This window comes from Sulfuricurvum sp. (genome assembly GCF_028688295.1).
Taxonomy (GTDB): Bacteria; Campylobacterota; Campylobacteria; order Campylobacterales; family Sulfurimonadaceae; genus Sulfuricurvum.
In genome coordinates this window covers 1-57,567 of record NZ_JAQTYM010000011.1, presented here as the reverse complement: position 1 = coordinate 57,567, position 57,567 = coordinate 1, and the positions used below count along the sequence as shown (strand labels likewise).

The 57,567-nt window shown below is 41.7% G+C and carries 45 protein-coding genes; 27 read left to right on the top strand and 18 right to left on the bottom strand.

Annotation, left to right across the window (positions count from 1 at the left end; genetic code table 11):
• Positions 1 to 1,983, top strand: a 1,983-nt coding sequence (locus PHR02_RS04420) for an EAL domain-containing protein (protein ID WP_299989506.1), incomplete at its 5' end; no start/stop codon positions are given.
• Positions 1,984 to 2,068: 85 nt separating this feature from the next.
• Complete coding sequence (locus PHR02_RS04415; RefSeq protein ID WP_299989503.1) at positions 2,069 to 3,673, top strand: methyl-accepting chemotaxis protein; 1,605 nt, start codon at positions 2,069 to 2,071, stop codon at positions 3,671 to 3,673.
• A 58-nt stretch (positions 3,674 to 3,731) separates the two neighbouring features.
• Here the strand turns inward: PHR02_RS04415 and PHR02_RS04410 are convergent, their stop codons facing one another.
• The 3 genes from PHR02_RS04410 to PHR02_RS04400 form a co-directional block, all read right to left on the bottom strand.
• Positions 3,732 to 5,369 (bottom strand): methyl-accepting chemotaxis protein, encoded by a 1,638-nt coding sequence (locus PHR02_RS04410; RefSeq protein ID WP_299989500.1) that lies wholly within the window; start codon positions 5,367 to 5,369, stop codon positions 3,732 to 3,734.
• Positions 5,370 to 5,432: 63 nt separating this feature from the next.
• Complete coding sequence (locus PHR02_RS04405; protein WP_299989497.1) at positions 5,433 to 7,712, bottom strand: diguanylate cyclase; 2,280 nt, start codon at positions 7,710 to 7,712, stop codon at positions 5,433 to 5,435.
• A 92-nt stretch (positions 7,713 to 7,804) separates the two neighbouring features.
• Entirely contained in the window at positions 7,805 to 9,103 is a 1,299-nt protein-coding gene (locus tag PHR02_RS04400) for a DEAD/DEAH box helicase (protein ID WP_299989494.1), read from the bottom strand.
• Positions 9,104 to 9,520: 417 nt separating this feature from the next.
• Between PHR02_RS04400 and PHR02_RS04395 the strand changes: the two genes are divergently transcribed.
• The 3 genes from PHR02_RS04395 to PHR02_RS04385 are packed head-to-tail and all read left to right on the top strand — an operon-like array spanning position 9,521 to position 12,621.
• Positions 9,521 to 10,948, top strand: coding sequence for an FAD-dependent oxidoreductase (locus PHR02_RS04395; protein WP_299989492.1), 1,428 nt, complete (start codon positions 9,521 to 9,523; stop codon positions 10,946 to 10,948).
• Entirely contained in the window at positions 10,941 to 11,951 is a 1,011-nt protein-coding gene (locus PHR02_RS04390) for a histidine kinase (protein WP_299989489.1), read from the top strand. Before PHR02_RS04395 ends, PHR02_RS04390 begins: the two co-directional genes overlap by 8 nt.
• Positions 11,932 to 12,621, top strand: a complete 690-nt coding sequence (locus PHR02_RS04385) for a LytTR family DNA-binding domain-containing protein (protein ID WP_299989486.1) — start codon at positions 11,932 to 11,934, stop codon at positions 12,619 to 12,621. The genes PHR02_RS04390 and PHR02_RS04385 overlap by 20 nt, the downstream gene beginning before the upstream one ends.
• 8 nt (positions 12,622 to 12,629) lie before the next feature.
• Here PHR02_RS04385 and PHR02_RS04380 read toward each other — a convergent pair whose 3' ends face one another.
• Positions 12,630 to 14,441, bottom strand: a complete 1,812-nt coding sequence (locus PHR02_RS04380; protein WP_299989483.1) for a diguanylate cyclase — start codon at positions 14,439 to 14,441, stop codon at positions 12,630 to 12,632.
• Positions 14,438 to 17,986 (bottom strand): EAL domain-containing protein, encoded by a 3,549-nt coding sequence (locus PHR02_RS04375; RefSeq protein WP_299989480.1) that lies wholly within the window; start codon positions 17,984 to 17,986, stop codon positions 14,438 to 14,440. The genes PHR02_RS04380 and PHR02_RS04375 overlap by 4 nt, the downstream gene beginning before the upstream one ends.
• Before the next feature lie 188 nt (positions 17,987 to 18,174).
• Between PHR02_RS04375 and PHR02_RS04370 the strand changes: the two genes are divergently transcribed.
• The 3 genes from PHR02_RS04370 to PHR02_RS04360 all read left to right on the top strand — a co-directional run bounded on the left by PHR02_RS04370 (position 18,175) and on the right by PHR02_RS04360 (position 20,809).
• Positions 18,175 to 18,816, top strand: coding sequence for an EF-hand domain-containing protein (locus PHR02_RS04370; RefSeq protein WP_299989477.1), 642 nt, complete (start codon positions 18,175 to 18,177; stop codon positions 18,814 to 18,816).
• 66 nt (positions 18,817 to 18,882) lie between these two features.
• Positions 18,883 to 19,551, top strand: coding sequence for a response regulator transcription factor (locus tag PHR02_RS04365; protein WP_299989474.1), 669 nt, complete (start codon positions 18,883 to 18,885; stop codon positions 19,549 to 19,551).
• On the top strand, positions 19,538 to 20,809 hold the full coding sequence (locus PHR02_RS04360) for an ArsS family sensor histidine kinase (RefSeq protein ID WP_299989471.1): 1,272 nt from the start codon (positions 19,538 to 19,540) through the stop codon (positions 20,807 to 20,809). Before PHR02_RS04365 ends, PHR02_RS04360 begins: the two co-directional genes overlap by 14 nt.
• On the opposite strand, the gene PHR02_RS04355 is transcribed toward PHR02_RS04360, so the two are convergent.
• Positions 20,792 to 22,045: an arsenic transporter gene (locus PHR02_RS04355; RefSeq protein WP_299989468.1), complete on the bottom strand. Its 1,254-nt coding sequence runs from the start codon at positions 22,043 to 22,045 to the stop codon at positions 20,792 to 20,794. The genes PHR02_RS04360 and PHR02_RS04355 overlap by 18 nt on opposite strands.
• A 100-nt stretch (positions 22,046 to 22,145) precedes the next feature.
• Between PHR02_RS04355 and PHR02_RS04350 the strand changes: the two genes are divergently transcribed.
• The 6 genes from PHR02_RS04350 to PHR02_RS04325 are packed head-to-tail and all read left to right on the top strand — an operon-like array spanning position 22,146 to position 25,524.
• On the top strand, positions 22,146 to 22,469 hold the full coding sequence (locus PHR02_RS04350) for a metalloregulator ArsR/SmtB family transcription factor (protein WP_299989466.1): 324 nt from the start codon (positions 22,146 to 22,148) through the stop codon (positions 22,467 to 22,469).
• Positions 22,466 to 22,870, top strand: a complete 405-nt coding sequence (locus PHR02_RS04345; protein WP_299989463.1) for an arsenate reductase ArsC — start codon at positions 22,466 to 22,468, stop codon at positions 22,868 to 22,870. The genes PHR02_RS04350 and PHR02_RS04345 overlap by 4 nt, the downstream gene beginning before the upstream one ends.
• A 2-nt stretch (positions 22,871 to 22,872) precedes the next feature.
• Positions 22,873 to 23,823 carry a permease gene (locus PHR02_RS04340; RefSeq protein ID WP_299989460.1) on the top strand — a complete coding sequence of 317 codons (951 nt, stop codon included), beginning with the start codon at positions 22,873 to 22,875 and terminating at the stop codon, positions 23,821 to 23,823.
• Between the two features lie 8 nt (positions 23,824 to 23,831).
• On the top strand, positions 23,832 to 24,092 hold the full coding sequence (locus PHR02_RS04335) for a hypothetical protein (RefSeq protein WP_299989457.1): 261 nt from the start codon (positions 23,832 to 23,834) through the stop codon (positions 24,090 to 24,092).
• Positions 24,089 to 24,331, top strand: coding sequence for a thioredoxin family protein (locus PHR02_RS04330; RefSeq protein WP_299989454.1), 243 nt, complete (start codon positions 24,089 to 24,091; stop codon positions 24,329 to 24,331). Before PHR02_RS04335 ends, PHR02_RS04330 begins: the two co-directional genes overlap by 4 nt.
• A gap of 23 nt (positions 24,332 to 24,354) precedes the next feature.
• Positions 24,355 to 25,524, top strand: a complete 1,170-nt coding sequence (locus tag PHR02_RS04325) for an MFS transporter (protein WP_299989451.1) — start codon at positions 24,355 to 24,357, stop codon at positions 25,522 to 25,524.
• 12 nt (positions 25,525 to 25,536) lie between these two features.
• Here PHR02_RS04325 and PHR02_RS04320 read toward each other — a convergent pair whose 3' ends face one another.
• Entirely contained in the window at positions 25,537 to 27,027 is a 1,491-nt protein-coding gene (locus PHR02_RS04320) for a SulP family inorganic anion transporter (protein ID WP_366141162.1), read from the bottom strand.
• Positions 27,028 to 27,216: 189 nt separating this feature from the next.
• Here PHR02_RS04320 and PHR02_RS04315 point away from each other — a divergent pair, with 189 nt between their 5' ends.
• Positions 27,217 to 28,893, top strand: coding sequence for a SulP family inorganic anion transporter (locus PHR02_RS04315; RefSeq protein WP_299989445.1), 1,677 nt, complete (start codon positions 27,217 to 27,219; stop codon positions 28,891 to 28,893).
• A gap of 8 nt (positions 28,894 to 28,901) precedes the next feature.
• Here the strand turns inward: PHR02_RS04315 and PHR02_RS04310 are convergent, their stop codons facing one another.
• Positions 28,902 to 31,415 (bottom strand): cation-transporting P-type ATPase, encoded by a 2,514-nt coding sequence (locus tag PHR02_RS04310; protein ID WP_299989442.1) that lies wholly within the window; start codon positions 31,413 to 31,415, stop codon positions 28,902 to 28,904.
• A 299-nt stretch (positions 31,416 to 31,714) separates the two neighbouring features.
• Between PHR02_RS04310 and PHR02_RS04305 the strand changes: the two genes are divergently transcribed.
• The 5 genes from PHR02_RS04305 to PHR02_RS04285 all read left to right on the top strand — a co-directional run bounded on the left by PHR02_RS04305 (position 31,715) and on the right by PHR02_RS04285 (position 39,463).
• Positions 31,715 to 32,434, top strand: coding sequence for a PAS domain-containing protein (locus tag PHR02_RS04305; protein ID WP_299989440.1), 720 nt, complete (start codon positions 31,715 to 31,717; stop codon positions 32,432 to 32,434).
• 3 nt (positions 32,435 to 32,437) lie between these two features.
• Complete coding sequence (locus PHR02_RS04300) at positions 32,438 to 35,638, top strand: CheR family methyltransferase (protein WP_299989438.1); 3,201 nt, start codon at positions 32,438 to 32,440, stop codon at positions 35,636 to 35,638.
• Positions 35,631 to 37,706 carry an EAL domain-containing protein gene (locus PHR02_RS04295; protein ID WP_299989434.1) on the top strand — a complete coding sequence of 692 codons (2,076 nt, stop codon included), beginning with the start codon at positions 35,631 to 35,633 and terminating at the stop codon, positions 37,704 to 37,706. Before PHR02_RS04300 ends, PHR02_RS04295 begins: the two co-directional genes overlap by 8 nt.
• A 91-nt stretch (positions 37,707 to 37,797) precedes the next feature.
• Positions 37,798 to 38,856, top strand: a complete 1,059-nt coding sequence (locus PHR02_RS04290) for an EAL domain-containing protein (protein WP_299989432.1) — start codon at positions 37,798 to 37,800, stop codon at positions 38,854 to 38,856.
• 145 nt (positions 38,857 to 39,001) lie between these two features.
• Entirely contained in the window at positions 39,002 to 39,463 is a 462-nt protein-coding gene (locus tag PHR02_RS04285) for an SRPBCC family protein (RefSeq protein ID WP_299989429.1), read from the top strand.
• 58 nt (positions 39,464 to 39,521) lie between these two features.
• On the opposite strand, the gene PHR02_RS04280 is transcribed toward PHR02_RS04285, so the two are convergent.
• On the bottom strand, positions 39,522 to 41,054 hold the full coding sequence (locus tag PHR02_RS04280) for an AarF/UbiB family protein (protein ID WP_299989426.1): 1,533 nt from the start codon (positions 41,052 to 41,054) through the stop codon (positions 39,522 to 39,524).
• Entirely contained in the window at positions 41,051 to 41,308 is a 258-nt protein-coding gene (locus PHR02_RS04275; RefSeq protein ID WP_366141161.1) for a hypothetical protein, read from the bottom strand. The genes PHR02_RS04280 and PHR02_RS04275 overlap by 4 nt, the downstream gene beginning before the upstream one ends.
• Before the next feature lie 253 nt (positions 41,309 to 41,561).
• Here PHR02_RS04275 and PHR02_RS04270 point away from each other — a divergent pair, with 253 nt between their 5' ends.
• Genes PHR02_RS04270 through PHR02_RS04260 form a run of 3 tightly spaced genes read left to right on the top strand, consistent with a single transcriptional unit; the run spans position 41,562 to position 46,243 of the window.
• Complete coding sequence (locus PHR02_RS04270) at positions 41,562 to 42,812, top strand: carbohydrate porin (RefSeq protein ID WP_299989423.1); 1,251 nt, start codon at positions 41,562 to 41,564, stop codon at positions 42,810 to 42,812.
• A gap of 36 nt (positions 42,813 to 42,848) precedes the next feature.
• Complete coding sequence (locus PHR02_RS04265; RefSeq protein WP_299989420.1) at positions 42,849 to 43,763, top strand: substrate-binding domain-containing protein; 915 nt, start codon at positions 42,849 to 42,851, stop codon at positions 43,761 to 43,763.
• On the top strand, positions 43,763 to 46,243 hold the full coding sequence (locus PHR02_RS04260) for an EAL domain-containing protein (RefSeq protein WP_299989417.1): 2,481 nt from the start codon (positions 43,763 to 43,765) through the stop codon (positions 46,241 to 46,243). Before PHR02_RS04265 ends, PHR02_RS04260 begins: the two co-directional genes overlap by 1 nt.
• Before the next feature lie 12 nt (positions 46,244 to 46,255).
• Here the strand turns inward: PHR02_RS04260 and PHR02_RS04255 are convergent, their stop codons facing one another.
• Positions 46,256 to 47,776 carry a methyl-accepting chemotaxis protein gene (locus PHR02_RS04255; protein ID WP_299989414.1) on the bottom strand — a complete coding sequence of 507 codons (1,521 nt, stop codon included), beginning with the start codon at positions 47,774 to 47,776 and terminating at the stop codon, positions 46,256 to 46,258.
• Entirely contained in the window at positions 47,773 to 48,339 is a 567-nt protein-coding gene (locus PHR02_RS04250; protein ID WP_299989411.1) for an SCO family protein, read from the bottom strand. Before PHR02_RS04250 ends, PHR02_RS04255 begins: the two co-directional genes overlap by 4 nt.
• Before the next feature lie 88 nt (positions 48,340 to 48,427).
• On the opposite strand from PHR02_RS04250, the gene PHR02_RS04245 reads away from it, so the two are divergent.
• On the top strand, positions 48,428 to 49,069 hold the full coding sequence (locus tag PHR02_RS04245; RefSeq protein WP_299989410.1) for a phosphatase PAP2 family protein: 642 nt from the start codon (positions 48,428 to 48,430) through the stop codon (positions 49,067 to 49,069).
• On the top strand, positions 49,066 to 49,455 hold the full coding sequence (locus PHR02_RS04240) for a diacylglycerol kinase (protein ID WP_299989407.1): 390 nt from the start codon (positions 49,066 to 49,068) through the stop codon (positions 49,453 to 49,455). The genes PHR02_RS04245 and PHR02_RS04240 overlap by 4 nt, the downstream gene beginning before the upstream one ends.
• Positions 49,456 to 49,468: 13 nt before the next feature.
• On the opposite strand, the gene PHR02_RS04235 is transcribed toward PHR02_RS04240, so the two are convergent.
• From PHR02_RS04235 to cowN, 6 genes are all read right to left on the bottom strand, one after another.
• Positions 49,469 to 50,302: a CheR family methyltransferase gene (locus PHR02_RS04235; RefSeq protein WP_299989404.1), complete on the bottom strand. Its 834-nt coding sequence runs from the start codon at positions 50,300 to 50,302 to the stop codon at positions 49,469 to 49,471.
• Complete coding sequence (locus tag PHR02_RS04230; RefSeq protein ID WP_299989401.1) at positions 50,303 to 50,872, bottom strand: CheB methylesterase domain-containing protein; 570 nt, start codon at positions 50,870 to 50,872, stop codon at positions 50,303 to 50,305.
• Entirely contained in the window at positions 50,869 to 52,056 is a 1,188-nt protein-coding gene (locus PHR02_RS04225; RefSeq protein WP_299989399.1) for a PAS domain-containing sensor histidine kinase, read from the bottom strand. The genes PHR02_RS04230 and PHR02_RS04225 overlap by 4 nt, the downstream gene beginning before the upstream one ends.
• Positions 52,057 to 52,063: 7 nt before the next feature.
• Positions 52,064 to 52,828 carry an MBL fold metallo-hydrolase gene (locus PHR02_RS04220; protein WP_299989396.1) on the bottom strand — a complete coding sequence of 255 codons (765 nt, stop codon included), beginning with the start codon at positions 52,826 to 52,828 and terminating at the stop codon, positions 52,064 to 52,066.
• On the bottom strand, positions 52,818 to 54,335 hold the full coding sequence (locus PHR02_RS04215) for a response regulator (RefSeq protein WP_299989393.1): 1,518 nt from the start codon (positions 54,333 to 54,335) through the stop codon (positions 52,818 to 52,820). The genes PHR02_RS04220 and PHR02_RS04215 overlap by 11 nt, the downstream gene beginning before the upstream one ends.
• Before the next feature lie 109 nt (positions 54,336 to 54,444).
• Positions 54,445 to 54,747 (bottom strand): N(2)-fixation sustaining protein CowN, encoded by a 303-nt coding sequence (gene cowN, locus PHR02_RS04210; RefSeq protein WP_299989390.1) that lies wholly within the window; start codon positions 54,745 to 54,747, stop codon positions 54,445 to 54,447.
• A 268-nt stretch (positions 54,748 to 55,015) separates the two neighbouring features.
• On the opposite strand from cowN, the gene PHR02_RS04205 reads away from it, so the two are divergent.
• Both PHR02_RS04205 and PHR02_RS04200 read left to right on the top strand, forming a co-directional pair.
• Complete coding sequence (locus PHR02_RS04205; RefSeq protein WP_299989387.1) at positions 55,016 to 56,983, top strand: diguanylate cyclase; 1,968 nt, start codon at positions 55,016 to 55,018, stop codon at positions 56,981 to 56,983.
• A gap of 97 nt (positions 56,984 to 57,080) precedes the next feature.
• Positions 57,081 to 57,567, top strand: a 487-nt coding sequence (locus PHR02_RS04200) for a hypothetical protein (protein ID WP_299989384.1), incomplete at its 3' end; no start/stop codon positions are given.

The following is a 57,567-nucleotide window of genomic DNA, read 5'->3' as shown; positions in this document are numbered from 1 at the left end:
AATATTCAAAATAATACAACGTATGTCTCAAAACGGTGGCTAGAGATTATCGGTTACACGGAGAATGAGTATCATAGCTCCATCGAAACATGGAAAGCGATGCTCCACCCCGATGATGCTGAATATGCTTTTGGGGTATTGATGAATTCGATCATCAATAAAATAGAAAGTGCTCATGCCCAATATCGCGTCCGTCATAAAAAAGGGCATTGGTTATGGATATACGATCGTGCAAAAATACTCTTTGATGAAAATGGTGAGCCACTCATCGTTGCCGGTTTTCGAACCGATATCACCCACCAAGTCGAACTTGAAAATCATAATGATGAGCTCGCAACCATTTTGCAACATGCTACCACTAAAGTGTACATTGCTGATGTCGAAACACTCAAATATCTTTATGCAAACGACGGTGCACTTAAAGCTCTAGGATATACCCTTGAAGAGCTCAGAGAGCTTTCCATCACCGATATAAATCCTGAAATCACCACAAACCAAATTGAAACGTTTCGCCAATATCTAAACGCTATCAGCCCAGTGCTTAGCAATATCTCCAAACATAAACGGAAAAATGGAACCCTCTATCCTGTACAAGCAAGTGTCCACAAGCTAAACTATCTTGGTCGTCCCTCAGTCGTCATTTTCGATACTGATATCACCGAACTCAATACTACCCAAAATCAACTCCTCCACCTAGCAACGCACGATTCACTTACTGGACTTCCTAACCGTATCTTGTTTAATGACCGACTACAAATGGCCATCAAAAAAAATCAGCGTAAAAATGAGAAAATAGCGGTAATGTTTATCGATTTGGATCATTTTAAACAAATTAATGATTCATTAGGTCACCCTGTTGGAGACCTACTTTTGGTTCAAGTAGCCCTTCGGCTACGATCTATATTACGTGAAAGTGATACCATAGCCCGAATGGGAGGAGATGAGTTCAATATCCTCATTGATAGCTTAACTCAAAGTGATAATCTAATCGATATTGCTGAAAAACTCATACATGCCTTCAAAGAGCCTTTTACTATCGAGGGTAATATACTCTACACAACCCTTAGTATTGGTATAGCCCTCTCTCCAGATGATGGAATCACAACCGAAAAACTTTTGAAAAATTCCGATACCGCTATGTATCGTGCTAAAAATGAGGGAAGAAATGGCTATCGATTTTATGCCAATGAGATGGGGGATAAGGCATTTGAGCGAGTCGTCATGGAAAACTCCTTGCGTATCGCACTTAAAGAGAACCAATTTGTTGTTTATTATCAACCTCAAATTGATCTTATTACCCATACATGGGTCGGGATGGAAGCACTTGTACGATGGATACACCCTACATTAGGAATTGTTTCTCCTGCAAATTTCATCCCTTTATGCGAAGAGACAGGATTAATCCAGGAACTCGATTTTCTGGTTTTGGAAAATGTGGTTGCACAACATGTGTTATGGCAAAAAGACGGATTAAGAGCCCCAAAAACTGCTGTAAATTTTTCAGCGAAAACCCTCTCAAATCGGAATATTGCTAAAGAGGTTCAGTCTATTTTAGAATTTTACCATTGCTCACCGGAGTATATTGCGATCGAAGTAACCGAATCGCAAATTATGCGTGATCCAGAAGAAGCGATAGAGATTTTAGGAGAGTTTAAATCATTGGGATTGGAAATATCAGTCGACGATTTCGGAACCGGATACTCTTCACTCTCCTATCTCAAACGGCTTCCGATCGATAAACTCAAAATCGATCAAAGTTTTATACGTGACATTCCCGACGATGAAGATGATATGGCAATCACAAAAACGATTATCGGTTTAGCCCATAATCTAAAACTAGACGTCATTGCTGAGGGGGTTGAAAACTCTGAACAAGAGGCTTTTTTACTCAAAAATGGGTGTATTTTGGCTCAGGGATATCTCTATGATAGGCCTCTTGATACTCAAATTACAACTTTGCGTTTACATAAGCATAGCTGTTAGTAAACGTTATAGTGAAATTTTATTATCTCTTTAAAATTTCTTATGTGCTATAATTTTTAATTCGTATATAGCACGGAGGTTGCTCATGTTTAATCTCTCCACAATTAAAGGGAAACTAGCCGCTTTAATGGCACTCAGTTTTATTACCTACACCACCTTAGGCTATCTTGCCTATTCTAACAACAAAGATGCCGAAAAAACTGCTGAGCGAATGGTTCTTTTAGGAGATATTCGCACCTATACTAATGAAGCAGCTGTAGAACTTCGAGGATATCAGCTTCTTTATACATCAGAAGTTTTAGAGCGATATGCAACAGCTAATAAAAACCTGAGTGACTCCTTTCAAAAGTTATTAAATATTACCCGTTCTGAAGAGAATAAAAAGCGTCTCAAAGATATGGCTGAAGCTCATCAATCATGGATTAAATTAAACGAACCACGTATTCAAATTATCAGTGACAATGAAAATGAAATTCACAGCTATGAATTTGCGTCGACTGAAGATGGGAAAAAACTAAAAAGAATCACCAAAGAATCAACAAAGTTATATCATGATTTCACAGAACAACAAATGGAATTAGTGGAATCTATGCAAAAGAAAAACCTCGATACACTTGATTCCAACGCTATACTGATGGAGAGTATTGTTGCCATAAGTGCAACAGCGATGATGGTCATTTTTTACTTTATTCTCCAAAACATTACCCATTCCATTGCACGTCTCGAAGAGACAATCGAAGCAGTTGCTCAGCATCGTGATTTTACCCGCACTACGAAAGTAGAAGGAAATGATGAACTCTCTCAAATGAGTCATAAAGTCAATGATTTGGTCAATGTCCTTCGCCAAGCGTTTAGCGGTATCCGTTCTGCATCAAGTGAAAATCTCTCTGTCTCAGCTGAGCTCTCTGCTACAACACTTGCCATCGGAAAAGCAGCTGAAGAAGAGGCAAAAATCGTCACCCAAACGACGAATGAATCGGATCGTATGAAAGAGGCGATGAAAGCATCTGCTGCCGAAGCCAAAATAGTACAAGCTAAAGCTATCGGCGCTCGTGGAAATCTCCAAGAAGCTCAATTAGCTTTGCATAATACGATTGAGCAGCTCTCTCTCACTGTCCAAATGGAGGGGGAGATCAATGATCGTCTCAACTCTCTTTCACAAGAAGCCTCACAAGTCAAACAAGTCCTCACCGTAATCGCCGATATCGCCGATCAAACCAATCTTCTTGCCCTTAATGCGGCCATCGAAGCGGCACGTGCAGGTGAACATGGACGCGGCTTTGCCGTCGTTGCCGATGAAGTGCGTAAGCTTGCAGAACGTACCCAAAAAAGCCTCGTAGAGACCAATGCTACTGTCAATGTTATCGTCCAATCAATCAATGATATTACTGATCAAATGAACCATAATACAAAACGTATTGAAACGTTGGTAGAAGCGTCAGCACAAGTTAATGATCATACAGAAACTGCTGTAAATGCACTTGCAGATACAGTCGATGCTATTGAAAAACTCTCAAATGATACTCAAACCAACGCAGCAACCACTGAATCAATTATCCATAAAATCGGAAGTATCAACGAACTCTCAACCTCAAATGCACGCAGTGTTGAAGAGATCGCTGCAGCGGCTGAACACCTCCACCAAATGACAGAGAATCTTACCTCTCAGATTTCTGTATTCAGAACATAAACCCTCTTCTATCTCCCCAATCTTTTGGGGGAAACTTCTTCCTGTTTCTTAACATCTATCAATGAGATTGCGCTCTGCAAAAATTAAGTTTTTCCCCTAATTCATACGATAGTGAGTTTAGTCGACTAATTTTTTGATCCATACTTTCCATTATCTCAATATTCGACAGTGAGTCAAAATCAATTCGTACCATCTGTTCCGATGCAGTTTCTCCATGTTTTTGGAGATCCGCATAATTCTTCTGCGCTTCACTCATAGCTCTAATAGCATCACGCATCGCTTCAGTTGCTTCAGTGATCAGAGATTCTGATGTTTCCGAGGTTTTTGAAAGCGCTGCTATACCCGCTGAGCTGCTAACCGTACTGTCGGCTATATCTCCGACCGATTGAATGATAACTTCGGTTGTAGCCCGTATCTCCGTTAAACTTGACTGTGTTTTTTCGGCAAGCTTCCGAACTTCATCGGCAACGACGGCAAAGCCGCGTCCATATTCTCCCGCACGTGCTGCTTCGATGGCGGCATTAAGGGCGAGAAGGTTCGTTTGATCGGCAATATCCCCGATAATCGAGAGAATAGAACGAATTTGAGCCACATCCTGTTCGAGTGAACGAAGTTTTTGAGATATAGCTTCACCATTGGCCGCACTCTCTTTTGCATTTCCCGCTACGGTATGAATACTTTTTTTCGTCATTTCAAGTTCATCGTCCGCTTTGTTCAAAGAATCAACAACACTATGCGTAAGACCGGACATTGTATGCAGCTGTGCACTTATAGAACTTATGACTTCAAGATTTTGTTGTACTAGTTTTCTGGTATTGGTCACTTTATACATTACATTATTAGCATCGGCTACTGTTTCAGCCGTAAGTGCTACATTTTCTTTAGAAACGTTTACCGCTTGAAATATAACAGTACGCATCGTTAAAAGAAAATTTTTCAATGAATTTGATAAGCGTGCAATTTCATCCTTCCCTTTTTCATCAAATAACGTTGTAAGATCTAAACTTTCAGAGAGGTTTTCAACCTGTACTGTTAAATCTGTTAAACGGCGTGTAATAAGAGCAGAAACCCACCATGCAATCACCCCTGCGATCAATAATGCAAGTAGGAAGATCAATAAACTCTGCATCAACATTCCATTTAGAGCTATATTGATACTATCAACTTTCATATCGGCACCTATCATATACAATTTGCCGCTATCAGATTTATTTATTTGTAAATAGGATCTAAAATTTCCGTATTTATCAGAAGTATTCTCATAAAATTTGTGCCCCTCCTGAAACCCGTTTTGTATCCCTTCACTGGCGTCGTATTCAGTATAGAAGGGATCATAGTCATTCGTTTTCAGTTCATCCTCAGTAGCACTGCTCACGACTGTATAGATTTTATCACCCTCTTTCACCATCAGATAGATATATTCTAACCCGTTTTCTTGGGCATACTTACTTAGTTTCGTCACTAATTTTAGGTGTTCATCGGGACTGATCGGATGTGATTGATCATAGTGGTCAACCAAACTATTACCTAAATAAAGGCCACCGGCTTGAGAGGCAATTTTGAGCTTATCATCTATGTTCCCCGTATAAAGATTTTTTTGTATATTGTAAATAAAGAGCATAAATAATAGACTTGCCACTGTTGCAATAAACAATGTAGCAGCAATAATTTTTATTCGTAGACTACTTTGTATCATTTTTAAACCTTAAATATTTTATAAAATACATAATAATATGCAATTGTTTAAAATATTATTAAGTTAATTCAGCGGTTGAAGGGCCTTAACAACTCCATTGCGACCATTTTCTTTTGCTTGATAAAGTGCGGTATCCACTCTTTTAACACATTCATGAACCTCTTCGGATGGGATTAACTCCCCCACTCCGATGCTGATAGTGACACTACTGCTTGTTGTAAATGGATATTCAGCAACACTTTTACGAAGGTTCCACGCTACTTTTTCTGCTTCTTTCAACGAGGTATGGGATAAAATAACCATGAACTCTTCCCCTCCCCATCGTCCGATAAGATCAGTTTCTCGCAACGTTTTTTTGAAAACTTCTGCTATCTCTTGCAAAACGCGATCACCGGCTTGATGCCCTTTGGTATCATTGATATGTTTAAACATATCAATATCTATCATCATAACACTGCAATGATACGTTTCATACCGACTCATCTTACGATGTTCTTCTATCAATTTTTCATCCGTTTTTTGTCGGTTATACAACCCAGTTAATTTATCGGTAATAGAGAGTTCTAAAAGCCTTTTGTTATAACGTTTTAGAAGTAAATGTCGCCATGAAAAAGCGGCAATTATTAAAAATAAAATCGCCATTGCCTGTAACACTTTTGATCGATCAATCCATTCCACTTGCTCAATAGTAGAGGTCCAGCGGTTATAAATTTTCTGCATTGTTGGTTCATCAAGCTGGGTAACTAATTTTTGAAAAATATCATAGAGAGTCGGTTCATCATTACGTATTGCCACGCTCAATTCATCTGTTTCTTCTAATCGTAATGAAACTTTTAAACTTCCACTATATGCTCTTTGGATATAGGATGTTGTCACTTCAAGATTATCGATATAACCGTAAAGTTGGCCATTTTCAACTTTTTTCAATCCCTCATTTATCGACTCAACTTCAACAATATTAAGTTCAGGATAGAGTTTTTTTAGTCGAGTGATAATTTCATACCCTTTGACGATTCCTACTTTCTCCCCTTTTAGTAATTCAATACTATTAATAAAAGGTTTTTCCATTGTTGTAACCATAACATAGGGGAGAGTCAAATAGGTTGTTGTAAATTTCAGATACCGCTCACGTTCCGGTATTTTTGCCGCAAGAGTTAAAATATCGCATTGACGATTTTCAACCTTCTGCAATGATTCACTCCATGTAGATGTTTGAACCAATTTAATAGGTATACCGATTTTAGATTCGAAATTACTCATTACATCCGCAGCGATACCAATATGCTTTCCTTCCCGTATTGCTTCAAGAGGATACCATTCAGGATCAACACACATTTTGATTGTTTTCTTTCTCGCGAGATAAGCCTTCTCAATAGCGGTGAGTTGAAATCCATTTTTTGAACTTGCTACGATGTCTTGAAATAAAAATTGTCCCAATTTTTGATCTTCACGAATAATACCAACACGAACGAGCTGTTTAAAAAGGCGTTGTGTGAGTTCACTATTTGTTTCACCGATACCGTACAAATCACTCATCATCAGCTTTTGAATTACTTTGGCTTCATAGGCTAATGCTTCATACGATTTGGCCACACGATACTTTTTTTTCAAAATATCGATAATTTCACCCGGATGATCGATAGCATATCTCCATCCTCGATTCGTCGCTTCGATAAATTTTCGAGTACGTTCTGAGTGATCAATCGTCTCTTCATACGAGGTAAAGAGATTGCCGGCATTCATCAAAAATCCATATTCAACAGGATCAATAATATCGTAAGGGATTTTGAGACGATCTAGCTCATAAAGCTGGTTGGAGCGGTAAACACTCATCGCATCTACACGACGCTGAACAAACGGATCGATACTAAAGGTGTGATCGACTAAGTGGCTATTTTCAGGGGTAATACCGAAATGGGAGAGTAAAAGGGAGAGGGAGCTGTGTTTAAACTCATTGTCCGTCCCCATGAGGCTCTTGCCTATCAAATCGGCAGGGTTTTCGAGCCCTTTTTGAGAAACCAGTATCAAAGGGGAGTGTTGTAAATAGGTTGCCATCAAAACGATAGGGCGAATACGACCATTTTCAACGACAATACTGCTGTTATAGATACCGTAATTGGATTTATGACTCAAAACATCGGAAACAACATTGACACCGCTGCGATACTCACGTAACTCAACATCCAAACCGACTTCGCGATAAAATCCTTTTTCTTTTGCGGCAATGTACCCAGCATATTCAAACTGATATTTCCAATCAAGTTGAAGGGATACTTTTTCTAACCCTGCAGCAGATAAAAGTGAAACCAGTGCAATACAAAAAACAAAAAATCGTATCACCATCAGTCAACCAACTTTCTACTCAAATAAAGAGCTTATCATTTATTTTACACCTTCAAATATAAAATTTTTCCTTACTTAGGAGAGAAAAAGTTTTAACGCCGCCCATCATTATTCCATTTTTTAGGTTCATGGCGTGCTCCATCACGTTTTTGTGTCGGTTTTCCACTTCGTGGAGCACCACCGTTACCGCCTCGGTTGCCACCGCCACCACCTGCACCTCCGCGACCGCGCTGAATCGGTTCAGCTTGAATTGAAGGGTCAGGTTCATACCCCTCAACAATCCGAGAAGGGAGTTTTTTATTGATCAGTTTTTCGATACCGCGCAAATAATCAGCCTCATCGACACACACGAGAGAAAGAGCTTCACCCTCACACCCTGCACGTCCGGTACGCCCAATACGGTGAACGTAATCTTCGGCAATATTCGGGAGTTCAAAATTGACCACGTGTGGCAATGCATCGATATCGATACCACGCGCTGCGATATCGGTTGCAACCAAAACTCTAACCGCACTGAGTTTAAAATCATTCAGTGCTTTTGTCCGTGCTGCTTGGCTTTTGTTACCATGAATTGCTGCTGCTGTGATACCGATCTTTTGAAGATATTCGGTAAGTTTGTTCGCTCCGTGTTTAGTGCGCGTAAAGACGAGAACTTGCTCCCATTTATTTTTACCGATGAGTTCTCCCAAAAGGGCACTTTTGCGTTTGCAATCTACCAAAATGACACTTTGGCTCACCAGTTCACTGGAGGTATTTCGGCGAGCCACTTCGACCTCAGCCGGATTACGGAGCAACGTGCTTGCCAATGTTTTGATATCATCCGAATAGGTTGCGGAGAAAAGGAGATTTTGTCTCGCTTTAGGCAAGATCGTAATGACACGGCGGATATCACGGATAAATCCCATATCAAGCATTCTGTCCGCTTCATCGAGAATGAAAAATTCAACGGCGCTCAAATCAACCGTCCCCTGCCCTACATGGTCGAGCAAACGTCCCGGAGTGGCAATAAGAATATCGATTCCGTTACGTAACATCGTTATTTGGGGATTGATCCCTACTCCGCCGAAAATAACAGCACTTTTAAGGGGAAGATATTTGCCATAAATTTTTACACTCTCGGCTACCTGTGCCGCAAGTTCACGCGTCGGGGTAAGGATAAGGGCACGAATTTTTCGATGTGGTTTTGAGGTTTTTTTATCACTCAAAATTTGGAGCATCGGTAAGGTAAAGCCGGCTGTTTTGCCGGTACCGGTCTGAGCACCTGCGAGCATATCACGCCCTTCTAAAATAAAAGGGATGGCTTGTGCTTGAACCGGAGTAGGAGTTGTGTAGCCTTGATCAGAAATTGCTTTGAGCAACGACGCGTTTAGATTTAAATCGGTAAATGTCATAAAGAGATTCCTTTGGTGGTTCGGCCCAACCAAAGTCGTAACTGAGGACGGTTTTAGGCAAGGGTGAAAATTAGGGTGAAAAGTGCAGTAGTTAAACGCAAGTTCGTAACAGCGCCAACCGTAGGCGCGAATCATAATAGCATTCTACCATACTAAGCCCCAGAATATCGAACTGCCAAATAAACCATACAAAAGATTTCTCCAGTGCGCCACAATGTCATCTAACATCGAACCAAAAAAGGTTTATCATGAATACTAAAAAATATGACTTTCGTTTTAGCTGGATCATTGGTTCTGCCCTCATCATTTGGATGGGATTAATTCTGATTTGGAATACTCCCGTATGAAAACAAAAAAAGCAATTTTGTTCCCTCACTATTCTTCAACCACCACTCTTTATCATAAGATGCAAAACGGATGAGAGAGTATGCAGTTATCGGCGGAGGTATCGGTGGGTGTTCATGTGCAGCATTGCTCAATGCTTCCGGAAAAGATGTCGTAGTGTTTGAAAAAGAGCCTTATTTAGGTGGGTGTGCTTCGACATTTGAGCGAAATCACTTCGCTTACAATGCAGGGGCTACCACTTTTTGCGGATACAGTGAGGGGAGAGTTGTTAAAAAACTTTTCAATCAGGTCGGTGTCGTACCGCACGTGATTGAATCAGATCCCGCTATCGTTGTGATCCAAGGGGAAAAAGTTATCCCCAGATACAAAGATATAGAGCGTTTCATCAATGTACTCAACGTCCATTATCCCCATCCAAAGCATTATGAATTTTGGCATTTAATCAAAAACATCACCACAGAGTTTTATGAAACCGATGGATATTATTATTCGAATGCATCATGGGCTCAAAAACTTTACTCATTACGAACTTTTTATCCCCTCTTACAAAAATTTTGGAACTATCTCTTTCGAGACGCCAAAAGTTTTATTCTCCATTTTTACGCTAACATTGATCCAGATTTTTTAGATTTTTTAGACGCACAGATTCTGATCGTTACCCAAGCTAAAAGCGATTCAATTAATTTTCTCAATGCCGCATTGGCTCTTGGATACACCTTTGAATCGAACTATTATGCACTCGGAGGGATGGGGAAAGTGTGCGAAAGCCTCACCGAAAACATTGCTGATGTTCGTTTATCTCATCCCATCACGAAGATTGAAAAACTCAAAAAAGGGTTCAGACTCTCAACCTCGCATTATGAAATGGACGTCAAAAATTTGATCATGGGAACCTCTCATTTTGAAAGTTCAGTATGGTTTACATCCGATAAAATTAAAAAATATTACCGTAGATATACCTCGCTCAATAACCATCAAAGCGCCTTTGTCCTTTACATGAACATTCCCAATACACAGGAGTTTTATCATCACTATCAAATAATATCAAAAATTACTTTTCCGTATACGATTTCTCAATCACTATTCGTCTCAATCAGTGATCCAAGAGATACTGAACTCTCCCGAAACAACACCCTCAGTATTACTGCTTCGATCCATACGAATACCTCTTATTGGTTAGGGATCAGTGATACTGAATACAAAGAACGAAAAGAGATTCTAAGTCGGTTGATTGAGGCGTCAATTTGTGATACACTCTCTATCAACAAAGATACTATCCTGCGAAGTTTCGCCGCAACACCGAAAACTTTTGGACGTTATCTAAACCGAACCCAATTGGGAGGGGTACCGATGAACCGTTCGAACTTCCTCCCCTTTCTCCCCTCGAACGACACTCCGATTGATGGATTGTATCAGGTGGGAGATACCAGTTTTGCAGCGCAAGGATGGCCCGGTGTTGTTATGGGATCATTTAATCTTTTGAGGCTTTTGGATGAATGAACTCAAAATTACGTGGCATGATTGGTTAAGCGTTTTTGCGACAGGTGTTTTATTTTCTGCGTTTCTCTCGATGTTGGGGTATTACTTACTGGAGATGGGACTTTATGAGGGGGGGATTTTCGGGATAGTTTTGGGATTTTTTATTGCCCTTTACTCTTTGATTTTCGTCACTTCGATGAACCGCTATCTCCTCCCAAACATTCCTAAAGTGGCATGGAATATTACCGCTGCAGCGTTTTCTTTCGCCTCGGGTTTTTTAGGGACCATCAGTACCTACCTGCTGTTTCTCATTCTCCCGATTTCTACTGTGGAGCTATTTCATACCCATCCTATCCAAAGTGCATCAATTATCGGTATTCTCACCTATTTGATGGGGGCATTGATGTACCGTTTCGTCAAAGCGCGTAATGAAAAAGAGGAGAGCGAATATCTCTTTGTCCAAAGTCGTCTGCGCTCACTCGAAACACAGCTCAATCCCCATTTTTTGTTCAATGCCCTCAATTCTCTCACCGAACTCATCCATCAAAATCCTCAACAAGCGGAAGAAGCAGTCGTTAAACTCTCCCATTTTCTACGTAATACAATGGAAGAGCACCCGCTCATCACCCTCCATGAAGAGCTTCGCAATGTGCACGATTACATCGAACTCGAAAACATCCGCTTTAGCAATCTTCAACTCTTTGTGGAAAGTGATCCCTCAACCCTTTCCATAATGGTCCCGAAATTTTCGATTCAGCTTTTGTGCGAAAATGCAATCAAACATGGATTTTCCACTTCAGATGGGGATTTTGCAATTCATGTACACACTACTTTTGATTCCGATCTTCAGATCCGTGTTTCCAACAATGGAAAAGCGATCACCAATCCTGCCTTTGGAATCGGTCTCTCAAATCTTCAAGAGCGGCTAACCCACTTGTGCGAAGGCAAACTCTCCCTAGAGTCCGCTTCCCCTATTGTTTATCTCATCACCCTAAAGGAGTGTCATGAAAATATTAATCGTTGATGATGAACCCCTCGCCCTTGCGCGTCTCTATCGACTGTTAACATCTTTGGATCATAATGATATCACCCAAGCATCGAGTGCGGAAGAGGCGTTGGAATTATCAGCTCAAAAGAAATTTGATCTTGCCTTTTTAGACATTTCGATGTCTGGGATGAATGGGATCGAACTCGGATACGCGCTTCGTTATCACCATGAAGAGATGAGAATTATTTATCAGAGCGCTTATGATAATCATGCTTTAGCCGCTTTTGATGTAGGTGCAGTCGATTATCTCCTCAAACCCTACACGGTGGAACAACTCGAACGCTCCCTAGAGCGTATCAGCGTAAAAACTCCTCCAAAGGAGCTTCGACTTATCACTAAAGCGGGTGAAACACACTATTTGCTCTCCCCTGAGGATATTTATTACGTCCAAGCCGATCTTTCCGAAGTGATCTTTCGATCACGTGAGGGGTTCTCGTACTACCCTAAAAAAATCTCTGACGTTGAAAAAATGTTGGAACCTTACTCATTTTTACGGGTGCATCGCTCGTATCTCGTTAATCTGAACAAAATACGTGAAATGAATACCATCGAGCAAAGCCGTATCAGCTTCTTGTTTGAGGGGATAAAAGAGAGTGTAGAGAGTTCGAAAGATGGCGCCAAACATTTTAGGCACCTCTTTAAATAACTAGTGTTCTAGGAGATTACCCGATTGCGTCCATTGGATTTTGCTTCGTACAATAACTCATCCGCACGGCTCAACAAATGCTCACCGTCTTCATCAGATTCAAGAGTGGCAACACCAAAAGAGCAGGTGATATGTCCAGCTTCTTCAAAATCTTCCTCATCAATCGTTTTTCTAAGCATCTGTGCGACTCTGGTTGCTTCCTCAATCTCTGTATCGGGTAAAAGGAGGATAAATTCTTCTCCTCCCCAACGGGCTACGATATCACTTTTACGTATTCTTTGGCTTACTAGTTTTGAAACTTGTTTTAAAACTTTATCTCCGATCAAATGACCATATCGGTCATTCACCCCTTTAAAATGATCGATGTCAAAAAAGAGAATAGTGAGAGGCTTTTCAGCTCTTCTCGCCATACTAATCAAATGGCGATAAACCATCGTAAAATGGAGACGGTTAGGGATCTGTGTTAATGGATCGTTCATGGTTTGGATCTGCATCATCGAGATATCATTAAACAGTACGACGTAACGGGTTTCTTCATTAACTTTTAACACCGATAAACGAGCTTCGAACGTTGTGGTAACATTATTGATGGTAATTTTTGCTTTGTGTATTTTTAGTGGATGCTCAATCATGTACTCGGTCCAGAGTTTATCATTACGCGTTGGCATCAGATACTCATCAGTATCCCCTGATTCAAAATATTCACAAACACACAAGTGTTCCTTTTTAAAAGCTTCGAGATTGTCATATTGTAAATAGCCTAAAAAGGAGTTATTTGCCGCAATCAGCTCCACTCCATTTGTCACGATTACCGGTGAGGGTACAGAATCGAGAATCATTTGAGCGTACCGTTTTTGGAAACTCATTTTTTCGGTAATATACGTATAAATTCGATCAATACCAATACTCATGATGACGATCAACACGAGAACAATGAGCGCTGATGCAACGAGTAGATGACGAATATGGGCATTAAAATCATTCGTAGAGCGAATAAACATAATCGCCCCGATCGGCTTATTTTGATAATCGTTCGTGTTTAATATGTTCACTTCATACATTTGGTTCCGATAAGATAAAACACCATTTTCCAGTTTTGGATGCTCAAGCGCATATTGTTTTATAAAAGGTCGGAATTCAGAGGGGATATCCATCCCTATGTGGTTATCAACACTAATAGGCTGAGCGACGCGTCCGAATGTCCCTAAAGCATTTTTATTAACAAAGAAAAAAGAGTTATATCCTGCAAAACGATAGATTTTATCGGTGAAATAAGGAGCTGCGATTCCAAATTCGACACTCCCTACATAAACCCCTTGGTCAAACGCTGGAATAAGGATACGAAAAGCCAACCCCTGACGCCCCTCTTCAAACCCTGCAACTTGCTGAGCAGTTTTATGTACATAAGCTACCATTGAACGCTGTGATGCGATTTTATCGCCGTACACATCAGGCTGATGCATTCTGAGTAAAGAGCTTCCGTCCCCATTATGAAACTGCAAAACTACTAACCAAGGGTTCTCCTTCTGCATTACTTCCCATCGCGGAGTGACTAGTCTATGAAGTGTATCGTGATCTTTGGCCCTAAACGCTTCCATCACCCCCGGTGAGCGAAGATTAGCCTGAGCCCGTGAGGAATAAAAACGGATCGAATCTTGGAGCGTTTCATTATAAGTTCGATAAACATGATCGTACGCTTCGCTCATACGTCTTTGGTTTTCTTGCTTTTCGTAATAAAGATTGTACGTTGTAATGATCACTGAAACCGAAACGATCACAAGACTCAAGAAAAGGATAATTTTAAGTTTGATATTTTTCATGATTGAGCACTTAATGTTGAATAGTTATTTTTACGATACGCTTCAAATGCCTCTAAAGAAAGCGGACGGCTAAACCAGTAGCCTTGATACGTACGACATCCGAACGACAGAAGGCTCTCAAACTGCTCTTTTGTCTCTACCCCCTCAGCAATAACCGAGAGTCCCATACTGTTTGCCAACGCGATGGTTGATTTACAAATGATAGCATCATTCGTATCGGTTAAGATATCTCGGACAAAACTCTGATCGATTTTCAACTGAGTCAGTGGAAGTTTTTTCAAGTATGAGAGAGAAGAATACCCTGTCCCAAAATCATCGAGCGAGAAGCGAACTCCCTCGGCTCTTAGACGCTCCATTTTTTCAATCGTCTTTTCGATATTTTGTACCAACAAACTTTCAGTCAATTCGAGTTTCAACAGCATAGGATTAGCTCCGCTCACTTTCAAAACGGAAAGAACCTGCTCTACAAAATCACTTTCATTAAACTGCCGCGCACTTACATTGACAGCAAGACCTAAATTACTAAACTCTTCTTGATCTGCCCAGAGTACTAGCTGATCACACGCCGTCTTTAAAATCCACTGACCCAAAGGTAAAATCAACCCCGTCTCTTCAGCAATAGGGATAAATTCAGCCGGTGAAACAATCCCTCGTTCAGGATGGTTCCAACGAACCAATACTTCGGCACCGTAGACATTTGACTTCTCATCGACTTGGGGCTGATAGTAGAGGAGAAATTGTTCTTGTTCGATTCCTCGACGAATCTCTTCTTCCATCAATGCTCGCTCTTTCAGAGAACTTTCCATTTCCGGATCGAAAAAGCTCAGTGTATTTTTACCCGCATCTTTTGATTTATACATTGCCAAATCGGCCTGTTTCATCAACTCATCATTCGTTGTTTTATCCCCTTTGAACAGAGTAATCCCCATACTGGCACTTAATTGATAGGTGAGGGTTTCCAATTCATAGGGAAGACTCAATACATCCAAGATTTTTTTACCAATAGCTTTGCACGCCGACGCGGCATGATTTTCATCTTTGCCTACCCCCAAAAGAAGAATGATAAATTCATCTCCACCGAACCTCGCAACCGTATCTCCTTCGCGCACACACCCTCTAAAACGTAAAGAGGCTTGACGCAGAAGTTCATCTCCCATCGCATGTCCTAATGTATCATTAAGAGTTTTGAAGTTGTCCAAGTCAACAAACAATAATGCAGAAAACTCTCCGTTACGATCACTCAATATCCGAACTTGATTTAGTCGATCAATCAAAAGCGTACGGTTCGGTAATTCCGTCAATGGATCATAAAAAGCGAGTCGATTGATGGCGTCTTCGGCGATTTTTCGCTCACTTATATCCTGCACCGTTCCCATCGAACGGACAGGATTGCCCTCTAGATCAAACTCACTCATCCCGATTTCATGGACCCATTTGATCCTGCCATCCTCCATTAAAAGACGATGAGTAAGCTCGTAAGCTTCTTTTGTTTGGAGAGAATTACGGTATGCATGATTCACCATCTCCCGATCTTCAGGGTGAATTTGATTTAAAAATCCCTCATACGTTGCTTCAAAGCGTGTTTGATCAATCTCAAAAATATGAAATACTTCATCCGACCATACGAGAGTATTATGCCTCAAATCCAATGACCAACTTCCCATTCGGGCAAAATGCTGTGCCTCATTCAACATTTTTGCGTTAACACGTAAAGTAGTTTGCATCTCTTTTTGCGCAGTGATATCTTCATACGTTCCTAAAATCCCGATGATATCACCCGCACTATTTTTGAGCGGCACTTTCGAGGTACTCAGCCAAATCGTGTCACCATCCGGTGTCGTTTGCTCTTCTTCGTAGAAAAGTTTCGCCCCATCGGATTTCATAACGGCAAAATCATCGGCACGATACAAATCGGCTTGCGGTGACCATGTCATTTGATAATCATTTTTACCAATGAGTTCTTGCGGCGATTCTAATCCTGCATCCCGCGCAAATAGTGTATTGCATCCTAAGTAGCGTAATGTTTTACTCTTCCAAAAAACACGGATTGGAATCGTATCGATAATCGTATTGAGGAGATTACGTGATTCAACAATTACATCTTCAGCTTTTTGCCACTCGGTAATATCAGTATCATTCCCCCGATACCCCAGTAATCTACCATCAGGGGCAACAATCGGGATACCGTTAGTCATAAGCCATACCGTCATACCGTCTTTAGTAAGCGCTTTGTTTTTAAAATTACTAAAAGGTTCTTGCTGCTCAAAAACTTCAAAAGCTGCTTTTTTAAACGCTTCACGAGAGTTTTGAGGATGAAGATCATAAAAATAGGTTCCCACTAACTCTTCGCTGGTGTATCCTAGAACCTCATACGCAACATCACTCACGTAGGTGTAAACCCCCTGCTCATTCACTTCCCAAATGATACTACGACTGTGGCGTGCCATTTGTTCCAACCGACGCTGGCTCTCTTGCAACTGGCGCTGCTGATTTTTGATCCCATCATCACTGCGACGAATCAGTAAATAGACAAACCCGCTCATCAAAAAGATCACGACAAAACCAATCATCCCCCCTATCAGCACCGTATCCAAAAATTTATTCGTTTCATGGGTTATGTTTCTGAGGATCAAAAAGTCCCCGATCTCCTTTCCTGAAACATCTTTAAGTCCGACGACTGAGAGGCGGTACCTATTTCCATGTCTCTCTATCACTTCGCCAATATCATGATGAGCATGCTGTTTTAATCGTTCAGCTATTTTTGGGGTCAAAAGTTGAAAGAGTTTTGGATTGGAGGCATAAACCAACGTCTCTTTTTCAAAACGATCCCAATCAGCTTCACGAGAGAGTGAACGCATCCCCTCTTCCCAATCTTGCCGATTTAAAAATTCTTTACGCAATACCATTCCTAAATGGCTATTAGATTGAAAATGGAGAAGCTTCAGGACATCTTCAATCTCTTTACCCAGTTCAATGTATCCGATCAGCTCATTGTCCACAATCACCGGTTGTATCACACGTAAAGTCAAAGTACCCATAGGTCCAAGCTCAAGTCCAGATGAGCTTTGACGTTTCCACTCCGCTTCTAGAGCAGTAAAGCGATTGATAATATCCCCTCGTTTCTTAGGATTATGGACTCTCACCAAACAGACACGATTTTTATCCAAAAAGTAAAAATGAGTAAGCGCATTTTCTTCTTTCATTTTTTCAAAAACATCTTGCCATTGCATCATCAATGTGTCGCTGTCTTTGTTGCTCAACGCCTTCAATGTAACGCTATCTTTTACTATAGGTTTTAGGGTTAATTGGAGGGAAGCAGTTTGCTCATTGAGTAGCACCTCCATGTCATGATTTAACTCTGTAATATCTTTGCTAAATGAGTCTTCTAAATAGTAAAGATGCTGCTGATAAAAAAGGACTCCCATCCCTACAGTACAGGCAATAATAAGAATCAAAAGGGGAAACATCAGAGTGCGCATCAACGGTTTAGGCTGAATGATTTGACGATCAAACAATTGCCATAGATATGATTTATGATCTTTCAATGCTATTACTTTGTCTAAAAATGTTATTGTTATTATCCGTTAGTAGATTATCCCTTTTTATCACTTAGGCTATTCTTATAAATAAATCATTTTTTTTATCCTAAATGTTACCCACTAGTTACTCTATAACCTTTATCCTACGCTCTGAGTAAGATTTTTTTCTTGCTACACCCGATAAGGAGTCTCCCATGACAGTCTCATCGAATTACAATTCGTATGCGTCATATACTTCTTCAGCCTCTTCTACTGCGCAAAGCTCAAAACCGAGTTTTGAAGATATCGCGGCGGAACTACTAACAACTTTGGATACAGACAGTGATGGCTCAGTGAGTTCGAGCGAGTTTTCTTCTGCATCTTCAAACAGTAGCTCTGCAAGCGATGTTTTTTCAATCCTCGATACCGACAGCAGCGGCAGTATGAGTACTGAAGAACTGGTAGCGGCACTTAAAAACATGAAACCGCCGGAATCATCGCAAGGCCAAGATGGTGGAATGCCACCGCCACCACCGGGCGGAATGCCTCCGCCGAGTGAATCTTCTTCGGCTTCATCCGAAAGTGACAGTACCACCAGTGAAATTTTTGCTGCACTCGATACCAATGAAGACGGTACAGTGAGCATGGAGGAATTAGCAGTACTATTCAAAAAAGATTCAACCAATAACTCGACAAGTACGAGTGAATCGACCCAAACAACTGCTTCAACCACTGAGACAGCAAGCGAAGACGCATTTAAAAATATGCGTAACGATATGCTTCAAAAAATTCTCTCTTATTATGGCAATAATGCCTCTTCGACTAATACGGCCTCCCTTTTAAGCCTCAGTGCTTAAATCTATACATGCCCCTCTTGGGCATGTGTTACTTACTTGTTACTTTTGCCCCGTTATAATCGCTTTATGATAAATGTTTTAATGATTGAAGATGATATCGAACTCGCACAACTGTTAAAGGGACGTTTAGTCAAAGATAATATCGATGTAACTATCACGACAACACCACTGGAAGGGTTAAGCCTCTTTCAAAAACAACATTTTGATCTTTTAGTCCTCGATCTCTCACTGCCACAGATGGATGGGATGGAGATTTGCCGCCTGATTCGCCAAGAGAGCTCGATCCCGATCATCATCTCTTCTGCTCGCTCTGACATACGGGATAAAATGATGGGATTTGCACGCGGAGCAGATGATTATCTCCCAAAACCCTACGATCCGCAAGAGCTTATTGTCCGAATCGATGCGATTTTGCGACGCCTCCATCCGACCATGCCCAAAGCACTCACCCCCTTTGAGGTCGATGATGAACGTCATGAGATTACACGACACGGTGCATACCTGCGTCTTAGCCAAGCTGAATACGATATCGTCGCTTACATGATCCAAAAAGACCGCACCGTTATCTCACGCGAAGAGCTACTATTGAGTATTGGATCGATCAAATATGAGAGCAGTCTCAAAAGTATTGATGTTATCATGGGACGAATCCGTCAAAAAATCGGCGACGACACTAAAAATCCCCGTTATATCGTATCGGTTCGGGGTGTAGGATATAAATTTGTTAATCAATAATCACTCCATTATTCGCCTCATTATCTTCTTTTTTCTACTGATATTTGCCTTGATAAACGGGCTTTTTTGGATTGCTCAACAACATTTCTCCAAAGAACAAATAGCGGATCGAATGCAACGATTTGCGCTAGCAGATAGGCTCATCCACCATCAAAAGGGCAATTTTGACTCAGAATTAAAACAGTTAATGATAATACCCTCATCATACTCTTCAGAAATATTGCGTACTAAAGGGGAATCTTTAGTATCCTTCCCTTTTGGCAAAATGATGCGCTATGATAACAAGATCTATTTCATAAAATTTCCTCCCCCTGATTTTAAATTTGGTAGACCGCCACCGATGATGGGGGATTCAAAATTTCTGCCGCCACCACTACCATTTCCTTTTACCACGATTGTTCTGCAAGATTTGAAAGAATACTCGTCATGGAAAATTTGGGGGATATTTGTCGCGATTGATATACTTGTTTTGCTCTTTTTTCTCTATCTATTGCGTAAACTTACCCCCCTGCATCGTCTCAAAGATGCCATTATAAATTTCAAAGAGGGCGATACCCGTCTTAAAATGTCTAGTGATGGAAAAGACGAGATTTCTCAGATCACCCGCGAATTTAATCTGGTCTTAGAAAAAATAGCGGCCATGAAAGAAGCGCGTTCCCTGTTTTTACGTAATATTCTACATGAGTTAAAAACCCCGATTATGAAAGGCTCCCTTACCACCGACTGTATTGGTGAATCAGCAGAGCAAGAGCGGTTAAAACGGATTTTTAATCGGATGAGTTATCTCTTGGATGAGTTTTCAAAAATGGAGCAATTTAGCAGTGGGGAGTGGCATCTTAATAGACGAGAGTACCGTTTCGTCGATATCCTCGATCATACGTGTGATATTTTGCTGTGTGACAAAAAAAATATTACCATCAAAGGGGAAAACTCCGATTTGATGATCAACGCCGATTTCCAGCTTTTCTCCATTGCCCTCAAAAATCTTCTCGACAACGCACTCAAATACTCCAACTCGAAACCGACTCTGATTATATTGTCACACAGTATTGAAGTATGCAGTATCGGAGATCCGATCCCTGATGAAAACCGAGTTTTTTCCAAGCCGTTTAACCGTACCTATGAGGGATCAGAAAGTGGATTAGGATTGGGACTTTACATCACCTATTCTATCCTCAACAAACACGGCTATACGCTGGAATATCAGCATGCATCGGGGCTGAACTGTTTTAGGATCGTTCTAAATCAATCCAATTAATGCTACAAGCAGTACAGGAGGGGTAATCACCAGCCCTACTTTCATATACTCGCCCCATCCGATTTTGACCCCTTTTTGCGCCAAAACATGGAGCCAAAGAAGGGTTGCAAGTGATCCGATCGGGGTCATTTTTGGTCCGAGGTTGCATCCGATGATGTTGGCATACGCCAATGCACTGTTCCCTGCTTCGGCAATCGCGATGTCCATGATCATAACGGTCGGCATGTTGTTCATCACCGAGCTGAGGATGGCGGAGAGGAATCCCGTGCCGATCACGGCATAGACGTTACCCATGCTCTGAAGCTCCATAATCACCCCTGCGAGATACGTCGTCAACCCGCCGTTTTTCAGACCGTAGACGACGACGTAAAGACCGATGCTGAACCACACGACCTGCCACGGTGCCGCTTTGATTGTCATGATTGGCTTGGTCGCCTTGAAATACGTCGCGATGGCTAGGAAGACCAAAGCGCCGCCGAGGGCGAAGACCGAGATAGGGAGATGATACGCATCCCCGATAAAATACCCCACCATCAGTAATCCCAAGAACCACCAGCTGAGGCGGAACATCGTTATGTTTTTAATCGCGCTCTCAGGTGTGGCAAGATTGTCGATATTGATTTGTGTAGGGATGTCTTTACGGAAAAAGAGCCACAATACGACGATAGAAGCGATGATACTGAGGAGATTCGGGAGGAACATCGTCCGTGCGTATTCCCAGAATCCGAGTCCAAAATACCCCGCCGTCACGATGTTAGTGAGGTTAGAGATGACGAGAGGATTGGAAGCACTGTCGCCGATAAATCCTCCCGCCATCAAAAATGCGAACATCGCAACGGGATTGAGCTTGAGATATTTCATCTTGGCCAAAATGATCGGGGTGAGGATCAGCGCTGCCCCGTCGTTGGCGAAAAATGCCGCTACTAATGCTCCTAGAATCATCATATAGATAAACATAAGATTTCCGTTACCTTTCGACAAACGAACCATCTTGAGTGCCGCCCATTCGAAGAAGCCGATCTCATCGAGTACCATAGAGAGGATGATAATACCGATAAAGGCAAGTGTCGCATCCCAGACGATGGAGGTGACCGTCCACACATCGGCTAAACTCACGACTCCGAGGATCACAGCCACAATGGCACCCACTACCGCCGTGGTACCGATCTGCAATCCTCGCGGCTGCCAAATAATAAAAACAAGGGTAACTAAAAAGAGCGAAACCGCTAAAATCATAGTGTTCTCCAAAAACAGATGGGGAAATTGTATCACAATATCAATATATCTTGATATATTATTTTTATTTCGTTACACTTTCACAAATCGGAGGTAACGCATGGATATCTTTTTAGAAACCGTATCGGCACTTAACGATGAAACCCGTATCAAACTCCTCGCTTTTTTAGATAAACACGGACCACTGTGTGTCTGTGATCTCCAAGAGAGTTTTGGGATGATTCAATCGCGTCTTTCACGCCATTTGAAAATCCTCAAAGAGGGAGGATTTTTACGGGTGGATCGGTGCGGTACGTGGGCTTATTATTCTTTGCGTTCTCCGTTGGATCGTTTCCGAAGCGAAGCGCTGGCTGAAATCCGTTGTTTGGAAATTGAACTTCCCCCATTACAAAAATTATCAGAAACTGGAGAGTGTAAATTATGAAAAATGTCCTTATCCTCTGTACCGGCAACAGCTGCCGATCCATCATGGGTGAAGCCCTTATCAATGCGAAAATGGGAGATTGTGTATTTGCGCAAAGCTCAGGGGTGAAAGCCAGCGGAAAAGTCAACCCCAACGCCCAAGCACTGTTGGAAGAAAAAGGGTACTGGAGAGACGAATACCACTCCAAAGTGATCGACACGGTGATCGAAACAGCGTTCGATCTCGTTGTCACCGTCTGCGATCACGCGCATGAGACCTGCCCGATGTTTCCAAAGGCCGTTAAAACGATCCATGTAGCGTTTGAAGACCCAAGCGGTAAAGAAGTGGAAGAGTATGCAAAAACGCTTGCTCTCATCGAAGAGACCCTTTTGCCGATTATCCAATCCGAGTTGTGTGACTGATTATGTGGCAAGAGAGCGTCAACGTCCTCGTATATGAATGGCTGAAAATGCCTCAAGGCGAGAAGCTCTCGGATGCCCTCAACTTTTTTATCTACGATACGGTTAAAATCCTCTTTTTACTCATTGTTATTATTTTTATCGTAACTTTGCTGCGTTCTTATTTCTCCACCGAAAAAGTACGAGTGTATCTCAGTAAAAAGCACGAGTATACGGGGAATGTCCTTGCGGCATTGTTCGGGATTATTACCCCCTTTTGTTCTTGTTCGGCAATTCCCCTCTTTTTGGGCTTTTTGCAAGCACGGATACCGCTTGGGGTGACGTTTAGCTTTCTCATCTCCGCTCCGCTCAACAACGAAATCGCCATCGCGATGCTCTTTGGCATATTTGGCTGGAAAGTGACGGCACTTTATATCGGATTTGGTCTTCTCGTCGCTATTGTCGGCGGTATCGTTATCGGAAGACTTGGATTAGAGAAAGAAGTTCTCATTGAGGTCAAACCTATAGAGGGGGAGATTAAAGCGGAAGAACAAAAAATTGCCTTTGATACACGTTTGAGAGAGGCTTGGGAGTATACTTTCGATATTCTCCATAAAATCTGGCTCTATGTTTTAATCGGTGTCGGTGCGGGTGCCTTTATCCACGGCTATGTTCCGACTGAGTTTATCACCTCTATCGCGGGAGCGGACAATCCGTTTGCCGTACCTCTCGCGACACTGCTCGGAGTTCCAATGTACTCCAACGCCGCAGGGGTAATGCCCCTCATCGAAGTTCTCACTTCCAAAGGTATGCTGTTGGGTACGGCATTATCGTTTATGATGGCGATCACCGCCCTCTCCCTCCCCGAAGCGATGATTCTCAAACGGGTTATGAGCCTCAAACTCATCGCCATCTTTTTCGGTACCGTGACGCTGGGGATTATGGGCGTCGGATATTTATTTAATGCCATTTTATAGGAGATAATATGAAAATCGAAATGATGAACCATACAGGCGGAGTCAAAGCCTTTCTCGGTGGTTTTAGCACCGAAGAGCTCAGTGCAAAAATCGAAGCGTGCCAGAGCGGTCAATGTGAGTGTGCATGTGATCCCGCGATCATGCAAAAAATCGAGGGGATTGAACTCTCTACGGTCGAAGGCGGCTCGACGATCACCATTACAGGTGATGTCAATGCTGAAACCTTAGCACCGATGATGCAAGAGTGTCTTATAGGAGAAAAACAATGAAAATCGAAATTTTAGGTACGGGATGTACTAAATGCAAAGCCCTCGAAGAGGCAACGAAACAAGCAGTAGCACAAAGCGGTAAATTCGCTCAAATCGAAAAGGTCGAAGACATTATGAAGATCATGGAATACAATGTCATGAGCACCCCAGGGCTTGTTATCGACGGTAAAGTCGTGAGTACCGGAAAACTCCTCAGTGTCGCCGAAATCATCGATCTGATTAAATCGCAATATCTTTAAATCGGTACTGCTATAATTAGTGGATGAAAATCCGCTCACTTAACCGTAATATCATCGCACTCGGAGCCAATAGTTTCTTCACCGATTTCTCGACCGAGATGATTCTCCCCCTCCTCCCCATCTTTTTGGAACGGTTCCTTCATGCCTCTAAAAGTGAAATCGGTCTGATCGAAGGTACAGCGGAGCTGGGGGTTGCACTGCTGATTGCATTATCAGGATTTTATTCTGACCGCTTGGGTAAGCGTAAAGGATTAACACTGCTCGGGTATGGCCTCTCCAACCTCATCAAACCCCTCGCCTTTTTTGCCCAAAGTGCTACGATGATCGCCGCTATCCGAATCGGAGACCGCCTCTCAAAAGGGATACGGGTCGCTCCGCGCGATGCTCTGATCAGTGCTTCCACCCCTAAAGCAATCAGCGGATTCGTATTTGGATTTCACAAAATGATGGACGGTGCCGGAGCGTTGGCGGGGGCACTCACCGCTTTTGGTGTTTTGTGGTATTTGGGTGAGAGCGAATCCTCTTTTAGAACTGTCTTTGCTATTAGTCTGATTCCCGGACTTATCTCGATGGCGATTCTCATTTTTCTCGTCACCGATACTCCTTTTGAACCTTCAAAGAGCCGATTTGTTCCCAAAGCTCTCCCTGCTCCATTTTATTGGCTCGTATTATTTCAGAGTCTCTTTAGCCTCGTAGCAATGAACTATTCATTTATGCTCCTAAAAGCTGAGAGTAATGGCCTTGCACTGGTGATGATTCCACTTGCCTACGCGCTCTATAATCTTACTCAATCTCTCTTCGCCATCCCGATCGGAAGATTAGCCGACCGTATCGGAAAAGGGGTCCTATTGTCTGCCGTCTATATCGCATTTGGTTTGGGTGCGCTGGCAATGACGCTGGGAACATCATGGGCTATTTGGGTGGGGTTTGGAATCTACGGTTTTTTTGCTGCCGGTTTTAACGCACTGGCCAAAGCCATCATCTCAGATTCCGCACCGATGGAGTTCAAAGCGACTGCCTATGGGATATACTATACGGCTGTCGGGATAGCAACTTTTATTTCATTAGTACTCGGAGGTATCATTTGGGATTCCTACGGAAGTACTCTTCTTTTTATGATTGCTTCCGTAGCTGCCATTACACTTGGTATGGTACTGTATTTCATGAGATATCGATTACTCCACACGGATTAAAAAATAACCGGATTAATGGCCCCCCATCATTTTCTCAATCTCTGAGGGTTTATCGTGAACACCGAAACGATCGATGATCGTCTGAGTCGCTTCATTCTGTCCGATCACTTCTACCTCTTTACCCATTGTACGCAATTTAATGACCGCTTTATCGAGGGCATACACGGCAGATATATCCCAAAAGTGGGCACGTGTAACGTCGATTACGACATTTTTAACCTCTTCTTTGTAATCAAACGCATCGGCAAAACGATCTGCGGAGTTAAAAAAGATTTGTCCGACAAATTTATAGATTCTTGTACTGCTCGTCTCTTCGAACGATTTGTCCCAATACATCAAGTGGCTGATTTTATTGGCAAAAAAGAGTGATGCCAAAAGAACGCCGGTAAATACACCTAGAGCGAGGTTATGGGTCCCTACGACCACAAAAACAGTTGAGAGCATTACGATATTGGTCGATAATGGCAAGGTTTTCAGCCCTTTGATAGAGGCCCAATTAAAGGTTCCGATAGAAACCATAATCATTACCGCTACGAGTGCCGCCATCGGGATGATGGAGATCAGATCAGACATAAAAACAACCATGATGAGGAGCAATACACCCGCAATAAGGGTAGAAAGTCTCCCTCGACCACCGGATTTGATATTAATAACCGACTGACCGATCATCGCACATCCCGCCATTCCCCCCATACATCCGCTGGCGATGTTAGCGATCCCCTGCCCTTTGGCTTCGCGGTTTTTATCGCTGTCGGTATCGGTCATATCGTCGATGATCGTGGCCGTCATAAACGATTCGAGTAGCCCCACTGCCGCTAGTGCCACAGAGTAGGGAAAAATGATCGAGAGGGTTTCAAAGTTTAGCGGAACGTCAGGCCAGAGAAAAAGAGGAAGCGTATCAGGAAGCGCTCCCATGTCACCGACCGTGCGAACATCAATCCCCATAGCTACAGTAACAGCGGTCAATACGACGATTGTAACAAGTGGTGAGGGGATTAGTTTTCCGATTGTAGGGATGTAGGGAAAAAGGTAGATGATCCCTAGCCCCGCCGCCGTTAGCGCATAAACGTACCATGTAACATTAGTCAACTCAGGAAGCTGAGCCATAAAGATCAAAATCGCTAATGCGTTCACGAACCCGATCACAACAGTACGGGAGACGAAACTCATAAGGACACCGAGTTTGATATACCCAGCAAATATCTGCAATACTCCCGTCAACAATGTTGCCGCCATCAGATATTGCAACCCGTGCTCTTTTACGAGGGTTACCATAAGCAATGCCATAGCCCCCGTTGCGGCGGAGATCATCCCCGCGCGGCCACCGACGAATGCGATGACCGTCGCGATACAAAACGAAGCATACAGCCCCACTTTTGGATCAACCCCTGCAATGATCGAAAACGCAATCGCTTCGGGGATGAGGGCAAGAGCAACGACGATTCCGGCGAGGATATCGCCGCGAATATTGCCGAACCACTCTTGCTTAGGGGATAAAATCAGCATAGTAACTCCATTTTAAAATCACTGTACAACATCCATTCCATGTGATATAAAGGCCTAAACAACGAAACAGGGAATTTCGAAAATGTGGCAGAACAAGAGGGATAGTGACAGTTTGAATCTTGAAATTTTACTTAAAAATAGTTGAAGAGTCACTAAAAGTGCTAAACTTACAAAATAATTTTAATTTTGAAAGATTTATCAATGCTTCGCTCGATTCACGACTCCCTAGAGCCGAAACTTGTCACCCTTTTTAAACGTCAAGGATACAGCCGTTCTGATTTCATCGCTGATTCGATTGCAGGATTAGCGGTAGCGATTGTCGCCCTGCCGCTAGCCATGGCGATTGCTATCGCTTCGAATCTCCCCCCTGAGCGTGGACTCTTTACCGCCATCGTAGCCGGTTTTTTAATCTCAGCACACGGTGGCAGCCGCTATCAGATCGGGGGGCCTACAGCGGCCTTTATCGTCACCGTCGCGACCGTCGCTATGAAGCATGGCTACGAGGGACTGGTACTAGCAACCATCATGGCGGGGATCATCTTGATGATCATGGCATTTGTACGCGCCGGAGAGTTGATTAAATTTATCCCCTACCCTGTTATCGTTGGGTTTACTTCAGGGATCGCCTTACTCATCGCATTTTCACAGATTCGTGATTTTTTTGGCCTCTCCATCACCACCGTTCCCCCTGATTTTATCGATAAACTCTACGTTTATCTCGCTCATCTGGGTGAGACCAATGTTATAGCCGTAATCCTCGCCCTTTCGTCTATCGGTATTATCGTACTGGCAAAACAACATATCCCTCGTATCCCCGGTCCCATTATCGTCGTTACCCTCAGTGCGCTCGCCGTTTGGGCACTTAATTTACCCGTTGAGACGATAGAGAGCCGCTTTGGCTCCATACCCTCTATGCTCCCTACACCGGTATGGCCACAGATCACGTTCGATAAACTTCGGCTTTTACTCCCTGATGCGATCACGATTGCCACTCTTGCGGCTATCGAGTCACTCCTCTCAGCCGTTGTCGCCGATGGAATGACCGGTACACGCCACAAATCCAATGCCGAGCTTTTAGGGCAAGGGATTGCCAATGTTGCTTCAGGAGTTTTCGGCGGTCTTCCCGCTACCGGAGCCATCGCCCGTACCGCTACCAACATAAAAGCCGGGGCACGCACTCCGGTGGCGGGGATAATGCACGCAGTATGGCTCTTTATCTTTATGCTCCTTTTAGCCCCGCTTATTATAAAAGTCCCCCTCGCCGCACTCGCCGCGATTTTGATGGTGGTAGCGTGGAATATGTCCGAAATCAAACATATCCGTGAGATTATGCACGCTCCGAGAACCGACCGCATTGTCTTGATCGTTACGTTTTTATTGACGGTACTGGTTGATTTGAACTTTGCGATACAAGCGGGGATTGCCCTCGCTTCGATTTTATTTATCGATCAAATGATGAAAGCGACCCATATCCGTGCGGTAGAGAGCGAAGAAAATGACCCTGATTCCATCCAACACAAAATAATACCCCAAGATGTCGAAGTGTATGAGATACAAGGGCCCCTGTTCTTCGGTGTCGCAGAAAAACTGATCGATACTCTCGCGTTGTTCGAAAAGCCCTCCAAAGTTTTCATTTTGCGGATGCGTTATGTTCCTCTGATCGATGCGGCGGGATTGCATGCTCTGGAAGTACTCCACCAACGGCTTCATGAAAAAAATACCTCTTTAATTCTCTCCGGTGTCAATGCGCAAGTGCGAAAATTTATCGAAAAATCGCACATTGATGAGCATATCGGAAAAGAAAATATCGTCGATCATATCGATAAAGCATTGATACGCGCAGGAATTATTTTAAAAACATAAAATTTTAACTACTTCTTGCGACTGTATTCCACCCATTTATATCCCTCTTCTAAAGCAAAAATTGCCAACAAAGCCATCGCGACAAATCCCATCATCTCAGCAGTAGGGGTGATGACATGGAACCATTCAGGCAACACAAACAAAGCAATACTTTGCAACACCACACCAATCGATATACCAACCCAGAGCCAAGGGTTGATGCTAAAGCTGCGGCGAATGTTTTTCAAGAATGGTTCTGATTCTTTTTGAATTAAAATCGCATTAACCCATTGCGCGGCAACAACCGTCGTAAACGTCATCGTAATCGCTTCAGTGTAAGAGTAGTTATGATCCAACAAATAGACAAATAGTGCCATCGTCACCGAAGCGGTTACTACTGCGAACCATCCCAGACGAAGCATCATCGGACGATCAAAAAACTGTTTATCCATCGATCGGACTTTTCGTTTCATAACGTTCCCCTCTTCATCACACATGGCAAACGTTTTATCGCAAACCCCGTCGGTAACGACGTTGATCCAAAGAATTTGGGTGGGATGCAGTGGTAGGGGAAATGCCATTAAAATCGCCATGCTAATGAGGATGATTTCTCCCAAACTGGTTGATAGGAGATAAAACAATACTTTTCTAAGATTATCGGCAATAACCCTACCTTGGCGTATTGCGTCGATAATGACCCCCAGATTATTATCAACAAGAACCATTTTAGAAGAGGCCTTTGCCGCTTCGCTTCCATTTCCCATAGCGATTCCCAAATCGGCTGCTTTGAGTGCGGGGACATCGTTAACCCCATCTCCGGTAACGGCTACAATATTCCCTTGTTTTTGAAGCAGCTGAACAATACGGTATTTGTTTTCAGGCATAGCGCGTGCAATGAGCGAAGTGTGTTCCAGCTGTGCTTGAAGCTCTTCATCACTGAGGGTATCAATCTCTGAACCTGTAAGGACTTTTTTTCCTTTACGCTCTAATCCTATCTCTTCCGCAATGACACTGGCGGTGATCGGATTATCTCCGGTGATCATGATGATCCGTATTCCTGCTTCTCTTGCCAGTGCAATCGCTTGAGCCGCGTCAGCTTTTGGACGATCGGCAAAGGCGATCAATCCCACAATGCGAACCGGTGCGTTTTCGGGTACCTCCCAATGGTGTTCACTCACACCAAAGGCAAGAACACGAAGCCCTAAGGAGGCCATGGTGTCGTGCCCCTCTTGAAGCTGTTTTCGCTCCTCTTCACTGTTCGTAGCGAGAGAAAGGAGTGTTTCGTAGGCACCTTTGATGTAGAGTTTTTGGGTATCATCGATTTGATTGACCGTTGCCATCATCCGTGTGGTAGCATCAAACGGATGATCGAAAATCCGTTTGTAGGTATGTTGAATCGTGGCAAAATCTTCATTGAGCCATTTTTCCAGAGCAATATCGATACTGTCCCCTTTGCCATCATGTGCGTCGTTACACAATGCGGCACATCGGTACAGTTCCTCCTTGTCAATCGGAAGTGTTTCTTTGACCGACAAAATCCCCTCGGTGATGGTTCCTGTTTTATCGGTCGCGATTAGCGTGGTGCTCCCGAGCGATTCTACGGAGGGGAGATGGCGAACCAGTACTTTGTGTTTGCTGAGGCGAAAGGCTCCGATCGCGAGGATGAGGGTGATAACTATCGGCAGACCTTCAGGAACCGCTGAGACGAGTTGGGCGATTAAAAAAGAGATCATCTCTTCATAACTGCGCCCTTGAAAAATCGAAATGATTCCTAAGAAGGTAAGGATAGCAAGGATCGCGACCAATAACTGCTTTGAGAAATGGCGCATTGATCGGGTAAGCGGAGATTCTGGAGAACGTTGCTGTGCTGCTTCGGCAATCTTAGCGATTTCAGTGAACGAGCCGGTCGCATAGACGAGGGCAACCGTTTTACCACGTAAAATCGACGAACCGGAAAAAAGGGTGTTCTCCCGTTCATACAAAGGAGCATCCGATAAGACAAGAGCATCAGCACTCTTTTCACACGGGAGAGATTCTCCGGTGAGAAGTGCTTCATCTACTTCAAGGGCATACGATTCGATCAAGCGTACATCTGCGGGTACCAAATCGCCCTCACCCAAGAAGATTACATCACCGGGGACAAGCGTATGTGCAGGGAGCGTGGTTTCGATACCGTTACGCAATACCCGTACATGATTCTCGGTCAAACGTTGCAAAGACCGAATAGAGGTTTCCGCTTTCAACTCCTGATAAAATCCCAATAAAGAATTAATGATCAAAATCGCGATGATAATAATCCCGTCTTTGGTGTGCCCCATACCGAAACTAATGGCTCCGGCAACAATCAAAATAAGGACGATGGGACTAGCGAATTGCCCCAAGAGCATGGCGATCTTCGATCGCTCTTCAGACATCAACGAGTTGGGTCCGAAATGGGCGTAGCGTTTGTCCGCTTCATACGCCGCTAACCCCTCTTTGGATGTTTCTAGTATTTCAAAAAGGCGTTCTGGCGATTCAGTCCAAGGCGTTCGAATATCCTGCATGGTGTAACCTTCCCATCAAATGAACTCTCTATCCTATACCAATTTTATAAACAGATAGTCGGATTTCATCCTGTATCAAGTAAAATGCAACTTATTATCATTGAAACAGAATATTTTTTTGCTAACGATTATTGTCGTCACCCTTTTATGGTTGAAAATGAGATTATGAACCAGCAAGTCTCTCAAATTATGGGAAATTGAGACGCTACGTCTATTATTCCTCTCTTTCAAATAGAGGTTTAACGATTAGTTATGAAATAAAGACACTTTAAAGATACTTTTGTAATACAATTGAGATCATGAATGAAACTTTACTCATCAAATTGTCAAAAAATTGCTACTGGGACCCTAAAACGCTTGCTGTATTGCAAGATAATCATCCTGTAGCATTGACCTCGAATATGACGACACTCTTAAAACTTTTTATTGAGCATTACGATAGACCGATAAGCAGTGTTGATATTTTTTTTCATATTTGGGACGATTACGATAAAGAGTTTAATCCTAAACATATTCGTAATTTGATCAGTAACATCCGCAAACGGCTCCCTTGTTTGATGATCAATAATTATTATGGGGGACATTATGTCCTTAAAAAGTTTAGAGATAACATACCGGACATCACTGACTATGTCCTAGAAATTTTGGACCAAGCTAAAAATGGTTTGACCATCTCTGATCCTAATCAGCCCGACAACCCTATTATCTTTGTTAATGAGGCGTTTACCGACTTGTTCGGCTACACTGCCGAAGAGGTGATCGGTCGCAACTGCCGTTTTTTACAAGGGGATGATCGAGATCAGACAGGGCTTGATGAAGTGCGCGAAGCCGTAAACAAACAGCAAGATGTCACCGTCACCCTACGCAACTACACCAAAAGCGGAGAGTTGATTTTTAATGAACTCACTATTAGCCCTATTTTCGACAAAAAAAATAATAAACTGAAGTATTTTTTAGGGGTTCAAAAAAATGTGACCGCTATACAAAAACTGATTCAACAAATCAAAAGGATGATTTAGACAATGCCAAAAGAGAAAAGTGTAGATCCCTATAAGAATTTGACGATTGTAGGGCTGGGCGCTAGCGCTGGAGGCTTTGAAGCACTTCAAAAATTTATCCAAAACATCGAACTCTCCGATAGAGTTACGTATGTCATTGTTCAACATCTCGACCCGAAACAACCAACATTACTAGGAACATTACTATCCCGTTTTTCAAAAATACCGATTACCCAAATCACGGATGGATTAGAACCTTTGGCAGATAATATCTACTATTGTCCCCCAAATTTTGATCTTTTAATTGAAAATGGGCATTTCATTCTTACCGCCCCCTCCATCAAACCCTATCCAAAACCCTCCGTTAACCGATTTTTAAAATCATTAGCCCTAGAGAAAAAAGATAAAGCAATCGGTATTATCCTCAGTGGTACGGGAAGTGATGGTGCAGAAGGGATCGTCGCTATTAAACAAAACGGCGGAATCGCCCTCGCAGAAAATGAAAACGCCAAATATTTTTCGATGCCAAAAGCAGCTATCGACACCCATGCCGTAGACGCCGTTCTCCCCTCAGAACTTTTAGCGCAGGGAATCACCTATGCGATTGATGATCCTAAATACTTTGACCGCCATTTTGATCTTTTAGACAATATTGACAAAATTTTTAAACTCCTGAACCAAAAAAGTGACGTCGATTTTAGCGACTACAAAGAAAACACGATCCATCGCCGCTTAGAGCGCCGAATCATCGATACGAAATCAGAAAGTGTGGACGATTACATCGATCTCCTCCAACGCTCCCCCGCCGAGATTTTAAAACTCAAAAAAGAGCTGCTCATCATCGTCACCTCTTTGTTTAGAGATAAAGAGGCATTTAAAGCGCTCGAAAAAGAGTTAGAAGCCCTCCTCCGAGAAAAACTCGATAACCACCTGCGTATTTGGATTGCGGCGTGTGCTACGGGAGAAGAGGCCTATTCGGTCGCTATCGTCGTAACAGAACTGTTAAAAAAGATGGAAATCACCAAAAAAGTGACCATTTTTGCGACTGATGTGAGTGAAGAGGCGATCGATGAAGCCCGTAACCGGAGCTTTAATGAAGAAGAAATTGCTGAAATAAATGCGCAGATCCTCACCGAGTATTTTGTCGAAAAAAATCATCGCTTTACCCCTACAAAAGCGATACGCGACATGATCGTTTTTTCAAAACACGATGTCATCAAAGACCCGCCGTTTCTCAATCTCGATCTCGTTAGTTGCCGCAATCTTTTGATCTATTTTAATGCAGAGCTTCAACATCGGGTTATCAGTATCTTCTCTTATGCGATGCGTTATCAGGGATTGATGTTTTTGGGACTCTCTGAGACAATCGGAAATCTCACCTCTATTTTTGCCATCATCGATAATAAACACAAAATTTATCGCAAATCGACCGACATGGGAAATGCCGATATCGATGCCCTCGCCTACTTTCAGCGAAAAGATATCCGACGCGGTACACGAAAGCTGCGGGATGAAGTGAACGTGCTGGATATCAATGTCTCGATAAACAGTGCCGTTTCAGGATACTTCGCACAAAACGGTGTGGTCGTCGATTCCAATGGGGGGATTTTGTTTTTCAAAGGGGAGAACAGCCATATCTCCCACCCAAGTGGTTTAGTGACCAACGAAATTTACAAACAAGTGAGTGATTTTCTCCGCCTCGATCTGCGTGCAACTCTCAACGAAGCAGTCAAAAATGAGTCCGTTGCGGTTTCCAAAAAAATCCGCATTCTCCCCCTCACCGATGATCGTATCTACATTATCATCACCGTATTTCCCCTTGGTCGCAATAAACTCGCCGAAAGCAGCTATTTTGTCACCTTCGAAGAGATTAATGAAACCGAGCGTTCTCCGCTTCTGTCGCATCAGATGCAAGCACACGACATCAATGATGTCAATATCCTCGAAAATGAGCTTACCGCTCTCAAAGAGCGTCTCCAAATCACCATCGAAGAGCTAGAAACTTCTAACGAAGAGCTTCAAAGTACTAATGAAGAGCTCCAAAGCACCAACGAAGAGCTCCAAAGTACCAATGAAGAGATGGAAACCTCTAACGAAGAGTTACAAAGTACGAACGAAGAACTCAGCACCGTTAACGATGAACTTCAACATAAAAACAAAGAGTTGGCGTTTGTCAATGAAGCGCTCAACCGAGTGGTCGAAGTGATCAATACCGATGTTTTGATTTTGGATAAAAATCTTGATCTCTTTCTCCATACCAAAGGGATGGAACGTTTTTTCCAAATCAACTACTCTCACAAAATCAACTTGAGTGAAATCGTCATCAATGCCCTCGTAACCATCCCGAACCTTTTTGATAACGTCAAAAGTGTCGTCCAAAACAAAACCGAGATTGAATACGATTTGATCATCGATAGCCGAATTTATTGGTTTCAAATCAAAGCGATCAATTTTACCACCGATGATTTCGGCGTCATTATCGGATTTACCGACAAAACTGATATTATCCGAAACCAAGAGCTGATGTTCCAGCAATCCAAACTCGCCAGTATGGGAGAGATGATCGGAAACATCGCCCATCAATGGCGTCAACCGCTCAACTCACTGGCCCTCAACCTTTTTGGGACCGAGAAAAAGTTTCGTGCGCACACTCTAAGCGAAGAGGTGTTTCACGATTTTGTCGAAGAGTCACAAAAAACCATCCAGCACATGTCACTCACCATCGATGATTTCCGCGATTTTTTCAATCCCAATAAAATGAAAAAAATGTTTCATCTCAACGCACTCATCAGTAAAACGATCTCTTTCGTCAACGACTCTTTTAAACAATCAGGGATCACGATTCTCCATGATGCAATGAATGATTGTGAGATTTATGGCTACGAAAATGAGTTTTCCCAAGTGCTTATCAATATTCTAAATAACTCTAAAGATGCCATCCTAAGCTCACAAAAAAGTGGAGGAACCATCCGTTTCAAAGTTGAAAAAAGTACCCAAAAAGTTACCATCTCCATCACCGATAACGGAGGGGGTGCTTCTGCTGAGATTATGAACCGTTTATTTGAGCCTTATTTCACCACCAAAGAGAAAAAAGAGGGGACAGGAATCGGTCTGTACATGTCAAAAATGATCATCGAAAACAGTATGGATGGCTCTATTGAGATGAAATCAATCAAAAATGGGATGAAAACTTCTATTACACTGCAAGTAGGTGCTAATGCTTAATTCCTTGATTCTTTTGTACATAGAAGACGACGAATCGACAATTAGCGCATTTATTAATGCCTTTGGCGATGAGTTTAAAACTATCCTTATTGGACGTAATGGAGAAGAAGGGCTTGCACTTTTCCAAAAACACTCACCGCATATGATTATCAGTGACCTTCAACTTCCAAAAATGAGTGGACTCGACATGATCGAAGAGATACGCAAGAGTGACGGGGCAATTCCGATCATCGTCAACTCTGCCTTTAGTGATACCAATCTCCTCTTACGAAGTATCGATTTACGTGTCGATAGTTATGTTCTCAAACCGACCAAACCTCATCAACTTCTAAGCGTAATGCACAAGGTAGCACGTATCAATGTTCTTGAAAACCTGTTAAAAACTTCCAAAGAGACGATGCAAACCATCATTGATGAAATCCCCGATCCTATTTTATACATTAAACCCGATTACACAGTACTAATGCTCAATAATGCTGCCAAAAAATTAAATCCAAATTTAACCAACGAGCAATCCACTAAATGCTACAGTCTCAACTATCATTTAAAACGTCCCTGTAACGAAGATGATCACGTATGCCCTATCCAACAGGTACAAACTTCTAAACAATCGATGACCGTTCGACAAATTCATCTAACCAAAAGTGGTGAAAAACGTCATATTGAGCTACATGTACGCCCAATTTTTGATGAAGATGGGGAAATTTCCGCTTATCTTGAAATCTCCCACGATATCACCGACTACATAACCATCCAAGATCAGCTTTTAGCCGAAACCGAAAAGCTTTCCCATATTTCGATGCACGATCCTCTCACTCAACTTCCGAATCGACGCCTTCTAAACGACCGAATCGAACAAACCATTCAACACAAGCATAGAAATAAAGAAATATTTGCACTGTTTTTTATCGATTTGGACCATTTTAAAGAGGTTAATGACTCGATGGGGCACCTAAGCGGTGATCAGCTTCTCATAGAGGTAGCCAAACGAATTAAAAAAGTAACACGCAAAGGGGATACCATCGCCCGTATCGGAGGGGATGAATTTGTGATGGTGATCGAAAACGGTTCAGACCTCTCTCATTTTGCTCAGGTCGCTGAAAAATTGAAAAAATTGTTTGAAACTCCATTTTTGATCGGTGGCAAAAAGATCTTTAGTGCATGCAGTATCGGTATCAGCGTCTATCCGAATGATGGAGAGAGCGCTGAAATTCTTTTGAGTAACGCAGATGCCGCGATGTACACCTCCAAAGAATCAGGGCGAAATAAATACCATTTTTACACACCACAGATGAGAGAACAAGTCTCCACCTATCTCCAAATCGGAAATGAGCTTAAAGAGGCAATTAAACACAATGAACTGATCCTATTCTATCAACCGCTGATTGATTCACAAAATAATCAGTGTCACTCTTTTGAAGCGTTGATCCGTTGGAACTCTCCTAAAAAAGGACTTATTGCACCTGATGATTTTCTCCCCATAGCCCATAAAGCAGGTTTAATGACCCAAATAGACGAGTGGGTTATCGCTACCGCTATCGATACGTTTATTACCCTCTCCCCTGCGTTCAAAGAGAATGGTTCAATTGCCGTTAATCTCACCGTAGATACTCTGTTAAAACCCTCGTTTGTTGAGTTTATTAGTAACACAATAAAAGCCAAAAAATTCAATCCTAAAAAACTGATTCTAGAGATTGTGGAAACATCATTAATGTTAGATCTTGTCGCTGCTAAAAAAGTGATTGGTGATTTACATCTCTTGGGGGTTAGAATTGCCATTGATGATTTTGGGACGGGATATTCCTCTTTGAGTTACATTTTAGAGCTCGATGTCGATATCCTAAAAATCGATCAATCGTTTATCCGCAAAATCGGAGTGGATGAGCGCGGTCCGATGCTCATTAAAAGTATTATAGCCCTCTCCAAAATTATTGATGTCACCATCGTTGCAGAAGGGGTCGAAACACTAGAGCAAAAAGAATTTTTGATTACACATGGAGTCGATGAACTTCAAGGATACTTATTTGCCAAACCGATGAAACAGAGTGATTTGATAGGTTTTATTTAACTTAACGATTAATCGCCATATCCACCCTACCAATATTGTCCGAAAGCGCCTATGATAAGAGACACAATCGATTATATTGCAAGGGTTAATTATGAGCTGCACCAAATGTCAATCGCTTCCACACATTTCGAATAAGGGAGGCAATGTTATTATCAGCTGCGATGTAGCGGAGCTTTGTACGAAAATCGGCACTATTTTCGAGAATCAAAAGATCAACTTTTCTCATGAAGATTCCCAAACACTTATCGCTTCTACTGAGGATTTCGAATCCTTTTTATATAAACTGTGTCAAGCCCATCCATTCACTAAAATGGAACGTGAGGGGGTACGCCTCCTCTTTTTAGAACACAATCAAATACTTACTCCGATGGTTTTAAAAGAGATGCGTTCGTTACAAAAATACAAAGATTTAATGGGGGCAAATGAACTCTCCTCACTTATCACCAAAGGGGCCCTTACTACCCATTTCCAACCCATAGTTGATCTTAAATCCAACACCATTTACGGATATGAATCTCTGGCTCGCGGGGTAAGTGATGAGGGGAATCTCATTTATCCCGATCGATTGTTTAAATGGGCGCGTGAGGGGGATATGCTTTTTTATCTTGACCGTGCTTGCCGAGAATCTTCACTTAAAACTGCTGCAGTAAAAAATATCAAAAATAAAGTCTTTATCAACTTCATCCCCACCGCCATTTACGATCCAGAGCACTGCCTCCAATCCACTGTAAAATGGGCTGCACAACTCGAATTTGACCCAAAGAATATCATCTTCGAAGTGATAGAGAGCGATCATGTTGAGGATTTGGATCATTTAAGACGGATTTTGGATTTTTACAAATCACAGGGGTTTATGGTAGCGCTCGATGATGTCGGAAGCGGCTACTCTTCACTCAACATGATTGCTAAGCTCCTCCCTGATATCGTTAAAATCGACCGTGCAATCATCGATCAGATCGATACCAATGAGATAAACCAATCGATCTTCCGCGCGATCACCCAGATCGCTCACGAAAACAATATCATTGTTCTCGCTGAGGGGATAGAACGTGCCGAAGAGGTAGCGTTTTGTAGTGCTAACGGAGCCGATTTGGCTCAAGGGTATTATTTCGGAAAACCAAATCCCGAACCAATCCGTAAACTCAACTGAAACACCAAATCATCAAAGAGTTTCGGATCATTTTCTATGCTGCTCCTAAAATTTTCTTTATTACTCTCCCGTTTTTTCTCTTGCACTCAGTCCAATTACCATTTTATCACTACCAACAAACATACTCAAGCACTACAATTAAATCATGAAAATACATACACTTAATTATTCTTGTCTTTTAAATACATCCCCTGAAAATGCGTGTCAGTTCCATACTGACACCCGTAATCTCCCCCTCATTACTCCTCCGTGGATTAATGTTGATATCCTCATTCTCCCTGAACCTTTGGTTGAAACGAGTATCATCCATCTACGCATTAAACGTTTTGGGATACCAACCGTCTGGAAAATGATGATTGAAACATTGCAGTGTCCTGAGAGTGTCGTTGATTCGATGATTTCAGGACCGTTTCAATTTTTTCGTCATCAGCGCCATTTTATACCACTTGAAAATGGTGAGACGCTAATGCGAGAAACCTTATTTATCCGCTTACCTTTTGGATGGCTTGGCAATTTATTTTATCCGTTCATAAAAAACGATATGGATAAGATGTTTGAGTATCGACATCGTGCCACCCAACACTATTTTTTAGAGCAAATGCAATGAGAGCATTTAGAATATGGACCGTTGGTGCCAGCATTTACTTTACACATAAGATCAGTAGTTATCTAAACCACAAGCGCACCATTGCCCCCCCAAGCAGTGCATAGGCAACCTCCTCTATTCCTCCCATCCACATACCCATCGCTCCAAAAGCAAGAATGAGTGCCGTGTAAATGGGTGCCGTCGCTTCGCGAAGTTCTTTTTTCATCATCTCATACTGCAACTGCGAGAGCTGCACATTTAGCTCCCCTTTGTTGGCGCGTGTGATCACATGACGAAATGCCGCTATGTCACTGGGGATACGTTTGATCTCATCAATGAGCGTCTCAACAAGTGATTCTTTCATCCCTAATGCTCTGGGAATATTGTTTTGCAAAATCGGGAGGATGTCTTTTATCCCATTGAAATTTTCGATATAGGTCGTCCCTAACCCCTCGATAATAGCACTCACACGGAGGATATAAATCGCCTCTTGGGGGAGTTTAAAGGGGAGGTTTCGGGTCTGTTCCAACACCTCAAAGGCGAGTTTCTGCATACTGCCGCTGTCCAACGCATCATTGCCGAAAATATCGAACATCCGCTCAGTAAATTCTGCCAACTCAGATGAGGGTGCATCGTACGCTACCGTTCCCAGACGTTTTGCCGCAGAGACATAGGCTTCAAAATCGCGCTCATTTGCCGCTTTTATCAGTTCTATAATAGCGATACGGGTATCGTTAGGAACCCGTTTCACCATCCCAAAATCGAGCAGTACCAGTTTCCCCTCTGGGTTTACAAAGAGATTTCCCGGATGGGGATCTGCATGAAAATATCCTTTGACCAACATCTGATCGGTATAAAATCGAACCAATTGATCGATGAGTGATTTGATATCTAACCCGTGTGAGAGGATCGCTTCACGATCATCAAACCGCCACCCCTCTTCGAAACTCATCACGAGGGCATCATCGCTGCTGAGGGATGGATAACAAATCGGAAAAATAATCCCTGAATCTTTATACATCTTGGAAAATTTCTCCAAATTGCTCCGTTCATGGTTGAGGCTACACTCTTGGACAATCATCGAGGAAAATTCAGAGATCACCGATTCAATCGAATGGCGGGTCGTATGGGAAAATAAAGGGCGGAACAACCCGTTAAACAGGGTCAGTATCCGTATATCGGCACGCACCCGTCGCTTTATCCCCTCTCGTCGCAGTTTGACGGCAACTTTGGTGTTCTCATCAATCCACGCTTCATGCACCTGACCGATCGAAGCAGAAGCGATAGGAATGGGATTAAAATGGAAAAATGGGAGTGTGGGAAACGCCGTTGAGAGTACCCGATCATACGCGCTCAAACTCATCGGAGGCAAATCATCATGGAGTGTTTTAAGGGCAGCCAGATAAGGCTCATCGAAAAAATCGTTTCGGGTCGCTAAAACCTGCGCCAGTTTGATAAAACTAGCCCCCAAATCGGTGATCGTGATCGCGAGTTGATCAGGGGAGAGAGGAGATATTCCTAAAAAACGTTCCTTCTTTTTGATCAGCAGATAAAACGACAATAGCAGCCGAAAAACGCTCCAAAGGCGTAGAGGTGAATAGAGAGTGATCACGATTTTAACGCTTCTATATCCTTTTTTGTCGCGATTCCTAGCTCTTCGATCACCTCTTTTATCGCCGTTTTTAGCTCCTCTTTGAGCCGTTTTTCTTCGTCTTCCCCTTTGGTTTTGAGGCTTTCTAAAAAACTTTTTGTGTCCGAAGTGTTGAGCTTCCCTTTCTCTTCGAGTTTTTTAAGCTCCTCTTCGACTCTCTCTTTGAGCAATAATGCTCCGCCCATTCCTGTATACAGTAACTCTTTTAACATCATAATCCTCCGTTTTCTTTCTATACGTGTAGTATAGGCTCAATATATTAATACCGGTATCTTTTTTTTGTCATTCCATTTATTGATAAAAAAATATGCAGTATTACAACACCGAGCATCTCAGCATCAAATTTTTGTAGTCATCTAAAAGGTAATACTAAAAAAAGCTCTACATAAAATAATTTAAAGTTATTATTCAGCTATTAATACTTACAATAGATTAAGAAAGAGATATTATCTCCGATAAAGAGTCTCCATGAAAAAACTCGCTTTAATCTTATTCAGTTTCTTTGTAAGTGCATTTGGCATAGATAATCGTATTGGAACGGTTGGTTACGCACGTCTCCAAACTTCATTGAATGGAGATAAAACCGATGTCTGTTTCAAAGCACCCGGCGCAGGAAGCAAATACCGTCTTGGTAACGAATGTGAAACATGGATAGAGCTTGGATTTTACGATACGATCACTTTTGACAACGGTATTACGATGCATAATCAGCTCCGTCCAGTCTTTACTGGTCCTAATAACCGCGACATTGAGTATCTAAGACTCGATGAAGCTTATACCGAACTCTCCGGTATTTTCGATAACAGTGTCTCTTTTTGGGCAGGAAGACGGTTTTATGATCGGTATGACAGTCATATAAGTGATTACTTTTTTTTCAATATGAGCGGAACAGGTGCAGGTTTTCGTAACCTCGATCTAGGAGATGTCAAGCTCTCTTATAGCTACCTTTTTGATCATGTCGATCCATCTACGATTAACGGCAGCGATAGCGTTCTTTTTGACAGTCATGATATTCGTTTATCTGCTCCTACTGCGAGGGGTGAGTGGACACTTTTTGCCAATACTATGACACTTCACGCTCATGAGTTTACCTCTACGGTACATACCGGTACGTCAAGAGGATATGCCCTCGGAGGCCTCTACAAAGATAAAAAAATAACCCAAGAACTTTTTGGAATGGAAGGTGAAAATGTAACCGGATTATTTTATGGAGAAGGGGTTGCTAAAGGTGCGGGGAGTGTCTCACCCTACTATCAAGATCCCTTTGTCGAAACCATCCTCCAGAGTGGAACATCCATCGAAAAAGCGCAAACATGGCGATTCATCAACTACAACGATTTTGCCAACGATACGTGGGGAATGATGAGTAACCTCGTTTATGAAACGAGGGATGAAGAAGCATTTTCAGGCCTCAAACAAACTTGGCTCTCGGCCGGTGTACGCCCTTACTGGTTCCTACACCGCAATGCCCGATTGGTCACCGAAGTAGGAATCGATCGTGTAGATGATAAGATTAATGATACTACCTACCTGCTGAGTAAAACAACCCTTGCACTCGAAGCAGCACTCGATAAAGGTTTGTGGAAACGGCCTGTTATTCGCGTTTACTATACCCATGCAAATTGGTCAAACAATGCAAAAGGGTTAGTGGGCGGCGACTATTATGCGGATCAAACTCACGGAAATAATCTCGGAGTTCAATTCGAATATTGGTGGTAAAGTCGATATAATTAGAGAATAATGTAGGAGTAGGTAGTGTTCAATTTTAAATTTATATTTTTTACAGGGCTAAGTTTGTATCTGGCGCTTAGTGCTTGTGCAGAGACAAAAACCATCGCTTTTGCCCAAGATACCATGGGTAATGATTTTCGAAAAGCTCAAGTTTATGAGGTACGTGATGCCCTCTCTAACTATCCTGAGCTGAAATTTGTCTCCTCAGATGCAAAAGGTCAAACTTCTTTGCTCGTCCATCATATCGACGGTTTTATCGCCTCGAAAGCTGATGTAATCATTGTAGGAACTAATGATGAAAAAGCAGTCGTTCCGGTCATTGCAAAAGCGTATAAAAATGGCATCCCGATCATCATCCTAGATCGTGGGATTGTGGGAAACGACTATACGACATTTATCAATTCTGATAATATCAAAATTGGAAAAATAGGAGCTGAGTATATCGCCAAACGTCTAGGTGGCAAAGGAAAAGTGCTTCTGTTTGAAGGGCTTCTAAAAGCAGATGTCACTAAACTGCGTACTAAAGGGTTTATGGATGAAATGGCCAACTATCGAGGTATTTCTGTTATCAAACGAACCGGTAATTATCTCCGTAAAGATGCCATTATAGAGATGGAAAAACTGATTGAATCAGGTGAAAAAATTGATGCTATTTTTGCCGAAAGCGATAGTATGGTGAGTGGAGCACGTTCCGCACTGGAACATCATGGAATAGATCCCTCTTCAATGATCACAGTAGGGTGTGATTATACCTCTGAAGCACGTGATGCCATTCGAAAAGGGAAACAAACTGCTTCCGTATTATTCCCTCTCGGGGGAGAAAAAAGTGCCCAAATTGCAATCAAAATTCTCAATGGTGAGAAAGTCCCAAAACATATCATCATCCCCGTAAAACTGATTACAAAAGAAAACGTTGATAAAGAGAGACCCATCTTTTAATGTTTCAAACTTTCTATCACTCCTTTAACCTTAAAACGAAGCTTTCATTCATTTTAGTCGTTTCAACTCTTGTATTGTCGCTGATAGCAGGAATTTATTTCGACAATTTTTTGCGAAAAAATTTCGTTAATGCCGCTCAAGAGAAAATAGAATATGCCTTTGCTCATATTCAAATCGACTTGGATAAAGCTAAAATCGATCTCAAAAAAGGGATAGCATTTATCCAAGATGATGAGATGCTTTTAGCCTCGGTTGAACTTATTAATAGCTATCAAGACAAAATAAACTATGATGCTGTTTTACTTGACGAAGAGAAAAAACATATTGCCGACGAACTGCTCAGTCGTGTAAAGCTCTCTCAAAACAATGATATAGCACTCTATGATTCCCATGAAGATCTTATCGCTTACGTTAATAAAACACCCAAAGGCTATTACCTAACCTATGTCTCTTATGAAAAGGGAAAGCCTGTTTTTTACAGTCGCTATGAAGATGAATACGATTACCTACAAAGACCATTCGATCCCCACTGGCTTTTAAGCTACAAGCATATTTCTTACTATACCCAAAAAGATCTCGGGCAAAATAGTATCATCACGTATCATCGTTTTAACGACGATCTCGTTCTTAAAGCGCATAAAAGCCTTTTTTCACAGAAACAAAAGCATCTAATCGCCCATATCGAAATGTCCAGGCACATCACTCAATCTTACCTAAAAGCACTTTCAGATGATATGAGAATGAGTATTTGGAGTACAGAAAAACCAAAAAGTATAACAATGCTGCACCCTCTGGAGAAAGGTTCATTCGAGCTCATCGAAGAAAAAAATCATTTTATCAGTTCTGCAACCGTCAAAACTAAAAATGAAGAGATTGTTTTTTATGCTTCACTCCATGCCTCAGAGCTCGAAGAAACGCTTTTGGAAAACCGGATAACATTTTTCGTATTGATTTTATCTTTAACACTACTAACTCTGATCTTGCTTCGAATACTATTCAAAAAAACCGTTGCACAACCACTCCAATCCCTCATGAAACAAATCGAAAATATCGAAAATCAGGACTATTCTGAGTATAAAGTAATCCGGACAGGTGATGAGTTAGAGACCATTTCCAAAAACGTCAATCGACTGGCATTTACCATTCAAGAGCGTGAGCACTCTTTACTAAAATCACAAAAAGAGCTCGAAAATCTTTCTAATACCGATTCGCTTACCAACCTTCCTAACCGTAGGCTCTTCAATGCTCTTTTACAGCATGGTATTTCTAGGGTTTTACGAACAAAAAAACATCTAGCAGTTATTTTTTTGGATCTCGATCAATTCAAACAAATCAATGATACCCTCGGACATAATATCGGAGACATACTCCTCCAAGAGGTCGCACTACGTCTTAGAAAAACGCTGCGTGAATCCGATACATTAGCCAGAATTGGTGGAGATGAGTTTAATATTCTAATAGAAGGATTCGATCATCATAGCGACTTGGAACCCATATTAAGCAAAATTATCGATGCTTTTCATCTCTCTTTTCTCTGTGGAGAACATGAAATAAGAACCTCTGCAAGTCTCGGTATTTCTGTTTTTCCTGAAGATGGTGAATCGATATCAGATCTCATCAAAAATGCTGATTTAGCCATGTATCGCTCCAAAGACACTGGTCGAAATCGCTATAGTTTTTTCACAAAAGAGCTTGGTCATATCATAGAGAATCGCAGTAAAGTACTCCATGCACTGAAAAATGCAATAGAAAAAGGAGACGAGTTTACGCTACTCTATCAGCCAAAAATTTCAGCTCAAAGTGGAAAAATAGTTGCTGTTGAAGCATTGATACGATGGAACAGCCATATTCTTGGGTGGATGACACCGGATCGCTTTATCCACTTAGCGGAGGAGACAGGACTCATCGCTCCTATAGGATTATGGGTTCTGCAACAATCGAGTCATGATTTTATGCAACTGCGTTCACAGGGATTTTTTTTCCCTTACATTGCTGTCAATGTTTCTGCGATTCAACTCGAAAAACATGATTTTTTTGAAATGCTCAATACTGCATTTGAAAAGACAGAGTTTGATCCGCAATGGCTCGAAATAGAGATCACTGAAAGCTATCTTGCTACCAATGCCGAGCATGCACTCTCAACACTTGAAAAACTCAGAACGATGAATATTAAAATTGCTATTGATGATTTTGGCACAGGCTATTCGTCACTTAGTTATCTGAAAAAACTTCCCGTTGACCGACTTAAAATCGATAAATCTTTTGTTGATGATCTCCCTCACTCTTCCGAAGGAGTTGCTATAACGCGTGCAATTATCGCATTAGCAAAAACGTTTAATCTCTCTATTACCGCAGAAGGGGTCGAAACAAAAGAACAATTAGAATTCTTACAAGAAGCAGGATGCGATGAGATTCAGGGGTATTACTATGCAAAGCCGTTAACACTCAATGAATTGAAAAATTTTATTTCCAATCATTAAGGTTCAAACTGCCTAAAATTTTTTAGTTTTTACTTCGCTCAAAACACGATCAGCCATTACAAAAACTTCATTTGCAATCAAATCAGTATTTTTAGCAATCATCGCATTGTGTTGTGTTTCCGACTCAAAGCCTGAAATGATATGATTGATCTCACTAATTCCTTGAGCTTGTGTATCAATCGCTTCACCGATATCATTGATAGATTGAACGAGTAAACTCACATTTGCATTAATATCTGATAGTGATTTTTGGGTCCGTTCAGCCAGTTTACGTACTTCATCAGCAACCACCGCAAATCCTCGTCCATGTTCTCCTGCACGTGCCGCTTCAATCGCAGCATTCAGGGCCAAAAGATTCGTTTGATCCGCAATATCGCCAATGACGGTAATAATCATTTTAATATCATCAGACTGACGAGTAACCTCTTGTGTTTTTTGAAGAACATCTCCAACACTTTGGGTCATACGATCAACTTGATGAGATGTTTTTTGTAGCTCTTGTGCTTGTTTTTGAGAAGAACTGTCCAATTCTTCAACATTATTTTTCAAACGTTTGGCATTCTCTTCCATAGCGGTACCGTTGGTTAAGCTAGTACGGAGCATTTGAGAAATATCTTCTCCTAACTGATTAACTAAAAGTTCGATTTTACCGCTACTTTGATTGATCCGTTGAGTAAAGTCCAGTTTCCCGTACGATTCGACTACTTTGGTAATCGCTTGCAGATCTTGACCTACCATCTGGCGTAACGCTCCTAGCATACTGTTAAAGACTTCGCGAAGCTCTTTAAGCTGAGGATTTGATGGGATAGAAACCAAAGTTCTCTCAATCATCCCTTTTGAAACATCCGCAGAAATACTAACCGCTTCATTGACCATCATTGCATCTTCACGGATCCCTTGCTCAAGTGCTTTGATATTATTATCAGATTCAACTTGCAACTGATTGCTTTTGATAAACTGATGAGTCGTCATGATGATGATGTAGACCAATCCTACCACCTGCGTCGCAAACATTACGATATGGGTCAATAAAATCCATACGTCACAACCGCTTGAAAACACAATAACATCGAGTCCAAACATACTGGAATGGTTCAATTGTAAAAAGAAAAACAAAATGTGGTGAAACGCGACCGCTACCGTAGCGACCAAAATAGGGATAATATCTTTATAAATCGCTAAAAAAGCAGCGATAACGAAAAGGGCAAAGTGCATCTCGATCATTCCCAACTGCTGTTGAATCATTATCATCGGAAAAATCGAGAGTCCCAACCCTATAATTACTCGTCCCAGCATCGTACCTCTAAACCCGAGAAAAGCGATGACAATAAGACCCAATGCGAGTGCACCGTTGATGATTCCAAACTGATACGTTGAATAACGGATCGACGTAATAAATGCCACTGTTAAAAAGGAGAGTACACCGATAATCAGCATAAACTTATCTGCTTTGATGAAATCGTCTTTCAGACGCTCTTTTATTTCAGGAGATAAAGCACTGTTGTAGGCCGGAAAGAGAAAATTTAGATTCATTGAAACGCTCCTATGTCATTTAGCATTAATGTTCGGTTGTAAGGCGAAGAGGTATAAATATAGACCAATTCGTACCCTTTTTCCGTTTTACGTATTAAATACGCATACGGCATATGTTCTGCTTCAGCCCCTAATTGTGTATAAACCAAATTAAGAGTCTCAACCATACCTTGCAACTCCTCTTTATCGGGAGCATAAGTTTTAAACCCTTTATCAAAGTGCTCCGCCCAACTTTGAACCGAGTGAGCATCCATCTGTGGCGTCATATTGACAAACCATAAAGAAGGTGGATGCTGGGGTTCTTGCTTGAGAGATTCCCGGTAAATTTCAGCCAAGTCATTGAGTGCAGGGCTACACACACGAGTACAGCCTACATACCCGAAATAGACCAAAACGACTTCAGCTTTCTCCTCTTTTAAAAAAGGAAAATTAAGATCCATCCGTTTTTCACTTCGTCCAGCATTATCAGGATCGCTCAATATCGGAAAAGCAAGCCCAGCAATAAGCCCAAATCCAATAATAACTAAAAAAATGCCTGCTAACGTCTTAATTGTACCATTCATTCATTTTATCCATTCCAAAAAATAGAAATTGTATCCAATTCATCAGTAATACGATAGACTTAAAGGAATAAAAGATAAGAGGTGCCTCATGGCTGATCATCTCAAATGTATACTCTACCAAGGGTGCAATTTCCCCCTCCTTTTAGGAGGCTTAATCACTGCCTTTATTCTCTTGAGTCTAGCGACCCAAAATGGCTATTTACTTCGTTTTGACCAAAGTATTTTAACCTCGTTTCACCATCTTAGAACCCCTTGGTTGGATCACTATTTCTCCGCAATTACGTGGTTGGGGTCACTCTGGATATTGATTCCTCTTTATCTAATCTATATGTTTTTTTATGGCATAGAGAACCCCGCCATGGCAAAAATGTTCACTATCCTCTTTTGGGGAAGCGTCATCACTACCTATGCTCTCAAATATCTCCTTGAGCGCAAACGTCCCCATTTTTTCGGACCAATCCATGAACTCCCTCTCGATCCTTCATTTCCGAGCGCGCACTCAGCACAAATCGCAGCATTTGCAATCGGTATTGGTATCACGTTTTACGCTTCCTCTACCCCTTACCAAAACGGAGCAATTACCCTCTTAGCCTTCGTATCACTCAGCATTTTTGCTTCACGAATGTATCTGCAAGTCCACTTTCCCACTGATATCCTAGGAGGAATTATCGTGGCACTTTCATGGGCTGCCATCGCCCTTTGGGGAGTCTATTCAGGGGTACAGCGATGAAAAACAAATTTTTAGAGACCGGAGAACACGGCTACCACCCTCTTCACAAATTTAAAATCATCCTCTCAGGATTACGGTTCGCTGTGTTGTACGACTTTAGCGTTATGTACAAAATCGTAATCTCTTTTTTAATTCTTATACCGGTTATTATGTTTCGAGAATGGATAGACATTTCCCTGATTATCCTCGCCACCGGAGTAATGATTGCCAGTGAAGTATTCAACACCGCGATCGAAGCAGTATGCGATTTTATGGAGACTAATTACAACGAAAAAATCGGTATGATCAAAGATATCTCCGCCGCCGCAACGGGGATTACAATTTTTATATGGATGATTGTTGTAGGGATTGAGGTGATTAACGTCATTCCTCATCTCAGAGGTTAAAGGCGAAGCTTAACTAGGGTGTATAAAATTTAATCCCATCTTGATAATGTTCTTTTAACATCGATATTTTGGTGACAATATCGGCATGTCCGAAAAAAAAGAGGGTTTCTTCAGAGGATGCTACTTTTTTTAGCTGTTCGATCGCACGTAATATGGTCTCATAATCAAAATAAATTAACATATTTCTTGAAAAAATAACCTCGAATACCCCTATGTTCAAAAACTCAGGTTCAAAAAGGTTACAAGATTGAAAGATAACACACCGTTTGATCGAATCGACCACCTTAAAGCCATTATCACTCGGAGTAAAATAGCGCTCACGCAGTTCTGGTTGGAGACGATAGAGTGAACGTTCAGGATAGATACCTTTTTTTGCTTTTGAGATCACTTCGGTATTGATATCAATCGATACGATCTCGATTTTAGAGAGATCACACCCAATCTCGGCTAAGTATATCGCTATCGAATACGGCTCTTCACCGCTTGATCCGGGAGCGCATAGGATTCGTCGATTCCTCTTCTCCTCTTTTAAAGAGTGTCCTAAAAACTCGATTTGACCCATTTCTCGATAAAAATAGGTTTCATTCACCGTCAAAAGGTTGATCAACGCCTCTTTACAACATAAATCGCTATGCAGTTTCTCATAAAGAGCATCAAAGGTATAACATCCGCATTCCTTTGCAAAACGGCTGATTTTTGGGGTAACAATCGATTTTTTTTGATCAAAATGGATACCGGTTAGATCACTGAAGTATTCATAAATACGACTCGGATCACTAAACTCTTCCACCGGTGCTACCGTTTCATTGTGATCAGGAACGGATTTGGATTTAAACCATCCGAACATTTATAATTCCTCGAAGTGACAAATCGCTTCAATGATTTGATCCAAGCTCCCAACCTTCGCATCTGGTACCAATTCCAGTGCTCTACGAGGCATCCCGTACACAATCGCACTCTCTTCACTCTCAAACATACACTCTCCACCAGAGTTAAACAGAGCAAGAGCACCTCTTGAACCATCATCACCGATTCCCGTCAAAATAATCCCCATCCTTTTTAGTGATGGGAGCTGTGACACGGAGAGAAAAAGGGTATCGATGTCCGGCGTATAAATAGTATCGTGCGCCGTATTGTGCTCAAAAACGATTCGATGATTGCTCTGTATCAAACGGCAATCTCCACTGCATACGTAAATACTAGAAGGCTGAAGTATCATCCCATCCATAACCACACTCACGCTCAAATGGGTGATAGTTCCAATCTGACGTGCAAAACTCTCGATAAAATGGGGACTCATGTGCTGAGCGATCACAATTGAACCTGTAAAATCTTTCTTAAGAGCTTTGATTATTTTATCAATATGTCCCGGACCTCCAGTAGAAGAGCCGATTAAAATGACTCTCTCTTTATTCATTCAGCCCCACATTCTGATTGTTTCGGCAGAGTAATATTAAAACAAACACCACCATCCATATTGTGAACACTTATAACCCCATGAAGATGTTTTTCGACAATAATTTTTGACATGTATAATCCTAACCCTGTCCCTATCTTCTCATCTTTAGTGGAAAAATAAGGTTCAAAAATATGCGAAATAACCTCGGTAGTGATAGAGGGTCCATTGTTAGAAATAGCGATATCCACCATCTCACCCTCCTCCTTAATCTCAATTTTTATGGATGGATCAGAAACATTTGACATTACCAATGCCTCTTTAGCATTTTTAATGATATTTATCACCACTTGTAAAAGCTCTCTCGAATAGACTTTTGCTCTAACATCAGATGGATTTGAGATCTCAATGCTAATACCTTTATTTTTGAGACTGGCATCGATGATTGCGAGAGCTTCATGGATCATTTCTACGATATCAGCGAGCTCTTTCTCCTTACTTGGACGAAAGAAATCGCGGAATACATCGATCGTTTTGGAGAGAAAATTGACTTGTGACAAAATTTCTTTACTGCTTGTTGTGCACTTATTTTCATCCAAACCATCCAACTCGATATCAACCAGTAGATTATTGACGATCATCGAAACGATACTGAGCGGCTGGCGCCATTGATGCGCGATCATACTGATCATTTCACCCATTGCCGCATGACGCGACTGTGCCATCATCAGTTCTTGGGTAGTTTTTATCTCTTCAATCATTTGTTGTTGACGTGTAATATCGGTATGAAATCCTATCATTCGCACAGGTTGTTGTGCCTCGTTGACAATAACTTGTCCCCGATCAAGGTTCCAAATATAATGTCCTTTTTTATGACGCAGCCGATGTACATTCTCATACGGTATTTTAGAATCTTGTAACGACGCTTCAATCGCTTGATTTGCTTGCTCCAAATCATCAGGATGAACCAACCCGATCCATGTTTCTAATGCATTTGGAAGTTCATCATCACGATACCCGACCATCTCTTTCCATCGAGGAGAAAAATAGATCTCATTCGTTATAAGATCCCAATCCCATAACCCCTCAGAAGTTCCGTTTATTGCAAGTTCATAGCGCTCACGCATCTCTTCGAGATCCGCGATAATTCTCTCATAACGTAAACATTTCTGTTCTAAACGATCAATCTTTTCTTCGCACGCCATAGCAGACTCATTCACACCCGTAAAGTTTTTTACACTGCTCGCTTCCGCCCTCTACCGCTTCAAACCATGAAAGAAACTTCTGTGCCATCTCCCCTCGAAACAGTGAACCATGTTGAGGAGCTATCATATCTACCTCATATCGACGGACACATTTCACCCAAGCACGGCAAAAAATATTAGACGCCATGTATCGTGAATGAAATCCTTCTAAAAATGGACGATGCTCTTCGAAATCATCCACCTGTTTGTTAAGATTTTGAGGAGAAAGAATCGCCGCGCCGATATCCCCTGAAAAAAGAATTTTTGACCGGCTGTCATAAAGTGAAAAATTGCCCGGAGAGTGGAGAAAATGGGCAGGAATAAACTGCAAAAAATCGTTCCCGAATTTGATACGTGCCCCATGATCTTCGAGAGCGACCAGACGATCCATATCCATCAGACCATAATGCCCCATGAACCGTGTCCATAACTGTGACATCACTAGTTTTGCCGAGGTTGCAACACTCCATTCCGCAATCGCTCCGGCGACGTCAGGGTCTTGATGGGAGAAAAAGATAAACTTGATTTTAGTAGGGTCGATATGGCGGGATACCGCATCATAAAGTTCACCGAAAATCCCTCCGCTTCCGGGATCAATGAGTACCGCACTCTCTTGTTGAATAATCAAAAATTGATTGACCGAAAGCGAGTACTCTTTGTGATCTTCATCTTCCAAACTAAACATCACACATTTGTGATGACCATCGTCATAAAGCAGTGTCTCATTTTTCATATTGCATCCCCTTAAATTCGCGAATTAAAACCATTTGCCGCTTGGCAATGTAATCGATCATCGTTTTTTGAAAAGCACCGTGTAAATCATACAAGAATACCACTTCAAAACGCCGCCCCATATCGACGATACGAAACACTTCACCTTGAGTATTGATAATACTCGGTCTAGGCCCCATTGTAACAACAATGTCTAAAACTGCTTTTTGTTTCAGGGCAAATCCCGCAGGTAGCGATGGGAGTTGTATCCGTATCCCTCTCACCGATACATCCAGTATTTCCAAATCAGTATCGAGTTTTCGCCCCTCATACAGAAGCGTTGCTTTTATATTCTGATCCGGAAATACCCGAATAGATTCACGTTTAACCGGAGAGCTATTCAACATACGATAGTTTTCAAAAACCAAACTTTGATCATCAAAATTAATTCTTTTGATTCCATCAGCGGCAATCGCCATCGGAAAAAGTTCTGACGTGAGGTAAAACATATCCTCCATTTGAACCGCTTTGAGTTGAACATAGGGGGTTTGCAGTTTTACTAATTTTCCCTCGATATTCACCACTAGCGCATCATTTGCGATACTCAGCCCTTTATAAAAATTATGGATCTTGATCTTCGCAGCACTACGCATCGCCATCTCGAATAACCCTCGAACCATTTTTTCGTCTTTGAGCATTTTATCACGCTCAAGCGCACTGCTGTCATACAGTTTAAGTAATCCCAGTTCCGTAACATCGTTTAACGATAAAACGGCATATCCCTCCTTCTCAGGAATGATTTGAAATGTAAGGATAAAATGGTGCGGTTGTCCCTCTGTATCAGCAATTTTTACATTGAAAAGTTTACCCGAATGGGCCGAGATATGTTTAAACCATTCCATCTCATTATGATCATAGATAAAACTGTTATGCTCCAGTAAAACTTCTCCAAACGTCACAAACTGTTTACGAAAAGTCTCTACCGATGAAGCACCGAAAAAGTCAAGACACGGCTGATTGGCCATCACGACATTTCGATCATGCAACAATAAAACCAGATTATTTTGATAGTTAAAAACCGCATGGAGATTAGCGTTAAATATTTTGCGATGAAATTCTTCTATCAGCGTATGAGCACATCGGGTAAAAGTCTCGATTAATATCTCGATTTTTAGAGGTTTCGTCAAATAATCGAATACCCCTATTTTAATCGAACGGTGTAAAAATTCAACATCATCGTGAGCGGTCGTAATAATGATGATAACATCCGGATCAATTTCATGGATTGCCTCAGACATTTCCAATCCGTCCATCTTAGGCATATTAATATCGGTAATAACGATTTGAGGACGATGACGTTTAAAAAGTTCTAACCCCTGTTCTCCATCTTCTGTGGAGATAACACGATCAAAGAATTTTTGAAACAGCACCGTGGCTTGAGCGTTCAGCTTTGCATTGTCTTCTACATACAACAACACGTATGATTGCAAAGAAGTTCTTAACTGTTTAAGCACATTAGCATCAGCCATTTATACCATCCTTACTCATAGGACAGAGAATAGCAAAACAACTCTTAAAATAGCTCTAAATCAACATACCCCAATTCATCATCAAAAAAAACTACCTACTATGATCGATTTAGCAACACTGATATTCACAGTTTTTCAGTATCTCAAGCCCAACAGTATACTCACATTTTTCGAATAATTCTTCGATATAAAACACCGTTGAGCAAACATAATAGAGTACTTTTTCATCTGATTTTTTGTCAAAATAACTTTGTGGAATGTTCTCTTTAAATACTTCCCAATAACGGTTGCTATTTTTTTCCTCTTTTGTCACTTCTAGAATAGAATCGATCACATCTGAAGCATGCTTATAACAATCAATATTCATAAAAGAGACATATCGATCGATCGATTCATCGTTAACGTGTTTCATTATTTTCCTTTGTAATGCTATTAGCATGTATTTTATACCAGAACGATAAGAACAATCCAACAAAAAAAATCTTAAAAAGTATTTTATTGATCAAAAAACGAACATTTTTGACAGTTGAATAATATCTCTCTCTTATTACACATTCATCGATCAATATGTCAATGCTTCGAATGAATCTGAATGGTTAATTTTTAAATAAAGTTCTTTCATTTAAGGTGAATACATTTAGAATAGGTTTTATTGACTTTTATGAAAAGAAATGCCTTTTATGCACTATTTTTTTGCCCTTATTCTCTTATTTTTTATCCCTATCAGCCTACACGCCAATCATACAGAGATTCATTTTGGTGTCTTTGCCTATTTGGGAAAAGAAGAAACAGCGCGAAAATATCAACCTCTCGCAGATTATCTCAGCGAAACCACCGGTAAAAAAATTATTTTAGAAGTGTTGACCCAAGAGGAGATGAACGAAAAAGTATCACGTAATGAACTCGATATCCTCACCACAAATCCCACTCATTTTTTAGTACTCAGACAACAATACGCTTTTAGCGGAGCCATTGCGACACTCGTAGGGTATTCCAAAGGGGTGGCGACTTCAGAACTCGCTGGTGTAATCGTTGTTCGTGCCGATTCCCCCATCCATTCTATTAGTGAGCTAAAAGCTAAAAGAATCGCTACACCTAGTACTAAACACATGGGAGGATTTCGTGCTCAAGCGTACGAGCTTTATAAGCACGGCATCAATCTCCAATCTAACCCATCCAATATTATAGAAACCAAAGGCTCCCATCAAGAGGTCGTTCAAACGGTACTAAAGCACAAAGCCGATGTAGGATTTATACGAGACGGCATCCTCGAAGAGATGATTGAAAAAGGGGAAATCAAAGCCAATGATATCCGTGTCATCAATGAACAAAACACTACCCATCCTTATATCGTTTCAACCAGATTGTATCCCGAATGGCCCGTATGTGCCCTTCCAACTATCGATGATGATGATTTGAAACTCATCGTAAGTGCCTTATTCACGATTCAGCCAATTCATAAAGAACTTTTAGACGCCGGAATCTACGGTTATACGATGCCGGCAGATTATCTCGAAGTAGAGCAGCTTGCAAGGGAACTCAGGCTCCCTCCATTTGATCAAACACCTTCTATCAGCTACCGCGATATATGGAACCAATTTGCCTTGAGTATTGCAATCATCGGGCTATTAATCACTCTCTTGATTTTATATTTTTTGCGTGAACGTTTTCTTAAAAAAACGCTCAAGGAGAATGAAGAGCGTTTTCGTCTATTGATCGAAAATATGAACAGTGGTGTCGCGATTTACAATGCTACGGAAGATGGTAAGGATTTCATTTTCAAAACCATTAATCCATCCGCCATGCGCATCGATCAAATAAGTTATGATCAAGTCATCGGCAAAAAAGTGAGCGAAGTTTTCCCAGGCGCCGAAGCAATGGGGGTTATGGATACCTTTAGACGGGTATATAAGACAGGAAAATCGGAGCATTTTCCAATCAGTTTTTATCAAGACGGAAAAATAGCCGGATGGCGGGAAAACTTTATCTACAAACTTCCAAATGGGGAAGTTGTCGCTGTTTACAATGATGTTACGGAACAAATGCAAACCCGAGTTGAGCTCGAAAAAGCCAAGTCTGATCTAGAAAAGGCAAATCAATCGCTACTCATTAAAAATGATCAACTTAAAGAACTGGCAATGATTGATGGATTGACTAAGATTGCTAATCGCAGGTTATTTGACGAAAGCTACGAGAAAAAATACCGTGAAACACTAAGAAGCAAAAAATCACTCGCCATTTTAATGATCGACGTCGATAATTTCAAAGCCTATAATGACCATTACGGGCATGCAGCAGGGGATGAGTGCCTCATTGAGATAGCTGCTTCTCTCAAATCATCACTCAAACGACCAACCGATATTGTGGCTCGATACGGAGGAGAGGAATTTGTCATTCTGCTCAAAGATATTGAGTTAAAAGGAGCAAAAAAAGTGGCGAATACCTTGCTCGAAAATATCAGGGCTCTAAATATTGTTCATGAATACTCCGATGCTGCGAGCTATGTCACGGTAAGCATCGGTTTGGCTTTCCAAGAACCCCAAGATTTCATTACAAAAGAAGAGTTGTTAAAACAAGCCGATGATGCCCTCTACAAAGCAAAAGCAAATGGTAGAAATCAAATATTTATGGTGGGGCAATCAAGATAAATTTCTGTTTTAAGGCATAATCTTCTACATTACCAATTACACACAAAAAATAAGTTATAATAATAAAAAATCTCAAAAGACACTCGGGTTTGGAAGTATGACTCTTTTTAAAAAAAATTTACGTTGGAAGTTATTGCTTCTGTTAGCTCTTTTGCTCCTTGGGGTCTCTTTTATCCTTACCCTCCAACATATCATTGCCTATAAGTCATTTTTACATAAAACATTCGAAGAGCAAAAAACACTTCTCAAAGACAACATGGTACTCAGAGCGAAGAGTCATACTGAATCACTGGCGTCTCAACTCGAAAATGAGTTGGCATCTTATAATTTTTCAAAATTCACCGACTTGGTACTCAACAGTATTTCGGAACGCCATAACTTAGAATATATATGTGTCCTCGATATGTCCGGTAAAATTGTACTCAGGTCTCCGGGAAATTTTAACGGATCAAATACACCTTTGGTAAAACAAACTTCCCCTTCTCAGTCCATCCAAACCACAGAGGCCCTCCACAATGGCCATCCTACCTTAGTTGTTACCAGAACTCTTTTTATGGGGGATGAGCCGTGGGGAAATTTAATAC

Coding starts and splice junctions, on each gene's coding strand:
- PHR02_RS04220 (WP_299989396.1), bottom strand. CDS start 52,828: ATGAAAAATGAGACACTGCTTTATGACGATGGTCATCACAAATGTGTG.
- PHR02_RS04355 (WP_299989468.1), bottom strand. CDS start 22,045: ATGATTTTAGCGGTTTCGCTCTTTTTAGTTACCCTTGTTTTTATTATT.
- PHR02_RS04255 (WP_299989414.1), bottom strand. CDS start 47,776: ATGAATCTAAATTTTCTCTTTCCGGCCTACAACAGTGCTTTATCTCCT.
- PHR02_RS04295 (WP_299989434.1), top strand. CDS start 35,631: ATGCTTAATTCCTTGATTCTTTTGTACATAGAAGACGACGAATCGACA.
- PHR02_RS04380 (WP_299989483.1), bottom strand. CDS start 14,441: ATGAAAAATATCAAACTTAAAATTATCCTTTTCTTGAGTCTTGTGATC.
- PHR02_RS04240 (WP_299989407.1), top strand. CDS start 49,066: ATGAAAAACAAATTTTTAGAGACCGGAGAACACGGCTACCACCCTCTT.
- PHR02_RS04370 (WP_299989477.1), top strand. CDS start 18,175: ATGACAGTCTCATCGAATTACAATTCGTATGCGTCATATACTTCTTCA.
- PHR02_RS04330 (WP_299989454.1), top strand. CDS start 24,089: ATGAAAATCGAAATTTTAGGTACGGGATGTACTAAATGCAAAGCCCTC.
- PHR02_RS04205 (WP_299989387.1), top strand. CDS start 55,016: ATGCACTATTTTTTTGCCCTTATTCTCTTATTTTTTATCCCTATCAGC.
- PHR02_RS04340 (WP_299989460.1), top strand. CDS start 22,873: ATGTGGCAAGAGAGCGTCAACGTCCTCGTATATGAATGGCTGAAAATG.
- PHR02_RS04300 (WP_299989438.1), top strand. CDS start 32,438: ATGCCAAAAGAGAAAAGTGTAGATCCCTATAAGAATTTGACGATTGTA.
- PHR02_RS04245 (WP_299989410.1), top strand. CDS start 48,428: ATGGCTGATCATCTCAAATGTATACTCTACCAAGGGTGCAATTTCCCC.
- PHR02_RS04325 (WP_299989451.1), top strand. CDS start 24,355: ATGAAAATCCGCTCACTTAACCGTAATATCATCGCACTCGGAGCCAAT.
- PHR02_RS04365 (WP_299989474.1), top strand. CDS start 18,883: ATGATAAATGTTTTAATGATTGAAGATGATATCGAACTCGCACAACTG.
- PHR02_RS04230 (WP_299989401.1), bottom strand. CDS start 50,872: ATGAATAAAGAGAGAGTCATTTTAATCGGCTCTTCTACTGGAGGTCCG.
- PHR02_RS04305 (WP_299989440.1), top strand. CDS start 31,715: ATGAATGAAACTTTACTCATCAAATTGTCAAAAAATTGCTACTGGGAC.
- PHR02_RS04350 (WP_299989466.1), top strand. CDS start 22,146: ATGGATATCTTTTTAGAAACCGTATCGGCACTTAACGATGAAACCCGT.
- PHR02_RS04270 (WP_299989423.1), top strand. CDS start 41,562: ATGAAAAAACTCGCTTTAATCTTATTCAGTTTCTTTGTAAGTGCATTT.
- PHR02_RS04235 (WP_299989404.1), bottom strand. CDS start 50,302: ATGTTCGGATGGTTTAAATCCAAATCCGTTCCTGATCACAATGAAACG.
- PHR02_RS04285 (WP_299989429.1), top strand. CDS start 39,002: ATGAAAATACATACACTTAATTATTCTTGTCTTTTAAATACATCCCCT.
- PHR02_RS04275 (WP_366141161.1), bottom strand. CDS start 41,308: ATGATGTTAAAAGAGTTACTGTATACAGGAATGGGCGGAGCATTATTG.
- PHR02_RS04335 (WP_299989457.1), top strand. CDS start 23,832: ATGAAAATCGAAATGATGAACCATACAGGCGGAGTCAAAGCCTTTCTC.
- PHR02_RS04225 (WP_299989399.1), bottom strand. CDS start 52,056: ATGGCGTGCGAAGAAAAGATTGATCGTTTAGAACAGAAATGTTTACGT.
- PHR02_RS04405 (WP_299989497.1), bottom strand. CDS start 7,712: ATGGTGATACGATTTTTTGTTTTTTGTATTGCACTGGTTTCACTTTTA.
- PHR02_RS04400 (WP_299989494.1), bottom strand. CDS start 9,103: ATGACATTTACCGATTTAAATCTAAACGCGTCGTTGCTCAAAGCAATT.
- PHR02_RS04390 (WP_299989489.1), top strand. CDS start 10,941: ATGAATGAACTCAAAATTACGTGGCATGATTGGTTAAGCGTTTTTGCG.
- PHR02_RS04290 (WP_299989432.1), top strand. CDS start 37,798: ATGAGCTGCACCAAATGTCAATCGCTTCCACACATTTCGAATAAGGGA.
- PHR02_RS04345 (WP_299989463.1), top strand. CDS start 22,466: ATGAAAAATGTCCTTATCCTCTGTACCGGCAACAGCTGCCGATCCATC.
- PHR02_RS04395 (WP_299989492.1), top strand. CDS start 9,521: ATGAGAGAGTATGCAGTTATCGGCGGAGGTATCGGTGGGTGTTCATGT.
- PHR02_RS04260 (WP_299989417.1), top strand. CDS start 43,763: ATGTTTCAAACTTTCTATCACTCCTTTAACCTTAAAACGAAGCTTTCA.
- PHR02_RS04410 (WP_299989500.1), bottom strand. CDS start 5,369: ATGATACAAAGTAGTCTACGAATAAAAATTATTGCTGCTACATTGTTT.
- PHR02_RS04415 (WP_299989503.1), top strand. CDS start 2,069: ATGTTTAATCTCTCCACAATTAAAGGGAAACTAGCCGCTTTAATGGCA.
- cowN (WP_299989390.1), bottom strand. CDS start 54,747: ATGAAACACGTTAACGATGAATCGATCGATCGATATGTCTCTTTTATG.
- PHR02_RS04250 (WP_299989411.1), bottom strand. CDS start 48,339: ATGAATGGTACAATTAAGACGTTAGCAGGCATTTTTTTAGTTATTATT.
- PHR02_RS04215 (WP_299989393.1), bottom strand. CDS start 54,335: ATGGCTGATGCTAATGTGCTTAAACAGTTAAGAACTTCTTTGCAATCA.
- PHR02_RS04310 (WP_299989442.1), bottom strand. CDS start 31,415: ATGCAGGATATTCGAACGCCTTGGACTGAATCGCCAGAACGCCTTTTT.
- PHR02_RS04385 (WP_299989486.1), top strand. CDS start 11,932: ATGAAAATATTAATCGTTGATGATGAACCCCTCGCCCTTGCGCGTCTC.